Origin of the sequence: Streptacidiphilus sp. MAP12-16 (genome assembly GCF_041262165.1) — a bacterium.
Taxonomy (GTDB): Bacteria; Actinomycetota; Actinomycetes; order Streptomycetales; family Streptomycetaceae; genus Streptacidiphilus.
Map to the genome: position 1 here is coordinate 113,129 of NZ_JBGCBY010000012.1, position 57,671 is coordinate 170,799.

The window sequence follows — 57,671 nt, forward strand, 5'->3', positions numbered from 1 at the left end:
CTGCGCCGACGGCGTTGATCAGGGGTTGAAGTTCGGGTGGCGGGGCTGCGTTGGTCCATGCTCGCCAGCAGCGTTGGAGGGTGATCCAGGGGTCGAGCCAGGCCCGGACGGCGCGGATCGCCTTGGGCCAGCTGGCCAGGCGGGGCTGATGGGGTCTGGTTGGGCCCCCTCTCAGCCGATCCTGCCGGAGTTTCGGCTGGCGGGACCGCGGGGACAACGGCGAGCTCGCGGTCCGGCGGTTGAGCGAACCAGGTGTCCCAGCAGAACGAGAACGCGCAGGTGACCAGGGTCTGGTGGCGGCGGATGGCGGTATCGGAGCGCACCTGGAAGTCGGCCCACCCGAGTTCGTCCTTGACCTGCTTGTAGCTCTGCTCGATCCAGTGTCGGATGCCGTAGATCCGCACGACTTCGTTCAGGTCGGCGGCGGGTTCGGGGCTGTCGGCCTCGCGGGGGCTGCCGGGGCGGGGCAGGTCGGTGGCCAGGTACCAGGTGGCTTGCGTGGGCAGGGTGGTCGGGTCGGTGGTCGCCACGACCAGGCGAACGTTGCCGTCGGGTCCCCACCAGCCGAGGTGGGCGTCGGCGGCCCACCATGTCTCGGTGTGTCCGTCGCGGAAGGTGCGCTCGACGGCGGTCCAGTCGCCGGGATGTTCGGGGTCGGTCCAGGTCAGGGCACGGGCGGCGTCGGCGGGGGTGTAGGCGTCCTTGCCGTAGGCCCAGGTGCCGTGGCTGGGTTTGAGGGCCATGACGAACGGCAGTCCCACCGCGTGGAGTTGCCTGCGGAAGCCATCCTGGTCGCCGTAGGCGCAGTCGGCGGCCACGGCTCGGAAGGCCACCCCTGAAGCCTTCGCGGTGCGGGCCAGTTCGGCGGCGATCTGCAGTTTCGTGCGGAAGTCGGGGTCGCTCTTTCCCTTGGGGAAGTGGTGGGCGGGGCTGTAGGGCACGGCGTGCAGCGGGTAGTAAAGGTTCTCGTCGGCCCAGCAGGTGGTCACCGTGACGATGCCGTTGTCGGTCTTGCCCAGCCGGCCCAGCCACTGCCGGCCGATGTGCGCGGTCGCCTTCCCATCTTTCCGGTCCCCCGAGTCGTCGATCACCAGCACCCCACCGATGTGCGGAGTGGTCGCGGGATCGGCCAGCAGCAGCTCCACCCGGCGGGCGTTGACCCGCTCGTGGTCCCAGGTCGACTCGGACAAGAAGAACTGCAGCCGCTGCACCGCCGCGTGCTGGGCGCCGACCACCGGCTCGGTGCCGGCCAGGCAGGTCAGCGTCTTGTTGCGGTCCCGCGGCAGCAGCAGCCCCGCGAGGTACTCCCGGAACCCGCGGCGCTGTGCCAGGGTCGAGAAGAGGTCATCGAAGCGTGCGGCATAGGCTTCCAGCGGGCCCGGAGCGGGCGGACACGGCACGCGACGGGTCATCACACGCTCCCAGGCAGCGAGGCGACGTTCCTCTACTACTGGCCTACTGCGCACCTGAGCCGCCGTCAACAAACCACCGCTAGCCGGGGCCGCGGCGGCCATACTCTCCCCCATGCCACTGACGCTGCAGGGCCTTGAGCTGCGGGGCTTCAATGGGTTCGTCAGCTTCTCCGACGTCGCGGTCTCCCAGATCCCTCGGGGCGGCGGGATTTACGTTGTGATGCGGATCGCTGACCGGGCCCCGTCCTTCCAGACGGCCAGCACCGCCGGATGGCGCAAGCAGCGTGATCCGGCGGTGAGTGTGAAGAAGCTGGCGGAGAAGTGGGTGGATGGCGCCGAGGTCGTCTATATCGGGAAGGCCGCGGCTGGTGCAGCTGGCGGCCACGGCCTGCGCGGGAGGCTGGCACAGTACGCCCGTCACGGTCTCGGCGGTACCAGCCACCACGGCGGGCGGTACATCTGGCAGCTACAGGACTCCGCAGCGCTGCTGGTGGGATGGAAGCCGAGTGAGCAGCCGCGCGAAGCCGAGAAGGCTTTGATCGCTGAGTTCGAGGCGCTCTACGGCGGGCTGCCGTTCGCCAACCTCAACCACTGACGAACCCTCTAACCGAGGCGGTCCAGTGGCGCGTGCGCCAGTAGCGCGCCAGATTGGCCGGTATGTCACGGGCGCTCGGGGATGTTGGCGGGGCGATCGACGCGAATCCAGCGTGACTGGGAACGACCCAGGTCAGACGGCGTGATCACTTGCATTCTTGTAAAGCGGGGGTCGTCGGTTTGAACCCGACAGGAGGCTCAGATTTCGGCCCAGGTCAGATGCGTTCTGACCTGCGCCTTTTTTTGCTTCCTTCGTGTCCCCGGCCTGGAGGGCGGCCAGCTCCATGTCCGCCTGATCCGCGATACGACCCTGGGTGGCGGAGCTGACGGGGCGGGTCCGGGTTCTGGCGGATCGTCACCGTTCTGTCACACCTGGGTGGGGTGGGAAACCGCTGCGGGGGAGGGTGGTGTGTTCCAGGGCGAAACGCCGGTGGGGAACCGGCCGGGTTCTCTTGGGGGTATGTCATGCAGCGCAACAACCGTGTCCGTGGGGCCGTGGCGACGGTGGTGGCGGCAGCGGCCGTCGGGCTGGTGGCCGGGTGCGACCCGACCGCAACGGCGGGTGCGGCAACGCCGGCGGGTCCGAGCGTGGCGGCAAGCGCGACTCCGACTTCGTCCCTCACCGCGTTGGCCGCCGCGCCTACGACGACGCCCACGGCGTCGAGCGATGCCATACGGCGCTGTACTGCGGCCGAGGTGGCGGTGTCGCCCGCGCACCAGGCGGCGGTCCGGCCGCAGGGGACGGGGACGGGAGCGGTGGTCGTCGGCGTCACGAACACCTCGGGCCACAGCTGCACGCTGCTGGGCTTCCCGACGGTGGCAGGGGCGGGGAACGGGGCCCCGGACCACAATCTGCCGCTGATGGTGCATCACATGGGCGCTGCGTCAGCTGTGCGACTGGCACCCCACGAAAAGGCGTGGGTGAAGCTCACCTTCGTCCAGGTGCAGGGAGAGGCCGGCGGCTACTGCGTCTCCGGGGCCACACCCGCCTCCTACCCGACGATCGTGCTAGGCCTCCCGGGCGCCGGTGCCCACCAGATCGCGATGGACGACGGCGTCTTCGCCGAGTGCGACAACACGGTGAAGGTCACCGCACTGTCCTCCGTCCGGCCCTCGTGACGCCCGCGCCCGACGCAATGCAACGGTAGCGATCACTGGTAGGGGGTTTGCTGGCAACTTGGCAGGTAGACGGCGGTCGGCTCCGCCTGATGGTCGCCGTCTTGAAAACTGTCGATGTACGACCGTGCCCCGCCGTGAGTGTCTAACTGCGCTACAACGGCGCCGTACTCAGCCGTACAGCCGCGGACGTTCAGGGACGGTTCCGGCACGTCAACCAGGTTGGAGCTGCACATCGAACAGCAGCCTGAATTGCTTCGGGACGAAGAGGTCGGCCCTCCGCCATTGGAGCCCAGTCGGCAGGCCGGCGATCGGCTCGCGAATCCGGCATGCGAAGTTAGCAAGGCTCACGGATCGCCAGGACGCAGCCGCATGGTTCGAACGTGATTCGGCGGGCGCGCTCATCGATGCGGGGGTCGCTGGGCGTGGGTTCCTTGCAGCCAAGGCAGAGAGGGTGCGGGGGGTCCTCAGGTTCGGGGTCCGGTAGACCGGCCAGAAGGTGGTCAAGTTGAGCCTCGTTGTCAAGGCCGTTGCGCTTGTCGTCCAGTTCCACCCACTGCAGCACATCGGCCGAGGTGCATGTGAACTCTCGTTGTCGACCGACTCCACGGGCTTGCCCGACTTGGGATTGCTGACGCCAGTGTCGGGCGTGGACAAGCAGCAAGCGCACGTCGCAGGGTGCAGCCCGCGAACACGAGGGACAGTCGCCGTCTTCCGGATGCGATTCCGCGACGCGTAGGCATCTTGCTTCATCTTCGGCCCAGACCGAGAGCAACGCGCGTCGTTGCTGCCTGTCTTTGTAGGTGAGTCTGGTTTGCATGGATGCATCATGCTGTAGGCCAGGCGCCCACGGGACCGTGCAGCACTAGTTCGCGCCGAGGCGACACCGTTCCTTACCCGTGCCCCGGTAGCGATCACGTGAGCGGCTCAGGCTCCGCGCCAGTTGCGCGCCAGTTCGATGGGTAGACCGCGGTCACGCGGGGATGCCGACGGCGCGATCGGCCAGTGTCTGGGACGACCGAGAACGTCCCAGGTCAAGCAGCGTGATCACTGGCATTGTTGTAAAGCGGGCATATTGAGGCGGGCTGAGTGCGAGATGCTCGGATCCGACAGGGGAGGAGCATGGGCAATCGGGAGACCGAGCGCACAGCCATCGACTACGTCATGGCGCTGGAGCGGACCGCCGGCCGCGAACCGGTCGATGTGAGTACGGCAGGCTACCGCTACGACATCGCGAGCCCCCCTCGCAAGATTGAAGTGAAGGCATTTGGTGGTTCAGCGCGCGGCATGTCGCTCCCCCTGGAGGAGCGTCAGCTAGCTGCGGCGAGGGAGAACCCGGAGACCTTCTATCTCTACGTGGTGGACAACGTGACCAGGCCTGATGCTGAGATTGGCGTCAGGGTGCTGCACGGTGAGGCGCTCCACCCGGTCATCGAGCGGGCGATGCCATCCACCACCTACTGGTCGACCCTTCGCGCGGCGGAGTACGACTCGGCCGAGCGATTGCCATAGGAACGGCGACACGCACGGCAGCGAAGTACAGCGAACGTGACGCACAAGAACCCCGGGGAATCTGAACGCGCCATCCGCACCACGAAGCGCACCCTCAACCGGGGTACCGTCTACCACGGCATCGGTGATCGCATCCACGCCACCGCGCCGCTGTGCTGGCTGGCCGTGCTGCCAATCCGCATCGCCGAACGTCGCACCAGCCGCGGTCACTCGTGCCGCGGGTATGCCCCGACGGGAGCCCCGTCTGATCGTATTGCCGACAGAGTCTTACAGGGCACCGTCTCTGACGGTTGGTTGACAAGTCCATGGATTTGAAGTCATGATCGCCGGGGCTCGTCAGTGCTGGCGCTCATGGGGGGATGCCGCAGCACGACAAGCTGGTTCTGCCTTGCATCGAAGTGCCTTCTCTCTCCCCCCGGCCATCGATCTACCCGGAGGGCAACGTGAAGATACCCATGCGTCTTGCGATCAAGACCAGCCTCGCTGCAGCATGCATCGCGACTGCCCTGCCCGCACAGGCACACGCGGCTTCCGGAGCCGCTGAGAAGCTACCCACGCGCTACAGCGCAGCCCAGATCCTTCAACTGACGCCAGCACAGCAAGGCGCGTACCTCGCACCGCTGCGCGCGTTGGCGGGGGCCCTCGACGGCGCGGGGCGCGGGACGTCGAGCGGCATCTATACCAATGTCATCATCGATGCGCCCAACTATCAGGTCGACCTGCTGGTCACGGAACCTGCGAAGGCGAAGCGGCTGATCGACGCGGCACGGCACGCAACGCCGTCGATCAACACCACGTTGGTCAAGATTCAGAGCGCTCGCTACACCCGCAAGCAACTCGACGCCGCTCGGGATCAACTGGCGAACCAGTACAGCACCCACCAGCTTGCGTACAACCTCATCAGCGCCGCCCCTGACCCCCACGGAGCCTCGTTGCTCGTGTCCGTGGACGACGTGGCCAAGGCCAGGGCGACCGTCGGGAACGTCGCACGGAGCATGAGGCAGAGTGCTGTCCCCATCGTCTTCTCGTCCGGGACGGCCTTGAGTGGCTTGGTCGGAAAGGCGCCCGCCCGGACCCCCAGTGCGGTCACGGCCAACGCCATCGACCCGTACTGGGCCGGTGTGCGCTGGCACGACAGCTCGCCATTCATCGCCGGGGACCAACTCGTCACTGTCGAGGGCTACTGCACAGCGGGTATCCCCGCGATGACCACTGACGGTCATAACACGCCGGTACTGCTCACGGCGGGACACTGTGTTAAGAGCAGCGCTGTCTCCGACATTCAGACTGGTAACGGCAAGGCCGGCTTCTACTACAATCCAGTCGTCTCGGGTGGTAACGAGGTCGGTTTCGGCGGCGGAAGCAGCGTCTCCGATCAGTGGGACGCCACGGAAATCGTCGGACAGAACTACAACGCCGACGAATCCGATACAACCACGTATAAGAAGATCACTAGCGTCGCTTACTCGTACGACGGCGACTTCGTCTGCCAGGACGGTGCCTACTCGTTCTTTGCAGGACAAGGGGTTCCGTGCAATATCGGCGTGACCAACCAAGACGTCCTCTACTGGCACGCCAATGGATCAGGGGTGGACGTTCAGTCGCGTGGTGTCCAGGGTAGGCACCTCATCTCATATGGGGGCCAGTGGGAGCCCTCGGGTTGGGCGGGGCACTCGGGCGACAGCGGCGGTTTGGTCTTCTCCCTGAGCGGTGGCAACACTCAAGCGCGAGGCCAGGTCAGCGCTGGCGCCGACGACACGTGGGTTGGGCAGGGAGGAGACAACACGATCTACTGGACCGAGGCCCCCGATATCCTGGGTCACTACAATCTCAAATTGAACCCGAACACCTGATGAGGGTGATGACCCCCATGTCGTTCTCCCGCGCCATTCAACTCCACCTGCGACCAGCCGGCACCTGCGCGATTCTGTGCTCGACAGCGCTCTGGGGGCTGACAGCCTGCCAAGCCTCATCTGGACCGACAGCCCTCCCGTCCACCCGGTCCTGCTCCGTTTCCGACCTCGGATCGCAGGACTCCAGTCCCGAAGCCACCACCTACCTCGGACTCGACCAGACAGCCGCTGACAGCCGAGCGACTGCTCACCATCAGACGATCGAGACGGTGGGTCGCGACGGACGGTGTGACACGGTTCTTGACCTGAATCTGAACCCGAACCGTGTTCGGGTCTACCAGGAACGCGGCAAGATCACGTGGACCCGGATCGGCTAGTTCCGCGACCGCATGAATGAACTGGACTTACCTCGTTGTTGTGGCCTGTCTGTCTAGGCGCAATACACGGGAACCCGCTGGTGATCTTCTGGGGTCATGCGGCGGTGGTGCACAGGGCGTGGAAGCCCGTTGATCGCCAGCGGATTGTCTGCCCCAGGCGCGCCCCGGTAGTGATCATTGGCGGAGCCTTGCTGACGACTTGGCAGGTCGATGGGCCCATGCTCGGCCTAACGATCGCCGTCTTGAAAACTGTCGTCGCGGGGAACCGTGACCGAGGGTTCGAATCCCTCGCTCTCCGCCAGTGCATATATGCAGGTCAGGGCTGGTATTGGAAAGGTTCCAATACCAGCCATTTTCGATTTTTGACGCACGTGCATTCGATTCACGACCCAGATTTATGCCCTACGGGGACTATCCGGGGACCAAATCACGAGACCAGTATCACCACGTAGGGTGTCTGTGCAGGTGGCGGGGCGACCGTGCGCCGGCGTAACGACAGTGTTCATGACTGTCGGCAATTCGCCGGTTGGTTGTGGTGGCTGATGAGCAGGCGAACGGTGCTGCTGGTGACTCCGCAACTTCCGACACCGCTGTCCGAATTTCGTCGCGGACCCGTCGCGCTCGTGTTTCGCGGTTCTTGGTGGTCATGTTCCCGCGATGGCCCAGGCGGTGAGGACGGCCTGGATTTTTTCGGGTTCTGCCTGGTGGGGGCGTGGGCCGTGAAATCTGTGGGCGATGATGACGCGGCGGAGCTTGGCGGTCATGTCCTCGAAGGAGGGCTGGGCTTTGGTGGTGTACCAGCGGGCCCGGAGGCGGTGCTCCTCGGTGTCGGTGGGCTGGTGGCCGGCCAGCGCGTACCAGGCGATCGTGACGGTGTAGGCGAACAGGCCGAAGGGGACGGTACGTTCCACGGCGGACCGGGTGCGGTTGCGGGCTTCGCCGGCACCGAGAGTTTGGCGGGCGTCGTGGAAAGCTGACAGGCGATCGGCCGGCTCGTAGCGCACACGCGGGAGCTGGCGGCGAAGCACCGCGTTCTCGTGCCGCAGCACCAGCAGCTCCGCTTCCTTGGACACGCTGCGCCGCAAGAACAGCGCGGGCAGCGACAGCAGACGGCGAGAGACGGCGTACACCGGGGACAAGATCACGGAAGATGATCGCAGGCACCTCGGACCGGCTAGTCCCGTAGTTCGCATGTCCTGATTTCGGCTGGACTCGTTTTGGGGCCGTTTCTGTTGCGAGATCGTGGTCGTTGGCCGGGTGTGTCGAAATCGAATTCGAAGTCGCCGAGGGAGCGGACGGTGCGCCCGGTCATGATCTCCGTGGTCGAGGCTGAGGTGAGGAAGCGGTTGGGCGGTCTGCCGGCGGCGGTGGAGATCCTGCGGCGGTGGAGATCCTGCGGCGGTTGGACGTGGCCGGGATCGTCGACGAGCGGTGCCCGGTGCGCAGCGACGCCGATCTCACGCACGGCCAGGTGATCGAAGTGCTCATCGCGAACCGCCTGACCAGCCCGATGCCGCTGCAGCGGGTTGGGGACTGGGCGTCGGCGTGGGGGGTGGAGGAGACGTTCGGCGTCGAGGCCGAACTGCTCAACGACGACCGGCTGGCCCGGGCGCTGGACGCGGTCGCCCCGCATCTGGCGGAGATATCCGGCACGGTGGCCGCCACCGCGATCAGCGGGTTCGGGATCGACGTGGCGAAGATCCACTGGGACATGACCAGCATGTCGATGTCCGGCGCCTACCCGGAGCCCGACCAGGACCCGGCGTTCCCGCAGATCAAGCACGGCCATCCGAAAGACCGCCGGTTCGACCTCAAGCAGGTCCAGGCCGGGATCGCGGTGGCCGGCGACGGCGGGATCCCGGTGTTCTCCAAGGTGTTCGACGGCGGCGCGGCCGAGGTGTCGCAGGTCGTGGACACGATGAAGGCGCTCAAGGAGATAGCCGGGCCGCGCAGGTTCCTGATGGTCGCCGACTCCAAGCTGGTGTCCTGGGCGAATGTGACCGCACTGTGCGCCGCGGAGGTGGATTTCACCGCGCCGCTGCCGGCGGCCCGGGTCGCCGACGGCTTCTACGCCGGGCTCGACCTGGACGCGGCCCGGATCGTGGACCACGTCCCGGCCCGGGCCAAGAACAGTCCCGCCGACCGGCGGGACGTCTACCGGGTCCTGGAGGACACCGTCACCCTGGCCGGGCCGCGCAAGAAGGACACCCCGGTCACGCTGCGCCGGGTGCTGGTGCACTCCACCGGCAACGCCGCCGGCCAGCAGCAGGCCCGGGACAAGCGCCTGGCCAAAGCCGCCGCCGAGTTGGACAAGCTGGCCGCCGGGGCCGGCGGCCGCTACTACAACACCAGCGAGAAGATCTCCGCCCGGGCCGGAGTGATCGCCAAGACCCGGCGTGTGGCCAAGGTGCTGCACACAATCACCGGCACTCATCCTGACACCGGAAAACCCACGTTCACCTGGTGGTTTGATACCGAAGCGCTGACGGCTGAGACCGCCGCCGACGGCTGGTACGCACTGGTCGCCCCGTTGCCGGCCCCCGGCGGCCAGACGCGCGCCGCCGAGCAGATCCTGCTGGACTACAAGTGCCAATCCGGTGTTGAACGCCGCTACGCCGACTTCAAAGGCCCCCTCGCGGTCACCCCGGTCTTCGTTCAGAAGAACAGCCGCGTCGCAGCGCTCATCCAAGTGATCTGCCTGGCGCTGCTGGTGTTCTGTCTGATCGAGCGCGAGGTCCGCCGGGCCCTGGGCGGCGACGGCAAGATGGCCGGGCTCTACCCCGACTCCCGCCGCGTCGCCCCGACCGCCCGCATCATCCTCTACACCCTGTCCATCCTGGAGTTGCGCATCGGCAACATCATGGACCCCCCCGACCGTTGTGTTCGCCCGAGGAATCCACGTCCACCTACTCGAACTCCTCGGGATCGAAGTCATACAGCCCCGATGGACCCACACATGACAACCCGATGTGACTCCCAGCTTTAGTTGGCGAGTCCCAGCTTAAGTCGGCGGCCTCGCCCGAACGATGCTGAGTCCATAGCCGGCCCTACTCGGCGTCCTGTGCCTCGATCAGGTCGAGGTCGCGGACGCAGAAGCCGTGGTGCTCGAAGGTCTCGTTGAGCACCGTGCCGAGGCACTGCCGCACCGAGCGACCCCGGGCGTACGGCGGCCAGACATCGTCGTCGGGCACCGGCGCTCGCGCCGCGAGCGCCGCATCGGTGGCCTCGTCGAGCCACGCCTCGAGCTCGGCGGCCTGTGCGTCACGCACGCTCACGATCTCGTCGAGGGCCGGATCGAACGAGAGGTCAAGCCCGTGCGCTCCACGGTAGGGCTCGACGGTCGTCCCGATGCCCATCGGCGTGAACGGCTCCGTCGAGCCCAGGCAGCAGCGGCGGAACCACGAGTCGTGGACGAAGACCAGGTGGCGCATCGTCTGCACCGCCGACCACTCGTCGTTCACGCTGCGGTGTTCGATGCCGGGCGTACGCCGGATTCGCTCGATCGTGGCGGCCCAGCCGGCATGGAGCCGACGCGATGCCTCTCGCAGGTCGGCAGGGTCCTCGGAGCGGATCAGCACCCGCACCGGATGACGCCGGTCGAGCTCTGCCTCGACGTACTCGGTGACCTCAACACCGTTCACCACAAGGTTGGTGATGAACCCGTCGATCACGGCATCCTGCATGACGACGCCGATCAGGCGTGCCCCGGTCAGATCGCACTCGCGGAACTCCGCACCGTGCAGATCCTCGTCAACATATCGTGTCATGCTCCGCATGTTAGGTCCGAGCACCGACAAGCCAGCCTCCCCGGCTTGATTTGGCCTCTTCCAGGTCCTGACCGAGCGCGAAGAATGATCCACACCGGGTTTCTGAGAGGCCCGGTTCCGGCGGCCTGGCCAACCACCGCGCGCCCTGCTCTCCCTCACGATCGATCGTGCTTCGTATGAATGGCTCTGGAATCTCGATCACGCAAGTGCCCTACGCACGCGGGCACCGCGTCGGGCGAGCCGCCAACTAGACTTGGGAACCGCCAACTAAAACTTGTGGTCACACCCGAACGAACTACATGCGAACTACGGGGCTAGTCAGCAGCCCGGCGCCGCTGACGCCCACAGGTCGTAGCTGGTCAGCGCTGGCTGGCGATTCGTGTTCTTGAGCCCTACAGGCAGTTGGACTGCTTGCCCAACGCCCGCACCACTGGCGCGCGACGCCGACCGACATCTGCCCGTCCTTGGGGAACGAGACGTCGTCGATCACCCACACAACCGGCTCCACCACTGGCACCGTCTTGAGCGCCACCGCTTGCAGCACCGCCGTGTGGTCCCACGGCGACTGGTTCACGAACTGCTGCAGGGACTGCATGTCCCCGTCCGGCAACCGCTTCGCCATCGGCTGGATCGACTTGCGGCGCCCGTCCTGCATCAATCCGCGCAGGTAGCAGTCGCCCCACCCCCGCGCATCCCGACGCGAACACCTCAGCCACGAACTCCGCCAGCTCACCACGGAGTTGCTCGATCTCCCCTAACTCCACACCACCAGGATGCCCGAGCAACAGCACCCACATCAACCAAAACTTAACGAAGTACTACTAGGCGCTGAGCTCGGATGTGACCCATATTCTGCACCTGCTTCGCACACTGTTCGCTAAGATCCGCCTGCTTCGTCAAGTCCAGTGAACTGCACTGGCACGGGGCAGACAGGTCACAGGGGAACCCACATGCTTCTGCCTCACCCGGGACGGCCTGGGCGCATAGTCGCCCCGGTCGTCCTCCTGCTCGCCGTATTGAGCACGCTACTCGGCCAGGCGGATACCGCACAGGCAGCAGCCACCGCGACGGCGACGGCCCAGCGGTCGCCGTCCAAGCCCGCAGCGAAAGCCCTGGCCACCGACCAGTCCAAGGCCACCGCTGCCCGCGCGGCCGCCTCCGGCTCGCTCAGGACCGCCATCAAGCAGGCCGACCAGCCGCTGGACTGCCCGGTCTCGCTGCTGCCCGACACCATCTACACCTGCGCCGCATCGAACAGCCAGTCAAATATCTTCACAGTCCCGCTGTCCCGGGCGACGGACTTTGTCACCTTCCAGATCGTCTCGACCGGCACCAACATGCCCGGCCTCTATCTGACCTCGCCGGACGGCACCACCACGGCCTGCACCAGGGGACCCGTCTACGGCATCCAGTGCTCGACCGGTCAGGCGGGCGCTTACACCCTGTCTGTCCGCATCCCCGATGCCGGGGCCGACTTCTCCCTCTCCTATCTGCCTCTGCTCGCCGACACCAACTGCACTCCCGTGAGCAGCAGCGACCTCTCGCTGGGCGCGCCGGTGGCGTTCACCCCAACTCAGCCCGCAGGGTCGGCCGGTATCTGCCGCACCCTGGACGCGGCCGCTGGCGACATCCTGCGCATGCACGTCACCGACTTCCAGGTCGGCTTCAGCATCATCGACGCAACCGGCAGCAGCGTCTGCGCCACCGACGGCGCCACCACCAGCGACTTGGACTGCACGCTGACCGGCACCGCCCCGTACCGCGAACTGGAGTACCAGTGGTACGGAAGCGCCGACACCTACACCTTCACTGCCGCCAGGCTCAACAGTCCGACCGGCTGCCCCGTCCTCCAGCCGCAGGCGTACGGCACCGTCCCCGACACGACCTCGACCGCCCGCTGCCGCACCCTGCACGTGCCGGCGGCCGGACTGTACGAGTTCGGCACTGTCGGCGGCAGCGTCAACGGCAGTCTGTACGACAGCAACGGTGTGTCCATGTGCACGCCCATTCTGCTGACACCCTGCCAACTCGCCGCAGGCGACTACACCTGGGCCCTCACGGGCCGCACCGCCAGCACCGCCTACGGCATGTGGTTCAACACCACGGCCTCCGACAGTGGCTGCACCGCCGCCACTGACACCGGCTTCAGCACCGGCCCCACTACCGGCACTTTCACCGGCGCCGGCGAGCGGCTCTGCCTGACCTTGCCCACCGCCACCGGCAACGGCCTCTACCTGCTCCAGCAGCCGACCGGCGACCAGCGCGCCGTCGCCACTACCGTCTATGACGCAGGCGGCGTACCGCAGTGCCCGGACACCAGTTCGGTGATGGTCTGCAAGCTCACCGGCACCGCACCGTTCCATGTCATCGTCAACGGCCCGGACACCGGAACCTTCGGCCTGATCATGCAGCGCACCGGCGACGGCCGTGGCTGTACCGTGTGGCCGCAATCCGCCTTCGGCGGCACCTGGGGCGCAACGGTCAGCCTGACCGCAAGCACCAACCTCGGCTGCCTCAGCATCCCCGCCGACCAGCACTCCACCGCCGAGATGCTGGACTACTCGAACCTGTCGAACCGCGTCAACGCCAACGTCCGCCTGGTCGACGCGGCCGGCAATGTCGCCTGCCAGACCATCGGCAGCAGCACCACCGACTGCAAGCTCACCGCCGGCCAGCCCTACACCGCCATCCTCCAGGCCGTGAACATCAGCGCCGACACCTACCAGCTGGTGCGCCGCGACATCTCCTCCACAGCCGCCTGCGACGCGCCCGCCAACACCAAGGTGGGCGGCCCCTCCGCCTCGTTCACCCTGAACTCCGACCTCGACTCGCACTGCTTCAGGATCACGGCCAAGGCCACCGACAAGTTCTGGCTCGGTGCACGGGCCGACTCCGCCGGCAGCGCGGGTGCGCTGCTCCAGGTCGTGGACGGGGCAGGCAACACCCTCTGCTGGCAGCAGGGTGTGTCCTGCCGGGTCACCGGGGCGACCTCGTACACCGTGATCGTCGTCGCCTCCGGATACGCGGGCAGCACCATCAACACCCACGTGGACACCTGGCTGGTCGGCACCGCCGCAGGCTGGGCACCCGAGTGCACCGCCAACCCGCTGTCGGTGAACGGCTTCCCGGTCCACTCCGGCACCTTCACCGAGAGCTCCACCGGCTTCTGCGGCACCGTCCAGATCACACCACCGGTGTCGTTCAAGGTCTCCGGCACCAGCACCGCCGCCTACCCGGCCACTCCCAGACCAGCCTGCTCAGCGCGGCCCACTGGTCCAGCTCGCCGAACTACTACCAGTACCAGTGCAACGGCAACTACGGGACTTTCGACGACACCTGCCAAGCCCTCAGCGGATCCGACACCGGCCAGGCTGTCCTCATCGTGAGCCCCGCCGGTTCGGTGTCTCCCACTGACTACACCTTCCAGGGCATCTGCTCCAGCTCCTGCGCGGTCGCTCCCGCGCTCACCCTCACCTCGATCACCCCTGCCACCGGCCCCGCCGACAGCCAGAATCAGGTGGTCCTGCACGGCACCGGGTTGACCCTGGCCACCCAGGTCAAACTGTCCCAGAACGGCTCGCAGGTCGGCAGCGGGATCCAGCCGGTCTCGGTCAGCCCCGACGGCACGTCCCTCCAGGCCTCGCTCAGCACCCACGGCCTGGCCCCGGGGTCGTACGACCTGGCTCTGGCCGGCGTCGGCTACACGGTCGGCACGCCGTCCTACGGCTACATCCCGGGCGCCTACACCGTCACAGCGGTACCGGTGCCTCCGGTGCCCAAGCCCCGCAATCTGATGACCCCGCTTGCACCGTCCCGGATCCTGGACACCCGGTCGGGGCTCGGCGCGGCGAAGGCCCGCGTCGGCGCGAACCGGCTGGTGCGACTCCAGGTCGACGGCGTGGCGGGCGTCCCCGCGGAGGGCGTCACCGCCGTCGTCCTCAACGTCACCGCGGTCGGCCCGACCAGCGCCGGATTCATCACCGTCTTCCCCGACGGCAGGAACCTCCCCACCGCGTCCAACCTCAACTTCTCCGCCGGACAGACCATCCCCAACCTGGTCGTCGTCCCGGTCCTCAACGGAAAAGTCGACCTCTACAACGGCTCCAAGGGAACCGTCGATCTGATCGCCGACATCACCGCCTACTACTCCGCCAACGGCACTGGCTCCGCACTGAACACCGTGGGTCCGTCCCGGATCCTGGACACCCGGTCGGGGCTCGGCGCGGCGAAGGCCCGCGTCGGCGCGAACCGGCTGGTGCGACTCCAGGTCGACGGCGTGGCGGGCGTCCCCGCGGAGGGCGTCACCGCCGTCGTCCTCAACGTCACCGCGGTCGGCCCGACCAGCGCCGGATTCATCACCGTCTTCCCCGACGGCAGGAACCTCCCCACCGCGTCCAACCTCAACTTCTCCGCCGGACAGACCATCCCCAACCTGGTCGTCGTCCCGGTCCTCAACGGAAAAGTCGACCTCTACAACGGCTCCAAGGGAACCGTCGATCTGATCGCCGATATCACCGCCTACTACACAGCCGGGAGTTCGGGCTCCGCGCTGACCTCGGTCGGCCCGTCCCGGATCCTCGACACCCGCTCGGGGCTGGGTGCTCGAAAGGCCGCGGTCGGTGCCAGGCAGCTCGTGAGGCTGCAGGTCGCCGGTGTTGCCGGGGTCCCGGCCAAGGGCGTCACTGCGGTCATCATCAATGTCACCGTGGTCGGCCCCGCCAGCGGGGGATTCATCACCGTCTTCCCCGACGGCAGGAACCTTCCCACCGCGTCCAACCTCAACTTCTCCGCCGGACAGACCATCCCCAACCTGGTCGTCGTCCCGGTGATCGACGGCAAGGTCGCCTTCTACAACGGCTCCCCCGGCACCGTCCAGATCGTCGCCGACCTGGCCGGCTACTACACCGCGTAACAGCCGACCCCACCGCACCCGTGGCCGTTCCCCTGGAGGGAGACAACGGTCACGGGTGCTGCTGTTCGGGCTGAGACCCCGCAGGAGGGTCTTGCCCGTGGGTGCTCGGCGAGCTTGACGTGGATCGCACTCCAGGTGCGAGAGTCGTCGTCATGGCGGACCTACTCTCTCCCGCTGAGGTCATGGAACGGTCCGTGCGGGATCCTGGTGGTTAAGAGCGTGCGCGGATAGGCGCGGTTAGGGGCGCCTCTTCGGCCGACTGTCCCAGCGGTAGAGCGTCCAGGCTTGGCGGATGAGGCGACGCAGAGTGATGACAGCGTGGGCGAGCGAGAGGAAGGCGTCGATGACGTGGCGTCGGCGTTCGGTGCACCGAGCGATCTTGAAGAACTGGTTGCCCCAGGCGTTGGTTCGTTCCACCGGCCAGCGTTTGGCGTTCTGGACGGGCGCTGCTAATCCCTTCACAGCGACGTGGGCGGCCAGCCCGAACTGCGCTGCGGTGGCTGGGCCTTTGTTGGGTCCGTAGGCGGCGTCGAGGTGGATCGCCGCATCCCCGGGGAGGGGGCCCAGTCGCTCGAGTCGTTGGAGGGTGGGCTCCAGCAGCGGCGAGTCGTGGCGGTTGCCCGGCGCGCAGACAGCGCCCAGCGGGATGCCGACAGCGTCGGTGGCAGTGGAGCGCTTCATCCCGCCTTTGCGCCTGTCGACAGGGGACGGGCCGGCGACTTCGCCGCCGCCGGTCGCCTTCGTGTGGCAGCCGTCGACGGGGATGTCGGACAGGTCCAGGCCGACGAAGCGGTCGTACGCCTGCAGAATGATCAGTTCGAGTTCCTCGAAGACACCGAGGCGTATCCACTCGTCGCGTCGCGTGCGGATGGTGGTCGCCGAGCACGTGGTGTCGGCGATCCTGCGGTAGCCCGCACCGAAGACCAGCACTTGGACGATCTTGTCGAAGACGAGGCGGTCGGCGATCCGCGGGCGGTGACAGCCGAGCGGGTGACGCGGATCAACCGGCCCGCGTTGTGGCAGCAACGCACTGAACTGGTCCCACAGGGGTTCGGCAAGCCATGATTGGAGGGCGGGCACGGAGTCCTCATCGGTCACGGAGTTCGGACCGACCTCAGCGGGCGCGACAGACGACTACCTACCGTTCGGCCCCACCCGGATCCTGGACACGCGCAACGGCACAGGGCTTTGGAACCGGTCCGCTGGCGCGCTGGCCCCGCGTGAGTCTGTCGCCATGAACCCGTCGAGCCCGAGTGGCTGCACCCCGGTCTGCCCTCTGCCGGACGCCTTCGTGCTCAACATGACTGCGACCGCCCCCACCGCCACGGGATTCCTGACCGTCTACCCCGCCACCCTGCCCACCGCGTCCACCCTCAACTTCACGCCAGGCATGACCGTGCCGAACCAGGCCACCGTGCCGGCGAACGGCGGGGGCGGCGCCTGGGTCTACAACGGCAGCTCCGGACGCGTCCAGGTCGTCGTGGACGAGACCGGGTTCTACTTCACCCAGCGGCCGTTCTACTGAACAGACCGCGAAGGTCCCGGCCGCTGAGCAGCCGGGACCTTCACCTGCCAGTGCAGGACCCAGTGGGCATAAGGGGTGTGGAGCATCCCGGCGGCGGACTTGTGACCACTCCCGCCATCGACCAAAGGGCCACGCAGTGCCTAGCGGACCTGGAGGGCTACTACGCCTGAACGGGCCAGCCGTACGAACGATGGAGGGCCCGCCGTGGCGGGTCCTTCATCGTTCGTAGTCTCTTGTCCAGTCTCATTTGCTGCAACACTCTCAAACTCCGGCTACGCCGGGACCTGACCGAAGATGAGCACGGCGGCCTGTGTCCCATGCCTGTCCCAGTCAGGCTGTTCATCTTGGTCGTCTTCAGCCTGCGTGCAGGTGGGAGCAGGTCCGACCACGTACCCCGACGCCGTCTTGAAAACTGTCGTGGCGGGGAACCGTGACCGAGGGTTCGAATCCCTCGCTCTCCGCTTGACCAGCTGAAGCGGGCCCTCGACCAGCATGAACGGTCGGGGGCTGGTCGCTAGGTGTTCGACTGTTGTTGACCGGTGACGATCCCCCCGTGAATCAAGCGCAATGGCCCTGCAGTAGTGTCACGCCCCACACAGGCGCCAGAGTGAGGCGTTGAATCGTCGGCCGATCCATCCGTCTCAGGAGGGTCCGGCCAGGGGGGCGTTCCTTATGCCACGTAAGCAGTCCGTCGTTGCGGCAGCCGCGCTCGCCATGGTCTTCGGCGGTCTCAGCCCCGTGCTCGCCCACGGCGACACACTGGCGGCAGCCGATCTGTACGTCGACCAGGGCTCCGCCCAGTGCAGCGACACCGGGCCCGGTACCCAGGCAGCGCCCTTCTGCCAGATCCAGGCGGCAGCGGACGTGGTGGCTCCAGGCCAGGCCGTGCTCATCAATCCGGAGCCGGGCGAGGCCCCCTATGCGCCGTTCAAGGTCACCAGGTCGGGTTCGGCCGACGCCGGGATCACCTTCGCGTCGACCTCACCCGCGGTCAGAGTGCGGGTCGCGGGTACCGGCGGGATCACGAGTGATGACATCTCGGTCTCCCATGCCCAGTACGTGTCCCTGCTCGACTTCAGTGCCGGAGACCAGGGCCAGACTGCCGTACTGGTGTCGGGTGCGTCCCACATAACGCTCCACGGCGGGTTCCTCTACGGCTACTCCTCCACAACGTCTACGGCGCCGGATGCGGTGACGATAGACGGAACCTCGTCCGATGTGACGCTCTCGGGCAACGAGTTCTCCACGACCAACGGGTGGATGATCGACGCCCAATCGGGTGCCCGGAACATCATCGTTACCAATGACAACTTCAACGACTACTGGGGAGGGTTGGGAGGCGTTCGCGCCGATGGGGTCAGCGGGATCGTGGTGACCGCTGACACCTTCCAGTTGCCGTGTGGTTCGGCGGTCGACATCAGCGGGGCATCGAGCGGTTCGATCGAGAACGTGGTCGCGGTGGAAGCAGGGGCCTATCCCAACACGCCCGGCACAGAATTTTGCGCACCGTTCGGGTCGAGCGCGGAGATCAACGTCGACTCCTCCTCGGCTCCGCAGGTTCACAGCGACTACAACGCGCTGGACGCGTATTCCCAAGGCGTGAACTATCTGTGGGCCGGAACGTCCTATGCCGCGAGCGGGTCCTTCAACGCAGCAACCCAGCAGGGTGCGCATGACGTGGTGCTGGTCCCTGGAAAGTACTACTCCGTCAATAACTACACCGAGGGTTCGCCACTGATCGACTCAGGTGACGCAAACGCCCCTGCCGAGCCGTCAACAGACTTGTACGGAAGACCGCGTGTCGACGACCCGAAGGTGGCCAACCAAGGCACCGGTGACGGCTATGTCGACCGGGGGGCGTTCGAGTTCCAGAATCCGCTGACGATCATTGACGCCATCCCGAGCCCGGCCGATGGCGCCGCGCCGCTGCCCGTGACCGAGACCGTGACCGTCAACAACCCTTGGAACACCCAGGGAGTCCTCTACAGCACCGACTTCGCCGACGGAACCGCTGCCACCGCACCCTCGGCTTCGCTCACCGCCAACCACACGTACACCGTCCCGGGCACGTACAAAGCGACTGTCACCGCAACTCTCCCGGACGGGACCACTCGCAGCTACACGGCGTCGCGCACGACCCAGGTGAATGCTCCCGGCCCCATCGTCCCGCAACTCAGCGACTCCACGTCGTCCGGATACCCGTCGATGCTGTTCCTCAGCACGGACTCGACAGGTCCGTGGCCGATCACTAAAACCGTGGTGGACTTCGGCGACGCAAAGCCCGTTGAGCAGCGCACCGGCAACATCCAGGACCTGGCGCACGGCTATGCGAATCCGGGCAGTCACACGATCCGGTACACCGTCACCGACGCCGGCGGTCAGAGCGCGGTCGGAACACAGCAGGTCGTCACTGGCCTGGCGTTTGTCGCGACCACCCCGCAGCGGGTGCTGGACACGCGGTTCGGAATCGGCGCAGCGAAGGCCCAGGTGGGGCCCGGCGGGATCGTGCGGGTGCAAGTCGCCGGCATCGGTGGCATACCCACCACCGGCGTGGCGGCGGTCACCATGAACGTCACCGACACGCATGCGAGTGCGAGCAGCTATGTCACGGCGTACGCCGACGGTTCGCCGGTCCCGAACGCATCGAACCTCAACTTCCGCGCCGGGCAGACCAACCCGAACCTGGTCACGGTGCCGGTCAGTTCGGACGGCTATGTCGATCTGCGCAACGCAAATGGCCACGTCGACCTGATTGCCGACGTCCAGGGCTACTATAGCGGCTGGTCGGACAGGGCCGCAATCGCAACCCAGAGTTACTTCAGCCCCACGGTGCCCAATCGGGTCCTGGACACCCGCTCCGGCCTCGGAGCACCGCAGAGGCCGGTCGGACCTGGCAGCGTGACCACGCTGACGCTGCCAGGCACACGGCCCCAGGGCTCGACGGCTGTGGTGCTGGACGTCACCGAAACGGGGGCCAGCGCCACCAGTTGGGTCAGCGTCTTCCCGAGCATGGGCCCCATGCCCAACGCTTCCAGCCTGAACTTCCAACCTGGTCAGACGACGTCCAACCTGGTGGTTGTTCCGATACCGCGGTACGGGCCGGCAACCGTGCGGATCTACAACAACGCCGGTTCGGTCCACCTGCTCGCAGACGTCCAGGGCTACTTCGCCGCCGGTGTGACCAACAGCCCCTCCATGCTGCCGTTCGTCCCGGTAGCGGCGACCCGAGTCGCGGACACCCGTGGCGGGCAGCCACTGGGGGCGGGCGGACGGCTACGGGTGAAGGTCACCGGGGCAGCGGGCGTTCCTGTGGGGGCCAAGGCAGTCCTCATCAACCTGACGGGGACGGGGCCGAGCACCAGCACCTATCTGACGGCCTTCGCCGGCGGTTCGACACCGAACACCTCGAACATCGATCTGGCGCCGGGTGAGACCCGCCCGATCCTGGCAGTGGTTCCGGTCGACGACCAGGGCTACATCACCGTCCAGAACGCCCACGGCACCGTGAACGTGTTCGCGGACCTGGAGGGCTACTACGCCTGAACGGGCCAGCCGTACGAACGATGGAGGGCCCGCCGTGGCGGGTCCTTCATCGTTCGTAGTCTCTTGTCCAGTCTCATTTGCTGCAACACTCTCAAACTCCGGCTACGCCGGGACCTGACCGAAGATAAGCACGGCGGCCTGTGTCCCATGCCTGTCCCAGTCAGGCTGTTCATCTTGGTCGTCTTCAGCCTGCGTGCAGGTGGGAGCAGGTCCGACCACGTACCCCGACGCCGTCTTGAAAACTGTCGTGGCGGGGAACCGTGACCGAGGGTTCGAATCCCTCGCTCTCCGCATGACCAGCCGCCGAACTGCTGGGCAAGCAGTTGGCGGAGATCGAGGCCGAGCTGGCGGAGATCACCACGGCCCGGCGGTAGCAAAGGTCACGGCTGACCTGGCGCACCGCCCACCTCCCGCACAGCAGCTCCACGAGCTCCGGGAGCACAGTGTTGTTGTTGGCTCGATGAGGCAGGTCCTCCATGCCGATCAGGCTCGGGACCGTGCTGCTGCCGCCGGCGGCGCGCACCGTGGCCACGGAATCTTGTCCGGGGCGGGGCGCGGCGCAGCCCGTCAGCCGACTGCCTGCTCGCCCTTGGCAACGGTGAAGGCGATGCCGCCCAGCTGCGAGGTGAGGTAGCGGCGCAGCGCGGCTGAGGTGCTGCCTGCCTGGCTGGTCTCGAAGTGTATGCCGGAGTGGTCCGTGGCGGGGCCGATCTGGTAGACGGGGAACCCGGCGATTGTCGGGCCGTTGTGCGCCATGAGCCCGCGGACGGCCGCCTGCAGCGTTCGCTCGGAGTAGCGGCAGGGGAAGATGTCGAGCCGGTTGAGGTCGACGGCCGGGTCGGCGTGTTTGGCCGCTTGCGCGAGCAGCTTCCCGCGCGCCACGTCAGTGACGCAAAGCGCCACCCGCCCTGGTTGATAGCCGTCGATCACCGTGCCGAAGACGTCGGCGTAGGCGGCGTTGAACTCCTCGTTGCCGACGGCCTGTGTGAGTGCCTGCGCCTGCGCGGCGTCGTCCGGGGTGCCGCTGCCCGCGGTGGGTGAGGCCGCGCCTTGGGCCTGCACGTCGCCCGGGCAGGAGGGGGTCGTGCCGCCGCTCGGGCTCCCGCTCGTGGCCGGGGACAGGGGCGTTGCGCTGGCGAGCGGCGTATGCGGTGCTGCCGCCGAGCTCTCCAGCTTGGGCCCTGCGCACGCCGCGGTGGCGGTCAAGATCCCCGAACAGATCGTCAGAGCAATGGCACGCCGCATGGTTTCCCCCTCGTCGGACAGCAACCCCTCCCACCATGCACAACCGCTCCCACCCGGTACCGAGCGTCCGCGACGTGATGGCGCCGCAGTGTAGCGGATCAACGGTGATCTGCCGCGCTGCGGCTGCGGGCGACGGCAGGCCGGGATTTTACGCACCATGCCGCAGTCAGGACCCGCGTCGGGCAAGGCCAGGAGGCCACTCGGGCATTCCTGATCGAGCCGCAGGCCAAGGCCCCGCTGATTCGGCTGAGCATCGTCCGCCGACCGCCGCTGCGCGCTACCGGATGAGGCCCGAACTCATGCCCGAACTTTGAGAGAGACGGTTCACTGCGACCATATCCACCGTCAGTTGACCAGGCGCCGCACCTCGTCGGCGAAGCTGGGCACACCACTGCGAGCTAGGACCGCCAGCAGCCCGGCCAGCGTTTTCGGTTCGCGCTTGTGCCCGGCGGCCTGGTCCTTCGGGGAGATGAGTACGAGCCTGGGTGCGAGGTCCAGCAGGTCGATGAGGAAGTCGTCCGGGGTGGTCAGTGCGACCGGGTACGGAGCCGTCCAGTGCGGAGGGAAGTCCTCGGTGTTGAACGTGACCAGGGCGTCGGCGTGCGCGTGGACACCGCGGCCAGCACGTGCCGGTCCTTGGCGTCGCACTCCATCGCATTGACGAGGGCCTGGTAGCCGGTGCACTCGGCATCTGCGAAGTGTCGATTCATCAGCCCGATTGTGCGATCGACGGCGCTCTCGGCCAGGCCTGGCCCCACCAGATTGCGGCGTAGTTCCTCGAGGATGTCGGGGGACCACAGAGGCCTGAACAGACCTGCTTCCGCTAAACGCAGTAGGGAGTTAGGTGCGGCGGGTACAGAACGCAGGTGGCGAGGAGGGCACTGGTCGTCATCTGGCGCTACCGGGTCCGCCGAGGTGTGGCGGCGGCCTCGTACATGCCGGCCTCCTCGCTGACGGCGATCAGTTCGTCCAGCCCGGCGCGCCGCTCGTGCCGCCGCTGTTGTTCGTATTCGAGTACATCGCGGAGCAGTATCCGCCGATGCCGGCCCGGCTGGCTGTACGGGATCCGCTCGGCGTTCAGTAGGCGCACCAGCGTCGGCCGGCTCACCCCTAGGATCTCTGCGGCCTCCTGGGTGGTGAGTGTCTGGTTGTGGGGTGCGATCGTCACTGCTTGCCCGCTGGCCATCGCGTTCACGACCGCCGCGAGTGCCCGGAACACCTCTTCGGGCAGTGCGATCCGCTGCCCGTCCGGACCCACCAGCTCTGCGAGCGGCGTCACGGGCAGGCGCCGGACCAGATCGGCCAGATCGTCCATCGGCTCGTCCGACGGCAGTACCGTCACGTCCATCGCTGCACTTGCCACGGCATGCCTCCGGCGGGTCGGTGGGCAACCTCCAGCATACCCTGAAACGAACAAAACGAACGCGAATGGACGGGGTTCGGGAATGTACACGGCATCCCGAACCTGCGGGTGGCGGTGGCTCCGCGAGGGGAAGGGCGCTCGGGTTGAGCCCGACGGGGGAGGCCTGAGTGCCTGTTTTTCGAAGCCCTGGGAGGTCTAGGCTCGGCGGATGACCTTGGAATGGGAACAGGTAGTTGTTCACTCGGTAGATCCGGCGGCCTTGGGACAGTGGTGGGCCGAGGCTCTTGGTTGGGTTGTGGTCCACTCCTCTGATGAGGAGTTCGAAATCCGCCCGGAGCCGGATCGCCTGCCGGGGTTGGACTTTGTCCGGCTTGATGAGAGCAAGAAGGTCAAGAGCCGACTGCATCTCGACTTCAGGCCTGATGACCAGGACGCCGAGGTGGCTCGTCTGGTGGCTCATGGCGCACAGCGTGTTGATATCGGCCAGGGTGATCAATCGTGGGTTGTATTGGCAGACCCCGAAGGCAACGAGTTCTGTGTCCTTGGCCAGCGGCGTCAGTAAGGCTCACGCCTGGGTGGGGTCGATGGTGAAGCATTCGGGGTGGGCCGCGGGGACGTAGTGGATCGGGGTGTGCGAGGTCAGGCCGAACAAACGCATCAGCCGGATCGGGTCCGCGGTTTCTCGTGCCTCGTCCAGGAACCGGTCCGGCCGGATCCCCCGGTGGCCGCCGCGCTCGTACACCGCCGAAGCGGTCCTGGGCGCCAGCGGCGCGGCCGGACTCGTGGACTGCTACCAGCCGCGGTTGGCGTAGCGCTCGGAGTCCGGCAGGGTGTCGCAGTCGATGCCGACCATGGCCTCGCCCAGGCCGCGGGAGACGTCCGCGATGATCTTCGGGTCGTCGAAGAAGGTGGTGGCCTTGACGATGGCCTCGGCGCGCTTGGCCGGGTCGCCGGACTTGAAGATGCCGGAGCCGACGAAGACGCCCTCGGCGCCGACCTGCATCATCAGCGCGGCGTCGGCGGGGGTGGCCACGCCACCGGCGGAGAACAGCACGACCGGCAGCTTGCCCAGCTCGGCGACCTCCTTGACCAGCTCGTACGGGGCGCGGAGCTCCTTGGCGGCGGCGTAGAGCTCGTTGTTGTCCAGGGCGCGCAGGCGGCCGATGTCGGCGCGGATCTGGCGCACGTGGCGGACCGCCTCGACCACGTTGCCGGTGCCGGCCTCGCCCTTGGAGCGGATCATGGCCGCGCCCTCGGCGGTACGGCGCAGCGCCTCGCCTGGATCACAGGTCGTGGTGAATGGCAGCTCCGACCGACGGGATTGACCTCACATCGATGTCAATCTCTACGATCCGGATCACCGTCCTATTCATGCGGCGCAGCCCGGAAGGTTCCTCTCGATGGTCACCCGTGTCTCCTGGTTGTCGTTCCTGGTCATGCTGACCATCGGAACTGACACCTTTCTGGTGGCACCGCTGCTGCCCACCCTCACGCACGCCTATCACAACGCTCCGGCCTGGTCCGGTTGGATGGTCTCGGCGTACGCGATCGGATATGCGGTGCTCGCGCTGGTCGCCGGTCCGATCTCCGACCGCCTCGACCGCAAGACCGTGCTCGTCTACGGCCTGGTGGCCTTCGCGGTGCTGACCGGTGCCTGCGCCTTCGCGCCGAACTTCTGGTCCATGGTGGGCCTGCGCTTTGCCACCGGGGTTTCCGCGGCCTTCGTCACTCCACAGATCTGGGCCTCGATCCCGGTCCTGATACCGCCTCAGCAGATCCTGCGCACCATGGGATTCGCGACCGGAGGCCTGTCGATCGCCCAGATGATCGGTGTGCCCATCGGCAGTTTCCTGGCCGGGTGGACCTGGCACGCGCCGTTCCTGGTCCTCGCCGCCGTCGCCCTGCTCATGGCCGGAACGGTTCAGCTCTGCTTCCCGCACGTGCCCGGGCCCGGTCAGGGCACGCCGGCCGGACCGATCAGCAGTTACGCGACCCTGCTCAGGACGCCGACCGCGCCGTCGCTGTTCCTGGCCTACCTGCTGTTCCAGACCGGGAACTTCACCTCGTTCTCGTTCATCGGCACCTGGCTGACCACGGGATTCGGCCTGTCAGTGACCAAGGTGGGGCTCGCGATCGTGCCTCTCGGCGCCGCGAACGCCATTGGTTCGCTGTTCGGTGCGCGTCTGGCCACCCGGCTCGGGCCGGCCAAGTCGCGGCGTGCGGCCATCGGCGGGCTGATCGTGCTGTTCGCGGTGCTGCCGTTCGCACCGGACCTCTGGGTCACCCTGGCCCTGCTCTGCGCGATCTTCCTGATTGGCGGGTTCGTCTTCCCGGTGTTCATGGCCACGATGCAGGGGTTGACCACCACGGCTCGGGGTACCGTCTCGGCGCTGACCAACTCGACGATGTACCTGGGCACCACCGTCGGCGGCATGATCGGCGGTCTCCTGATCACCCGGTTCTCCGGATTCCACGGTATCTCGGTGGCGGTGATCGCGCTGATGGCGCTGTCGCTGGCCTGCTACGTCCATGCCGACCGCAAGATCCTCCGACCCAACCACACGAAAGAGACGACACAGAATGCCGTTGCTGAGGAACGCAGTCCGACCCGGCTGGGATGAACCGCTCGTCACCACGCTCACGTCCCTGGTGGAAACCACCGGCGGGCTCGCCGTGTTCGCCTGCGCCGCCGACGACCGGATTCCGGTCAGCCTCATCAACTCAGGGCTGATCGAGCACCCGGCCACCGGCAGGCCCGTCGTGGCCCATGTGGCCTACGGCGACTCCCGGCGGGTGGCACGCCTCGCGGTGGCCGACCACTGCTCGCTCGCCTGGCACGACGGACCCAAATGGCTGGCCACGGAGGGCCGGTCCCGGCTCGTCTTCGGTCCCTGGGACGAGCGCGCGGCGGAGAACGACCCGGATCTCCAGTCCGACGAGGACCAGTACAGCCAGTTGCTGCGCACGATCTACCGCAGCGCGGGCGGCAGCGAGCACCCGGACTGGCCGGAGTTCGACGCGGCCATGCGCCGGGAACGGCGCGTCGCGGTCCTCGTCGACATCGACCGCCTGTACGGAATCCACTGGGACTAACGGCCGCTCCCCAGGCCGTAGGAATCCTCCCCACCTGGCAAGAGGAAAGAAAGCAGGCAGGTATGACCCTGACGGTGGCCCGGCGGAAGGCCCCTAAGGCAGGCATCGACCTCCCGGTGCTCGGGCTCGGCACGTACCGCGCGTTCGACCACCCGGATCGGGCCCGGCTCGGGCGGGTGCTGGACACCGCCCGTGAGGTCGGCGCCGAACTCGTCGACACCGCGCCGGTCTACAACCACGCTGAGGCGACGCTCGCAGCGCTGCTGCGCGGCGACCGGAACCCCTTCATAGCGACCAAGATCTGGGACACCGACCCCGCGGCCGTGGAGGCCGTCTTCAGAAGCCAACTCCGTGCCTACGACCGTCCCTCGATCGACCTGCGTCCATGAGCTGCACCGATTCAACAAACCTGCGACACAGCCCGGAAGGCCAGGAGGCTTCGATGCGCATAGGAGAACTGTCGGAACAGACTGGGGCGAGCGCGCGTTCCATCCGGCACTACGAATCAGTAGGCCTGCTCAAGTCCCAACGCGCGAGCAACGGCTATCGCGAGTTCGACCTGGGCGCGCTCGATCAGATCATGAAGATCAAGCTGCTGCTGCAGGTCGGCCTGGACATGACCGACATAGTCAGGGTTCTGCCCTGCATGGACACGCCGGCAGTAGCGCGCTGCTCCCATGCGCAGCGGCGGTACGACGAGCAGATCGAGCGCATCGAGCGTCAGCAGCGGCTGTTGACGGAGGCAAAGGCGCTCCTGATCGAGTTGCGGACGGAAGGCGCCCCCGCCGAGTCGGTCATCTCCGGGGACAGCATCCGCACGGTCAGCGGCAACGTGACTGTCGGCATCCGCTGACCACGATGTGCCTGGTAGGCGGATAGGATCCCGCTGCGACCTGCGGAACCGTTCGAGCACAGCCTGCGCTCCGAGGCCACCGTGCGCCGCCTCGTCACGATCACACTGGCCGGGCTCCGCTCCGCGACCGGGACGGTGGGACCGCCCCCAACGAATGCCGAACCGGCCTCCCAACCCGCTCGTAGGCACCACCACCCGCGCCACGGCCGCACCTGACCGGCTCATCAGTGGTCAACGACCCGACCACCGCCGTCCGGCTGGTCCGCCCCGTTCAGTCCTGGCAGGATCTGTTGCAGTCGGCGACCTAGCCAGTGATCCGCCACGGAGTGAACGCCCCCCTGGTGAACCGCCGACTGCGGCGGATCCTGACTGGGCTGCTCGACACTGGGCTTGACCTTGCGCGCCTGCCTTCTACGACGTCGACCGAGCCACGAGAGAGTAGAGATGTCATGGAGGACCAGCCGGGTGAACGGGGTGACCGACCCGATTCCCCCGGATGGTGGAAGGAGGGCGAAGAACCTGACTACCGGGCCACGCTGGCGAACGAACGCACCTTCCTGGCGTGGGCGCGGACCGCGCTCGCGCTGATGGCGGGCTCCCTGGCTGTCCTCCAGCTCGTCACGGCTGTTCCGGCCGCTCTGCGGCTGGCCATCGCCTTCTACCTGATCGCCCTTGCCATGGCGGCCACGCTGACGGGGTACCGACTTTGGCGCCTCCGCCAGCACCGGATGCGCAGGCGCCAGCCGCTCGGCCATACGCCGGTGCAGGCGTTGATGGCCACGGCGCTGCTGCTGCTCGGCGCACTGATCGCGGTCGTGGCCGCGCTGGCTCCTCCGGGCTGACGGCCGGCGGTTCCGGAGCGCTCTGTCTGACGTCACATCTGCGTCGGTCCCGCGCCCGCGCCCTTCCTCGCCACATAGACGGTGTTGGTCGCCGTGTCCCCCTGCAGCGGATTGTCGAAGGCGACGACATGGGACTCCGACTCCGCGAAGACCTCCGCGAGTACGGAGCTGAACTGTTCGTCCGGCGGGTCGTTCGACCACAGCGCGAAGACGCCGTCGGGGTGGAGACGCTCGGCAAGAGCGCGCAGCCCAACAGGCTGGTAGAGCGCCGCGTGGCGTGGGTGCAGCACGTGGCGCGGCGAATGGTCGACGTCCAGCAGGATGGCGTGGAATCGACGGTCAGGTGTCCGGGGATCCAGACCGGAGGAATCGCCGACCATCGCGAAGAAGTCTCCTTGGACGAATCGGCAGCGCGGGTCCGACGCCAGCCGATCGCCCAGCGGCACCAACCCGCGTTCGTGCCACTCGATCACCTCGCCGAGTGCCTCGACCACGATCAGCGAGCGCACACGCGGGTCGTCCAACGCCGCCTGAGCGGTGTACCCGAGACCCAGCCCGCCCACGGCGACGTCCAGTTCGGCTTCGGCACTCGGCAGCTTTGCCAGGCCGAGCCGGGTGAGCGCGATCTCGCCCTCCGTGAACAGGCTGGACATCAGGAACTCGTCACCGAGTTTCACCTCGTACACGTCGTCGCCCGACGCCGGGTCCCGCCGACGACGCAGACTGATGTCGCCCATCGGGGTCGGGCGCCAGTCGATCTCCTCGAAACGCGCGCTCATCTGTTCGCCCCTCTGATGCCACCGGTGCCTGTGCGTGCCGACAACCAGTGACACTAGGGTGTCGCGGTGGGCGGGACCGCATCCGCCGAGCGCTGCCCGCCTGACCAAAGCCCCGTCGCCGACCGGCCTACGGCCAGCCCGCGCCCGGGACGGAGACCTCGACCGCGAGGACCTGGCCGGTGCCCGGTCCTGTCATCTCGGTCGGCCCACGCCACTGCGCCGCCGTGATGAACAGCGTCGTCGCGTCCGGGCCACCGAGCGCGCAGGCGAAGCAGCCGCGGTCGAGCTCGACCCTCTGCAGCGCGCGACCGCCTTCCTCCATGCGTACGCAGCACTTGTTGGGGACATCGGCGTACCACACGGCGTTCTCGGCGTCGACGCAGATGCCGTCCGGGACCCCGCCGTCGAGGGCGGCCCACAGCCGACGGTTCGACAGACTGCCGTCATCCGCGATGTCGAACGCGGTGAGCCGGCTTGCGTAGGACTCGGCCACGATGAGCGTTGAGTTGTCGGCGGTCACCGCCATGCCGTTGGGGAAGGAGAGCCCGTCCGCGACCTGGCGGGCCTTCCCGTCCTGGGCGACAAGGGCGACGGTGCCGGCCGTGGGGTCGCCCCCGAGGAAGGCGTCGGCGACGTTGTCGACGTAGGCGTTGCCCCGGCCGTCCACGACGATGTCGTTCCAGCCGCCGTCCGCGACCACCCTCAGGTCGGCGTGGGTGACCAGCGACCCGTCGTGCTCCCGTCGCAGCAGGAGTCCGTCGGCGGCCGAAACGAGCAGCAGGCGGCCGTCCGGCAGCCAGTCCGTGCACAGGGGCAGCGACTGTACGTGGGCGAAGACCTCGCTGTTGCCCTCCAGATCGACGGCGATGACGTCGCCGGCGTTCCAGTCGGAGAAGTACAGGCGGTCGCGGTGCCACCGCGGCGCCTCGACCAGCCCGAGGCCGGTGATCAGAGTGCGCACAGCAGGCACGGAGGAATCACTCACGACGCCACAGCCTTTCCCTTGTTTCCTGTTTACTCGTCTTTCGTCCCAGCATCTCCTCACGTTGAGACCGTTGCCCGCTGCGAAACTCATCGCTTTGTCGGGGGGCCGCCCGGCCCTGTCCCCGGGGCGGGTCGGTCAGTGGCCGAGGGCGACCTGGACGATCTTGACGACGACCAGGATCATCGCGACGAGGAGGTAGCCGCGCAGCGCGCTCATGCCGATCTTGCGGCCGGTGGCCATGGCCGGTCGGGTCAGGGTCTCCAGCGGGGGCATCCGCCAGTGGTCGCGGCCGGTGCGGTCGATGGGGTCTTCCTTGGTTCCGGTGCGGCGGCGGGTGAAGGCGTAGCCGGCGGCGGCGATGCCGGCCACGCCGCAACCGGCCATGATGTCGAGGATCGCGCCGGCGGTGATGTTCGGGAACAGGACCGAGGATGTGAGGATGATCGACAGGCTGACCAGGACCCCGACGACGGCGGCGGTGAAGGCGTTGGTCTTAGGGCCGTTGACCCACGGGCCCAGTACCTGCTTGTCGTTGCACAGCAGCAACAGGAACACCGAGGCGGACGGCAGCAGGACCCCGGCGAGGGTCTGCACGCCCTCGGTGAGCAGACCCAGCGGGGAGCCGGGGATCAGGACGATCGCGGCGGCCAGACCGACCAGGGCGGCATAGACGGCATAGAAGCCCTTCGCGCCGCCGACCCCCCGGTGCAGCGAGTGCTTGAGGCCGAAGACGTCGCCGATCGCGTAGGCGGTCGAGAGTGAGACGGCGAACGCGCCGATGATGGAGGCGTCGAGCAGCGCGATGGCGAACAACACCCCGACCAGCCTGCCGGCGTGGGCCTCCAGTCCATGGGCGATGCCGGCCGTGTCGGTGAAGTTCCCAGCTCCGGAGGTGCCCGCGAAGGCGGCTGCGGTCAGGCCCATCAGCGCGGCGCCGCCGATGACGACGATGGCGATGCCGATGGCCAGGTCGGCCTTCTCGTACTTCATGAAGCGCGGGGTGATCCGCTTGTCGATGACGTAGGACTGCTGGAAGAACAGCTGCCAGGGGGCGACGGTGGTGCCGACGATGCCGATGATCAGCAGCATCACCGTGGACAGCTGCCCCGGGCCGCCGGGCAGGCCGGGGAGGGCGAAGTCGTGGGCCATCTGCGACGCTGCCGGGTGGACCATGAAGTAGATCGGGACCAGGAGCAGCGAGCCCAGGCACAGTGCGACCGCGATGCGCTCGAAACGGCGGAAGGAGCCGGTGAAAGCGGAGGCGATGATGATCGCGGCGGCGACGACCACCGACCCGGCCTTGGGCAGACCGAGGTAGCCGGTGGCGAGGGTGATGCCGATGAACTCGGTGACCAGGGTCAGGGCGTTGAGCAGGAACAGGTCGATCACGGAGAACGCGCCCCAGAATGCGCCGAAGCGCTCCAGGATCAGCCGGGCATGGCCCACGCCGGTGACCGCGCCGAGGCGCAGCACCATCTCCTGGTTCACGTAGAGCACAGGGACCAGCAGCAGCAGGGTCCACAGCAGGTGGGTGCCGTAGTTCTGTCCGGCCTGGCCGTAGGTGGCGAACGCGCCTGCGTCGTTGTCGCCGACCATGACGATCAACCCGGGGCCGACGATCGCCAGCAGGGTCTTGAGCTTCGCGGACAGGCCCCGGCGCGGGGCGTGGTCGTCGAGCCGGATGGTGCCGAACGCGCCGTGGATGTCACCGACGTGCGCGTCGTCGAGCACGGCGGCGCGGTTCGCGGGGTTGACGGTGGTGGTCATGGCGGATCCCTCCCTGGCCCCTGTGGGGGGCGGGTTGGAGGGCATGCAGCATCCGTCCGCCCTGCGACCGAAGGGCGCAGGAAAGGACACGCTCAAGGGCGTGTTCGGGCAGGTGGTTACCGCATGCCGAAAGAAGGCGAGGACAGGCAGGTGCGGGGCCGTTCGTGGCCCGGACTATCACAGTCCATGTCTCGCCTCCCTACGGTCGGGGCGCGATGGTGCGCCCAAGCGGCAGAGGGAACGCCGGGTCGTGATCCCGGCACACCCCAACTCGTCAGAGCTTTGGCACTCCACGGCGTAGCGCGAGCCCCCCGAAGGGTCCGCATGCGCAGCCACTTGGCCTCAACCCTTAGGTCGGGAAGAGGTGTCCTGATCCGGAGCGTCTCTCGACGGGTGGGATCAGTGGCCTGTGTCCATGGAGACGCCTCACCGAACGAGGTGTCTGTTGAATAACCGTTCACATGATGGTCCAGTACGGACGAGCCTGTCAAACAGCTTTCGGGCGGCTCGGCAACAGACGGACTGTGCAGCTGAGTTCAGCCTCACCTGCGGTGGCGGCGGGCCTCTCGGTACTCGCGCAGCAGCAGTGAGCCGACCGCGGGTGGGGAGGGGCGCGCGGATCCGCGCAGCAGGGCGGCGCCCTTCGTGGTGGCCGCTCGAGCGGTGAGTTCGTCGAGCGCGATCAAGGTCCGGAGGATCGGGCGGTTCGCGGGCGGGGTGAGCTCCGGCAGACTCCGGCCGGTCCGGAGGCTGTGACGGGCCTGTTCGAGCAGTTCCTGGAGCAGGGCGCGGGTCGCGGGCGTGTCGTGGCCGTGCTCCAGGTCGGCACGGGTGACGCCGTGGCGTTCCAACGTCTCCTTGGGGACGGTCAGCCGACCTTCCTGCAGGTCTTCCGCGAGGTCGTTGACGAAGTCCAGACGCTGGCTGCCGTCCACGAAGGTGCGGCATGCCTCGCGGTAGCCGGCCTGGTCGCCGGCGGGGGCCAGCAGGCAGGCGACGACCATCAGCCCGGGCAGGGAGTAGCCGTCGATGTAACTCTGGTAGTCCTTCTCGGTGGTGAAGCCGGCGAAGTCCAGATCGGTGGCGGCGGCGGCCAGGAACTCGTCGATGTGGGCGCGCAACTGCGGGTACGCGCGGGCGGTGTGCGAAAGCGCCCGGATCGTCGGGTGACCGACGGCGCTGCCGGCGAGGCCCTCGCGCACTTCGGTCGCCCACTCCTGGTAGGCGTCGAGGCGTTCGGCGCGCGGCCCGCTGTCCAGCAAGGTGTCCGTATGGTGCATGAACGCGGTGGCGGCCATGACATGCGGCACCAGAGGCCTGGGCAGAAGCAGCAGCGCCGCGACGCAGGCTTCGCGTTTGTACCGGGCGACCAGCGACCGCTGCAGGCCGTAGTCCGCACGCAACCCCGGATCGTCAATTCCCGCTGCGTCGAGCGCGCGGCTCCATGTGCTCATCGACATCCCCCTCCGGCAGCCGTGTTGGCTGCGCCCACCCGCATCGGTTGATCCGTTACCTTGCGCGATTCCGACATAAGCATCCTTGTGCGGCAGCCCTGAGCAATTCCTCCTGGCGCATGTCTGTTCCCCTACGGAACAATCACGCTGTTCAGGGCGTCGAGACCCAGTACATCAGCTGGTCTCCGCCTTACCACTCTTCCCCCGGGGGGAAAGAATGCGCGCAAAGCGCATGTCGGGGCTCGGCGCCTTCGCCATCACGGCGGGGCTCGTTCTGCCCACCGCAGCCGCTCCGACGCCGGTGTCCGCTTCCGGCTCCACGATCTATGTCAACGTCCGCGCGTCAAACTGCTCCGACACCGCAACTGCCGCGGGAACGCAGGACGTTCCGTACTGCACCATCCAGCCAGCCGTGAATGTGGCACAGCCTGGCCAGACCGTTCTCGTCGCGCCCGGCTTCTACCGCGGTGAGGTGGACGTCACCCACTCCGGAACGTCGACCGAGCCGATCACCATTGCCGGTGACAACGGCGAGGCCCACGGCCCCGCCAACAGCGCGACGCTGGTGAACCGGCTCGGTGCGCACGCCTTCGTCGTCAAGGGCGTTCACGATGTCGCCATTCAGGGCTTCAACCTGCAGACCAGAGACAGCGCGGTGACGATTCAGGACTCCTCTCGCATCGCCGTGCGTGAGAGCATCCTCACCAGCCTCGAACTCGCGGGTTCCGTCGCCCCGGGCATCGATGTGAGCGGCTCCAGCGACAGCATCAGCCTTACCCACATCTGGGTCCAGTATTTCAACGGGTCCGGCGTTTCCATCTCTGGCGGCGTCACCGGCACCACGGTGAACGGAAGCGTCATCATGGAGCAGTCCGCCGGCGTCACGGCGACGGACGCCCCCGGCACTGTGATCACCGGCAACACCGTCCTCGACGCCTGCCTCTCGGGCATCTCCCTGGCCGGGGCCTCGACCGGATCCACCGTCGAGAACAACGTCCTGTCCCTGGGCACGTCCTGCAGGACGAAGCCGCTGCCGACCGGAGCAGAACTCTCCGTCTCCGCCGGTTCGGCACAGGGCACGAAGGCCGACTACAACCTCATCGGCACGCCGCCCTCTCCCGTCACGGCGTATTCCTGGGCCGGTGTCCCCTACCCGACAGCGGCCGGGCTCGACACCGCTGTGGGGCAGGGGCTCCACGACATCGTGGGCGACCCCGGGCTCGCATCGGACCGGAACCCCGTACTCGCCGCCGGCTCGCCCGCCATCGACTCCGCCGACGCCGGCGCCCCCGGCGAAACGACGACGGACATCACCGAGTACCCCCGGATCGATGACCCCGGCGTCGCGAACACCGGGACCGGGAGCGGTACTTACGACCGCGGCGCCTACGAGTTCCACGATCCCTTCACGCTGGACCCCATCCAGCCGATGGCCGTGACCGCAGACCCGGTGCCGGTCACCGTCACCGTGCCCACGACCAATCCCTGGGGCACGTCCGCGAGCTACTCCTTCGACTTCGGCGACGGGACGACGGGAGTCAGCTCCTCCCCCTCGATCGTTCACTCTTTCGAGAACGCCACCCCCGGACGTCAGACGCTGACGGTCACTGCGACCCTTCCGTCCGGCTACTCCACGAGTCGCTCGACGAGCCTCACAGTCATGGCGGCCCCGCCGCTGACCGCCACCCTGACCTCCGGCCTGGCCGGCGCCACCGCGCCGCAGGCGGAGAAGTTCACGGGTACGACCGAGTGGCCGGTGACCTCCGCGACGGTCGACCCCGGTGACGGCAGCGGGCCGCAGCCGGCGACGATCAGTGCCGCCGGAACGATCACACTGACCTACCGCTACCAGAGCCCCGGCTCCTACACGGCCACTCTGAAGGTCACCGACGTCCGCGGCGAGCAGGCCACCAGTGCTTGCGACCTCGCTGTCGGCGAGGCATTCGTACCGGTCACGCCAACTCGCGTCCTGGACACCCGTTCCGGCGTCGGCGCCGCGCGCGCCCAGGTCGGTCCCGGTCACACGGTGCGGGTGCGGATCGAGGGCACCAACGGTCTGCCGAAGTCCGCCGTCACGGCGGTCACCATGAACGTCACCGCCACCGGCGCCAGCGCCGACAGCTGGGTCGCGGCCTACCCGGAAGGCATTGCCCGCCCCAACGCGTCGAATCTCAACTTCCAGGCCGGGCAGACCACGCCCAACCTGGTGACCGTACCCGTGGGCAACGACGGCTACGTCGACCTCTACAACGCCGCCGGATCCACGGACCTGGTCGCCGACGTCCAGGGGTACTACACAAGCACCTATTCTTCCGCCGCACAGGGCTACTACCAGCCCGTCACCCCGGCCCGCGTCCTGGACACCCGCTCCGGCACCGGGACGCCGCGCGCCAAGGTCGGCCCCGCCGGCACCCTGACCCTGCACCTGCCGACGAGCACGTACCCGGGAGTCAGGGCCGTCGTCCTGAACATCACAGCGACAGGCGGTGACGCCGACAGCTGGGTCGCCGTCTACCCGGGCCACAGCAGCGTGCCCAACGCGTCGAATCTCAACTTCCGGGCCGGGCAGACGACGCCCAACCTGGTGACCGTGCCTGTCGCCCCGGACGGGACCGTGACGTTGTACAACGCTCACGGCCATGTCGACCTGCTCGCCGACATCGAGGGCTACTACACCGACAGCGACTCCGGCCAGGCCGCCCCCTACATCCCCGTCAACCCGACCCGTGTCTTCGACACCCGCTACGGCGTCGGCGTCCCCAAGCAGCGCCTCGGCTTCGACTCCTACCTCGACATCCAGTTCAACGGGACCCACGGGGTCCCCGGCAACGCGTCGGCCGTCGTGGTCAACCTGACCGCGAGCAAGCCGTCGACCGGCACCTGGGTCACCGCCTGGCCGGCTCCGTGGATCTATGCCTCCTCTGCCTCGAACCTCAACCCGGTGCCCGGCACCACCCGTCCCAACCTCGTGATGGTCCCGGTGGGGCGTCCGTTCTCCGGTCGTAGCGCAGGCTATGTCGACTTCTACAACGCCGACGGCGAACTCGATCTCTTCGCCGACCTCGAAGGGTATTTCGCCCGATAGGAACCTGCGCCGAACAGCGCCAACGGCTGGCCGGGCGTGGAACCGGTCGCGGCGGCCGAGGGTGGGCGCGATGCTGGAGCTGGCGCCGCGCGGCGGCCGCGCCGCAGCCGGGCGGCCGACGGAGTTCCGCGGCCGGGCGGCCGGCGATGAGTTTCCGGCACCAGATCAGTCTCTTCAGGTGGAGACGCAGCAGATCCCGGGAGGTACCGATGAGCAGCGACGGCTTCACCACTTGCCTGTGGTTCGACGGGAAGGCCGAGGAGGCGGCGAACTACTACACCTCGATCTTCAAGAACTCGCGGATGGGACGGGTCAGCCGCTACACCGAGGCCGGCCCGGGGCCCGCCGGATCGGTTGTGACCGTCGACTTCGAGGTCAACGGGCAGAGGTTCGTCGCGGTGAACGGCGGGCCGCAGTTCACGTTCAACGAGTCCATCTCGTTCCAGATCCACTGCGAGGACCAGGACGAGGTGGACTACTACTGGAGCAAGCTCTCCGAGGGCGGCCAGGAAGTCGCCTGCGGCTGGCTGAAGGACAGGTACGGCCTGTCCTGGCAGGTCGTTCCCGCCGTGCTCGTCGACATGCTCAGTGACCCGGATCGGGAGAAGGCAGCGCGGGCCACCGCGGCGATGCTCTCGATGACCAAGCTCGACATCGCCGCACTTCAGAAGGCCTACGCCGGCTGATGAGAGGTGCCGGGGCAGCCGGAAACTCCGCCAGGCCTCGCCCCTGCGCCCGCTAGTCGCCGCTCCATCGGGTGCCCTCCTCCGGTGGCCAGCGGTGCGTCGTCTCGCCCGGCGCGAGGCGGGCCACCACCTCGGACAGCCCGATGCAGGCCTGTTCGATCTTCCGGTAGGTGCTTTCCCGTTCCGCTACGACGGCTGCCAGCAGCAGCGTGGTCAGGGCCGCGGCACCGTTGAGAGCCTGCAGGGTGACCATGATCGCGAAGATGCTGTGGTGCGCGAAAGGGCCGGTGTGATTGGTCGCCGCCACCACCGAGAGCACTGATACGAGCAGAACGCACGGCGCGGCGCCGGCCAGCTGAAAGCGCAACGCCGCCCAGATGAGCAACGGGAAGACCAGGAACAGCAGGCTGAGTGAACTCCTGGTGACGGCGAGCGTGACCACAACGGTGCTGATCAGCAGCGCCGCCGGCTCGATCCACTGGTACGGGCTGGTGTTCCGGGGCAATGCGGCCGCGCGGATGCCCAGCAGCAGCGGCGCGACCACGAGCACGCCCATCGCGTCGCCCGTCCACCACGACGACCAGGTGGACCAGAACCCGCTCAGCGGCAGTGCGCCGTCCAGCACCAGCGCGACGCTACCCACGGTCGAGCTGATCAGCATCCCGGCGAACGCGCCCAGGAACACCAGGGCCAGCCCGTCCTTCAGGCGGTCCAGTTCGACGTGGAAGCCCACACGCAGGAGTATCAGAGCGGCGCATACGGGAGCGAGGGTGTTCCCGGCGATGATCCCGGCGGACGCGGGGTTCAGCGGCCCGATCGTCGCGATGACGAGGAACGTGCCGAGTGCGATCCCCGGCCAGATCCCGATGCCCATGAGCAGCAGGCAGGTCAGGGCGATACCCGTGGGCGGCCAGAGGGGCGTGACCTTCGCGCCGCCGATGACCACCTGTTCCAGCAGTCCGATGCGTCCGGCCGCGAAGTAGGCGGCGGCGACGGCGAGGATCCGAAGGCCTGCTGCGGTGGAACGCCGGAGTTCCTCGTTGTGCACCACAACAGCCATCAGACAACGTTCCCCGGCCGCCCGCCTGCCGTGACACGCGTAGCCGAGCCGCTGATGTCACCCGGTCCCGCCGCCCGGCCCGTCGTGGCGGAGGACGAGCACCGCGGCGTCGTCCGTGTGACCGGTCAGGTCGGCGAGCTTGATGACCTCGGCGGCCAGCTCGCCGGGATCGGCTCCGACCCCCGCCCGGACCACCCGCGTCACCTGCTCCAGTCCGGCCTCGATCGGGAAGGACGGCCCTTCGATCACTCCGTCCGTGAGCAGGACGAACGCTCCCGCCGTCGGCAGCAGGCGGCGGGTCACCGGGTAGACCTCGCCGGAGAGGACGCCGAGGGGCAGGCCGCCTTCGCTCGCGGTGACACCGTAGGCGCCGTCCGCGGTGGCCCAGACCGAGGGAACGTGGCCGGCCCGAGCGCCGGCCAGCTCCCAGCTGGCCGGGTCGAAGCGGAGAAAGCTGCAGGTCGCGAACAGGGCGCAGTCCATCGACATCAGCAGGTCATTGGCCCGGCTCAGCACCTCGCCCGGGTCCGCGGTGCCGGCGGCCACCGCCCGCAGACCGATCCGCACCTGGCCCATGAAGGCAGCCGCCTCGACGTCGTGCCCCTGCACGTCGCCGATGGAGAACGCGAGGGACCCGTCGGGCAGCCAGAACCCGTCGTACCAGTCGCCACCGATGTCCAGGCCGTGCCGGGCGGGTGAGTACCGGGCCGCTATGTGCAGCCCCGGAAGCTCCGGCAGTGCCGCCGGGAGCAGCTCACGCTGCAGCGCCTCTGCCAGTTCGACCCTGGCCTGCTGCAGCTCCGCTCGCTCCAGCGCCTGCGCGGTGAGCCGCCCGAGCTCGGTCAGCAGGTCGTCGGCACTCACGGGCCGGGTGGGACGGCGCCGGGTCATCGACCCTCCGAGGTGCGTCGGGTCACGGGCCGCTGCGCGACGTTACGCAGACGGCTTACGCCTCAAGGTCCGCCTCAAGGTCACTGGACCCCACCTGCATCATATTTCCGCACTGCGCCCTGCGCTTGACGGAAGCGGGGGCCCTGCCCGTACCCGTAGTACTTCGGAGCTACCCGGAAGGTGCACTCCCCGGCGGGACGCCGACCACCGGACGCGATCCATAGCTTCGTCACCGGAAGCACGACACACCTCCGGTACGGAAGGACCGTCCCCATGGCGTCCCGCCTGCGGCTGCGCAGCAGCAGCCTGCGCCGCACCCTGCTCGCCGCGCTCGTCGCCGCATCGGTGGCGGTGCCGGTGTCGGGCGCTGCGCGCCCCGCGGCTGTTCCCGCGCCTGCCCCGGCCGCTCTCACCGCGATGCGCACTGCGACGCCTGCCGCCCTCGACGCGCGGTACGCCGCCGGCCGCGACGGCATCCTGGCGGCCGAGCGGATGGCGGCCGAGTACGGCGACCACGCCCGGGCTGCCGAACTGCGCACCCTGGCGGACCCGGCGCACCATTTCCTCTCCTTCGACGGGCGGGACGGCGGCCGAACGGTCGAGGTCCTGGGCGACCTTTCCCGCGCCGACCGGGTAGCCGTCCTCGTTCCGGGCTCGGACACCAGCCTCGACACCTACGAGCGCTTCCGGGCCGACGCCGTGGCGCTGGAGCAGCAGTTGGGCCCGCGGTCCGCCGTCGTCGCCTGGCTCGGGTACGAGACGCCGGCCACGGTCAGCCCGGAGGTACTGACCTCCGGCCGGGCGGACCAGGCGGCGCCTCTGCTCCAGCGGTTCGTACAGGAGCTCGTGGCGCTCAAGCCCGCGGTCCGGATCTCGCTGCTGTGCCACTCGTACGGGTCCGTGGTCTGCGCCCGGGCGGCGAGCGGCCTCGATGTCGCGGACATCATCCTCTACGGCAGCCCCGGCATCGGCACCGGCGCCGAGGACGTGGCCGGCCTGCACACCCGGGCCACCGTCTGGGCGGGCCGGGGCGCCGACGACTGGATCGCCGACGTGCCGCATGTGGTCCTTCAACTCCCCTTTGTCACCGTCGGGTTCGGGGTCGACCCGGTCTCGCCGACGTTCGGTGCCCGGGTCTTCGCGGCGGGCGGCGGCGGCCACAGCGACTATCTGAAGCCCGGCTCCGTGTCCCTGAAGAACATCGCCCGGATCGTCTCCGGAGAGACCGTCCCGACCGTGCAGGAGGCCCGCCATGCGTAAGTCGTCCGTACGAGAGGTGGTGACGCGGATCGACTCCGTGACCCCGCCCGACCGGGACCGCGCCGTCGACGCGCTGCGTGCCCTCGCCATCCTCGGCGTGGTGCTCGGCCACTGGCTGGTGACCGCCCTGGTCGCCGACAGCGGCACCCTGCACGGTGCCAGCCCGCTCCAGCACATGCCCCAACTGGCCCCGATCTCCTGGTTGTTCCAGACTCTGGCGGTGTTCTTCCTGGTGGGCGGGCAGGTGGGCGCCACCAGCTATGCTTCGGCCCGTGCCCGGGGTACGACGTACCGGCAGTGGCTCGGCGTCCGGATGGCTCGATTGTTCCGGCCGGTCGCCGCCGTGCTGGTGGTGTGGGCGGTGGCGGCGGGCGCGATGCTGGCGTCGGGGGTGGGGTTCGAGACGGTGCACACCCTCGTCAAACTCGTCCTGTCGCCGCTCTGGTTCCTGCTGGTCTTCGCGGCGCTGACGGCGGCGACCCCGCTGATCACCAGGGTGCATCCGCTGTGGCCGTTCGCCGTGGTGCTGTACGTGGACCTGTTCCGGTTTGGCCTCGGCGGACCCGCCTGGATCGGCTGGATCAATCTGGCGGCGGGCTGGATGGTGCCCTACTGCCTGGGCGCGACCTGGGCCCGGGGCGGCCTGAAGGGACGTACCACCGGGTGGGTACTGCTGCTCGGCGGGGCCGCCGCGACGACCCTGCTGGTCCTGTTCGCCGGCTACCCGGCCTCCATGGTCGGGGTGCCCGGAGCCGGGATCTCCAACCTCAACCCGCCCACCCTCGCAGCGGTAACCTTCGGTCTGGCCCAGTGCGGAGCGGCGTTGCTGCTGCTCGGCCCGCTGCGTCGGGTACTGAAGCGGCCCGCCGTCTGGGCCGCAGTGGCGCTGGTCAACCTCTCCGCGATGACGATCTTCCTCTGGCACCAGACCGCGATGATCGCGGTCATGGCCGTCGGACTGCTCGCCGGCCGCCCGCTGCCCGGCCTGCACACCGTGCCCGACGGTGCGGGTTGGGTGCTCGCCCGACTGGCCTGGCTGCCGGTTTTCGCGGTGGCGCTGCTGGTGTGCTGGGCGGCGTTCCGAACGTACGAACAGGGGAGGCGGAGCCACGGCATCGTGGTCCGCGAGGGTCGCCCCGCCCGTTCGACGGTGGTGCGGGGTGCCTAAGATCGATCTTGTGAAGCGCGAGGACGCCGCGAAGCGGTTGGAGGCGTTCCTCAGAGCGGTTCCGCGCATCCTGCGCGAGGACCTGGTGACCACGGCGACGGACCCGGTGCCGCGCTCGGGGCAGTCGCGGCAGCCGGCCGACTACCGGCCGGCGCTCACCGTGCCGCTGACGATCTTCGCGGTGGTCATGCTCGTCATCAACGCGAACGAGTACGCCTTCCGCTACCAAATGGGCCTGCAGGTCGGCATCCTGCTCGCCGGGATCCAGTCGGCGGCGGTGGTCGTGGTGCTCTACCGCCCGGTCCCGGCCTGGTGGGCGTCGACGGCCGTCCCGGTCCTGGTCGCGCTGTTCGCGGACGGCCAGGGCGCGGTAGTCACGCTGTTTCCCGTGGTCACGGCCGGGATGGCGGTGCAGACCGTGGTGCTGTTCCTGCTGGCGCTGCGGGTCCGGCTCCGGATCGTGGCCGAGACGCTGGCGATCAGCATCCTGGTGGGGCTGCTCTGCGACACGTTCCTGCCGCTCGGGCCCAACCCCGACGCCAGTCGCTCCTACGCGATCTTCGCGATCGCCGTGGTGGTCGGCGCCTCGCTGCGTGGCCGCCGGGTGGCCCGCTCCCAACTGGTCGTGCAGGAGGAGATCACCGCCGAGGAGCGGGCCCGGCGCACCCTCCTGGAGGAGCGCAACCGGATCGCCCGTGAGCTGCACGACGTGGTCGCCCACCACATGTCGGTGATCTCCATCCAGGCGCAGGTCGCTCCGCACCTGGTCGAGGACCCGTCGGAGGAGCTGATGGAAAACCTCGCCGGGATCCGTCAGAACGCGGTCGAAGCGCTCACCGAGCTGCGCCGGGTGCTGGGCGTACTGCGCTCGGAGGACCCCGTGGCCGAGGGGGCCAGGAACGCCCCCCAGCCCACCCTCGACCGCCTGGACGAGCTGGTCGGCAATGTCCGCGGCGCCGGTCTCACGGTCACCGTCGAGACCACCGGCGTGCCGCGCCCGCTGTCGCCCGGAGTCGAGCTGTCGGCGTTCCGCATCGTGCAGGAGGCGCTCAGCAACGCCATCAGACACGCTCCCGGCGCGGCGGTCCGCGTGCTGGTCGCCCACCAGCCGGCCAGCCTGACGGTCCGGGTCACCAACACCGCGCCGGACAGCCCCGCCGCGCCCTCGCCGGGCGCCGGCCACGGTCTGCTGGGCATGCGGGAGCGCACCGCGATGCTGGGCGGCGAACTGGCCACCGGTTCCACCCCCGACGGCGGCTACGAAGTCGTGGCCGTGCTTCCCCTGGAGGACAGCGCATGACGATCCGAGTGGTGATCGCCGACGACCAGATGATGGTCCGTCAGGGGTTCACGGTGCTGCTGAACGCCGAACCGGACATCGAGGTCGTCGGCCAGGCCGTGGACGGTCTGGACGCAGTGGCGAAGGTCGCCGAACTCGCACCCGACGTGGTTCTGATGGACATCCGGATGCCCGAACTCGGCGGCATCGAGGCCACCCGGCGCGTCACCCAGCCGCCCGAGGCCACGGTCAAGGTGCTCGTGCTGACCACCTTCGACCTCGACGAGTACGTCTACGAGGCGCTTCGCGCGGGCGCGTCCGGGTTCCTGCTGAAGGACGCCTCAGCCGCGGAGCTCGCGCAGGCGGTGCGGGTGGTGGCGGCCGGGGACGCGCTGCTCGCCCCGAACATCACCAAGCGCCTCATCTCCGAGTTCTCCCGCATGACCGGCGCCCTCCGCGCACCGCTCAAGGACCGGGTGGGCGACCTGACGGAACGCGAGACCGAGGTGCTGTCCCTGATCGCGCAGGGCCTGTCGAACACCGAGATAGCCAGGCAGCTGATCGTCGCGGAACAGACCGTGAAGACCCATGTGAGCCGGATCCTGGTCAAGCTGGGCCTGCGCGACCGGACCCAGGCGGCGGTCTTCGCCTACGAGACGGGACTGGTGCGCCCGGCCGGTTACTGAGCCGCGTAAGGCGGGGTGTGCGGTTCGACGCGGAGTTCACTCGAATATACATTCGAACACGGCGTACGCTGGGGTGATGACACCAGCTCTCCAGGGATCCCTCTTCTCCGGGGCCGACACGGTCGGCGTGGGCAGTCTCACCGGGCTGCGGCGCACCGCGCTCGCCCGGGGTGCGTGGATCGACGTTCTGCCGGGCTGGCTGTCAGGCGCGGACACCCTGTTCGAGTTCCTGGCCGAGTCGGTGCCATGGCACGCCGAACAACGGCAGATGTACGAGCGCGTCGTCAGCGTTCCGCGACTGCTGGCCTACTTCGGGGTGGACGATCCCCTGCCTCACCCGGTGCTTGCCGAGGCGCGCGCGGCTCTGAACGCGCACTACGGCGCCGAACTGGGCGAGCCCTTCCGCACGGCGGGGCTCTGCTACTACCGCGACGGCCGCGACAGCGTCGCCTGGCACGGTGACCGGATCGGCCGCGGCGCGGACGAGGACACCATGGTCGCCATCCTCTCCGTCGGCGAACCCCGCTCCCTGCTGCTGCGTCCCCGCGGCGGTGGCGCGCCGTCGCTGCGCCGGGCCCTGGGCCACGGCGACCTGCTCGTTATGGGCGGCTCCTGTCAGCGCACCTTCGACCACGCCGTCCCCAAGACCTCCAGGCCGGCCGGCCCCCGCATCAGCATCCAGTTCCGCCCCCGAGGCGTCGCCTGAACCGGCCCGTCGCGTTCCGCCACCCGCCACAGTTGTGCGACATGTCGGCGGATTGGAGTGAGGGTGACCGCCGCGCGCCCGGGGCGCGCGGTACTTGCGGTTCGTGAGCCCCCAACGGGCCCAGGGGGTGCGCAATGGCGTCCACAGCGTTGCTGCTGCATAGAAGAATCGATTCTCCCCGCTGCCATGCCGATGAGGTCGGCCTTGCTCCGATGTCACGCTTATGGGCGAATGCTCCCGGCAAGGGCGGATATTTGTCGATTCATTGAGCAAGTCTTGCGGTGCGACGTCGCAGGCCGGGCAGGCCGCATCCGGCCAGGTGCTTCTGCCCAACCATTGTTCGACTTCCATTTTCTGGAGGACCACATGTCCCGTATCCGCATCGCTCTCGCCGCCGCCCCGATCGCCGCCCTCCTGCTGCTCGCCGGAGCTGGCGCGGCCTCCGCAGACAACGGTTCCTTCGCGGGTGACCACTCCGCCAGCAGCATCGTGTCCGACACCGGCAGCGGCAATCTCTCCGGGTGGCTCGACGGCAACTCCAACTGGACCCAGCAGACCGCGACCGGCTCCGGCGCTTCCAACGCCAACAACACCCTCGGGGTGAAGGGCAACTCCGGCACCGTCTACAGCAGCCAGTCCAACAGCGACGTGCGGATCTTCTTCTAGGTCCCAAGGAGAACAGCGAAGCGCGCCACGCGATCGCGACGTCAGCCCCAGGGTCGGTGCCACGCCCCCGGGGCTGACGCCTGCCGGCACTCTTGACGCCGTGGCGATATCTGACGCACAGTCAGATTCGTGACCGAGGCAACCCAGCTCGACCCCGCCGAACTCCAGGCGTACGCAGGCCGGCCCGCCGCAGTCGGGGGCCGGGCACTGGACCCCGTCAACGCGCCGATGATCCGCCACTGGTGCGAGGCGATGGGCGACGGGAACCCCGCCTACACCGGGTCGGACGCCGTCGCGCCCCCAGCGATGCTCCAGGCCTGGATCATGGCCGGTCTCGGTCTCGAACTCGATCTCGCTCCCGGGCCGGGAGCTGGACGCGGTGCCGGTCGAGGCGATGGCGGCGCGGCCCGGACCGCGCGCAGCAGCGCCTATGACGCGCTGCTCGCGCGCCTCGACGCCGCCGGGTACGGCTCGGTCGTCGCCACCGACTGCGAGCAGGAGTACCTCCGCCCGCTGCGCCCCGGCCAACGGGTGCTCTTCGACGCCGAGATCGAATCCGTCTCGGCGCGGAAGACGACCGCGCTGGGCGTCGGGCACTTCGTCACCACGCGCACAGACCTGCGCGCGTACGACGAAGCCGCGGGCGAGAAGCCCGAGGAGGCGGTGCCCGTCGCCACCCACCGGTTTCGCATCCTCAAGTTCCGCCCGGCGCAGGCGGGGGTGCCGCAGGCGGACTCGGCGGCGGAACCGAAGGCCCAGCCCGGGCGGCGGCCCGGACTGCGTCCGCGCCCGGTGGTCAACCGGGACAACGAGGGCTTCTGGGCCGGGGTCGCCGCAGGCGAGCTGCGCTACCAGCGCTGCACGGAATGCGGCACCCGGCGCTTCCCCTGGCTGCCCGGCTGCAACGCCTGCGGCTCCGCGGAGTGGACGGCGGAGGCGGCGGGCGGCCAGGGCACGGTCTACTCGCACGTCACCGTGCACCACCCGCTGCCCGCCGCCTTCCAGGCCCCCTACTCAGTCGCGCTGGTGGAACTCGCCGAGGGCGTACGGATCGTCAGCAACATCGTCGACGTGCCCCCGGCAGAGGTCAGGATCGGCCTGCCGGTCCGCCTGGTGTTCGAACGCTGCGACAACGAGCTGACCCTGCCACTGTTCCGGCCGGCGACCCCCGACGACCTCCCCGAGCTGCGCATCCCGGTCACCCGCACGCTGATCGTCGCGGGCGCCATCGCCTCGCGCGACTACCAGGACGTCCACCACGACGCCGAACTCGCCCGCATCAAGGGCGCACCCGACATCTTCATGAACATCCTCACCAGCAACGGACTTGTCGGCCGCTACGTCACCGACTGGGCCGGACCGCAGGCCACCCTCACCGGCATCGCCGTCCGCCTCGGCGTCCCCGCCCACCCCGGCGACGAGCTGCGCTTCACCGGCCGGATGACCGAGCGCGTGACCGGCCGCGACGGAGACCGGCTCACCCTCGCCGTCACCGGACGCACCCATCGGGGCAGCCACGTCACCGCCACCGTCCGCCTCACCACGCCTCGAACCCCGCCGGACACCATGCCCGACACCCCTCCCACCACCCCGCCCGACACCATGCCCGCCACCGCCCGAACCCGGTCAGGACGCGACGCATGAGCCTCAACCGCGCCGACACCCTCGGCGGCCGCGCCGCCATCGTCGGCATCGGCGCGACCGAGTTCTCCAAGGACTCCGGCCGCAGCGAGCTCACACTCGCCGTCGAGGCGGTCCACGCCGCGCTGGACGACGCCGGGCTCCGTCCACAGGATGTGGACGGGCTCGTCACCTTCACCATGGACACCAGCCCGGAGATCACCGTCGCCCAGGCCGCCGGGATCGGCGAGCTCAGCTTCTTCTCCCGGGTCCACTACGGCGGCGGCGCCGCCTGCGCGACCGTCCAGCAGGCCGCGCTCGCCGTGGCGGCCGGAATCGCCGACGTCGTCGTCTGCTACCGCGCCTTCAACGAGCGCTCCCAGCACCGCTTCGGCTCCGGCCTGACGGACCGCCGCCCGTCGGCCGAGGGCGTCGCCATGGGCTGGACCATGCCCTACGGGCTGCTCACCCCCGCCTCCTGGGTCGCCCTGCATGCCCAGCGCTACCTCCACACCTACGGACTCACCCCGGACGCCTTCGGCCCCGTGGCGGTGGCCGACCGCCGCCACGCCGCGACCAACCCCGCCGCGTACTTCCACGAGCGCCCGATCACCCTCGCCGACCACGCCGCCTCCCGCTGGATCGTCGAGCCGCTGCGCCTGCTCGACTGCTGCCAGGAGACGGACGGCGGGCAGGCCCTCGTCGTCACCAGCGCGGAACGCGCCCGCGACCTCCCGCAGCCACCGGCTGTCATCAGCGCCGCAGCGCAGGGGGCGGGCCGCGCCCAGGAGGCGATGACCAGCTTCTATCGGGACGATCTCACCGGCCTGCCGGAGATGGGCGTGGTCGCCCGCCAGCTGTGGCGCACCAGCGGGCTCACTCCGGCGGACATCGACACCGCCGTGCTGTACGACCACTTCACCCCCTTCGTGCTGATGCAGCTGGAGGAGTTCGGCTTCTGCGGCCCCGGTGAGGCCGCCGACTTCGCCGCCGACGGCGGGTTGGAACTGGGCGGGCGGCTGCCCGTCAACACTCACGGCGGCCAGCTCGGCGAGGCGTATCTGCACGGCATGAACGGCATCGCGGAGGCCGTGCGCCAGCTGCGCGGAAGCTCGGTCAACCAGATAGCGGACGCATCGAACGTCCTGGTCACCGCCGGTACAGGGGTGCCGACATCGGGTCTGGTCCTGGGCCGGAGGTGAGACCGCCGGGGATCTACGAGCGGATCGGGTTCCGGATGGAGAACACCTGGGCCGCCCACCTGAAACCGATCATTCCGCCGGGTCCGGTCGCTCCGCCTGGTCCGGATGCGGTGCCGGATGCGGTGCCGGACGGGGTGCCGGACGCCCGGTGAGGGTGGCTCCGGCGCTCGCCGCGATGACGCAGGCGATACCGAGCAACTGCACGCCGCCGAGCAGCTGACCCAGCACCAGCAGCCCGATCAGCGCGCTCACCGCCGGTTCCAGGCTGGCGAAGACGCTGAACACACGCTCCGGCAGCCGGCGTAGCGCCGTCATCTCCAGCAGGTACGGGGTGACCGGGAACAGCAGGGCCACCCCGGCGACGGTAGCGAGCGGCAGCCATGGGTGGGGGCTGAGGCTCAGCCCGTGCCAGGCCTGGCCGAGGCCGAACGGGGCGATGGCGAGCGCGGCGACGGTCAGCGAGAGCGCCAGCCCGTCGAACCCGTCGAAGGCACGACCGACCCGCTGGGTGAGCAGGATGTACCCGCCCAGGCAGGCTGCCGCGCCGAAGGCGCAGGCCAGGCCGAGCGGGTCGAGCGACGATCCGTGCTGCTCGCCGACCAGGGTCAGCAGAACGACTCCGGCTCCGGCAAGCACGGCCCACAGCACATGGCCGAGCTGACGGGAGAACAACAGCGCCACCGTGAGCGGCCCGAGGAACTCGATGGTCGCGGCCGTGCCCATGGGCAGCCGGTCCACGGCACCGGCGAACAGCAGCGTCATTCCGGCCGAGGCCAGGCCGAGGAGGACTGCCGCGAGCAGGTCGTGGCGACTGCGTCCGCGCAGCCGGGGCCTGGTGCAGGCGAGCAGCAGCACCGACGCGGTGACGAGTCGGAGCGAGGTCGTGCCGGCGACGCCCAGGGTGCGGAAGAGCGGCGTGGACAGGGCGATGCCGGTCTGCACGCTGAACATGGCGGCGAGACAGAAGAGCGGCGCCGGGATCGAGTCCAGGCGCCGCAGCGGGTTCGGGTCGTTCGCACCCGGAGGTGGCGGCCCGTCAGCTGCCCGACGCCCACCGCGGGTTCGGGTCCAGCCGCCGTGCTCCTCGACGGGGGCGGTGGCTGCGGGGAGCGGGGCGGACGCGGTGGCGGACATGACGTGAGTCTGCCGTAAGGACTGTTTGGGGGGCAAACGCGTTACCGTGGCGTGGCTTATAGGTCCAAATCAGGCATTTCGGTCACGATCGCTTGTGACTACTCTCCGATCGGCAGTCGCTGCCGCCTCCGCTTCCGCCTCCTCCGTAGTCCTCTCCACCGTCCTCACCCTCGGCTGCCTGGTCACCACCCTCGCCGGCGGCACGCACGCCTCCGCCTCGGCGCCGCGGTCGGCCCTCCGTTGGGCGCCTCGGGCGGCGCACGCCACTGGGCCCGCGGCCGAGGCCCCCGCCGGGAGCGACGCAGCAGCGGAACCGTCCAGGGCATGGGCCTGGGGCGCGCCCGATCTCTCCGAACTCCCGCTCACCGTTCCCGCCCTCGAGTCGGGTTTCGCCGAGTGGTCGGATGACGTGTCCCAGGAGATGTCCCATGATTCCTTCGCCGGGGCGTTCGCCGATCTGGCCGAAGCGACTGACGTCAGCGCGGTGACGAGCCAGACGAACCTGACGAGCCAGACGAACCTGACGAGCCAGACGGACTTGACTGGCCTGACGGATCTGACGGATCTGACGGATCTGACCGATCTGACGGATCTGACCGGTCACGCCGACGTCCGCCCCCCGCAGATCTTCACCGGCCAGGCGTTCGACACCTGCTCCGCCCCCAGCCTGGACGCCCTCCGTACCTGGCGGTCCAGTTCCCCCTACGGCGCCATGGGCATCTACATCGGCGGCAACAACCGCGGCTGCGCCCAGCCCCGGCTCAGCTCCGACTGGACCCACTCCGCCGCCGCGCAGGGGTGGCAGCTGCTCCCCCTCTACGTCGGCTCCCAGGCCCCCTGCCTGCGAGGCAGCCACACGGCCGCCAGAATCGACCCCCGGCACGCCCTTTCCCAGGGAGTAGCCGAGGGCAGTGACGCGGTCCGCTCCGCCCTCGCACTGGGCCTGGAGCTCGGCAGCCCCGTCTACCTGGACATGGAGTCCTACCCGCGCGACGGCGCCGGCTGCACCCTCGCCGTGCTGCAGTACACCTCGGCCTGGACCCAGACCCTCCGCTCCGCCGGATATCTGGCCGGCTTCTACAGCAGCGCCGACTCCGGCATCGCCGACCTCGCCGCCGTCGCCCTGCGCCGGCGCCTCCCCAGCGCTCTGCCGGACGTGGTCTGGTACGCCCGCTGGGACGACCGCGCCAGCACCGACGGCTATCGGGCGCTGGGACACGGCCAGTGGCCCTGGCACCGCAGGGTGCACCAGTTCACCGGCAACACCTCGGAGAGCCACGGCGGGGTCAGACTCACCATCGATCGCAACGCGGTGGACGCCCCCGTCGCGATCGTCCACTGACCTTCCGGCGATCGTCCGCCGACCGTTCGCTGACTCCGGCCCCCGGCGGCTGGTGACACGAAGGCCCACGAGCGCGACAATCTCCACTCAATGACGCCGCTACCCGCAGGTAGCGGGCCCCGGTCAAGGAGGACCCAGGTGCTCAGCACGATGCAGGACGTCCCGCTCACCGTTGGCCGGATACTCGCTCATGGAGCTTCCATCCACGGCACGTCCACCGTGGCGACCTGGGACGGCGAGAAGGCGGTCGCCCGCAGCTTCGCCGAGGTCGGCGCCCGTGCCGCGCAACTCGCCCACGCCCTGCGCGACGAACTCGGTGTCACCGGCGACCAGCGCGTCGCCACCCTGATGTGGAACAACACCGAGCACCAGGAGGCATACCTCGCCATCCCCTCGATGGGTGCGGTCCTGCACACTCTCAACCTGCGGCTGCCTCCGCAGCAGCTCACCTTCATCATCAACCACGCCGCCGACCACACCATCCTCGTCAACGGCAGCATCCTGCCCCTGCTCGCGCCCCTGCTGCCGCAGCTCCGCCCGACGCTGCGTCACATCGTCGTCGTCGGACCCGGCGACCAGTCGGCTCTGGACGGCTTCAACGGCACCGTCCACTCCTACGAGGAGCTGATCGCCGGCCGGCCCACCAGCTTCCCCTTCCCGACCGACGTGGACGAGCGCACCGCCGCCGCCCTCTGCTACACCTCCGGCACCACCGGCGATCCCAAGGGCGTCGCCTACAGCCACCGCTCCATGTACCTGCACTGCATGCAGGTGGTCTCCGCCGAGAGCTTCGCCCTGAACGACGCGGACAAGGTCCTGCCGGTCGTGCCGATGTTCCATGTGAACGCTTGGGGCATCCCCTACGCCGCCTTCATGGTCGGCACCTCGCTGCTGATGCCCGACCGCTTCCTGCAGCCGGAGCCTCTTGCCGCGATGATCAGCGCCGAGCACCCCACCTTCAGCGCCGCCGTCCCCACCATCTGGACCGGTCTGCTCAACGAGCTCGACAACAACCCCGGGAAGTACGACACCAGCTCGCTGCGCCGCGTCGTCATCGGCGGCTCCGCCTGCCCGCCGGCGCTGATGAAGGCGTTCGAGGAGCGCCACGGCATCAACGTCATCCACGCCTGGGGCATGACCGAGACCTCCCCGCTCGGCAGCGTCGCACTCCCGCCGGGCGGCCTCACCGCCGAGCAGGCCTGGCCCTACCGGCTCAGCCAGGGCCGCTTCCCCGCCTCCGTCCAGGCCCGGATCATCGGCCCCGACGGCACCGCGCTGGCCCACGACGGCGAGTCGGCCGGCGAGATCGAGGTTCGCGGCCCGTGGATCGCCGCGGCGTACTACGGCGGGGCGGGCAACCCGCCCGAGACCGGCGGCGACAAGTTCAGCGACGACGGCTGGCTGCGCACCGGCGACGTCGGCACGATCAGCCCCGACGGCTACCTGACACTGACCGACCGTGCCAAGGACGTCATCAAGTCCGGCGGTGAGTGGATCTCCTCGGTGGAGCTGGAGAACGAGCTGATGGCCCACCCGGACGTGCTGGAGGCCGCGGTCGTCGCCGTCCCGGACGACAGGTGGGGCGAGCGTCCCCTGGCCACGGTGGTGCTGCGCCCCGACGCCAAGGCCGACTTCGCCGAGCTCCGCGCGTTTCTCGCGACCCGGGTCGCCCACTGGCAGCTGCCGGAGCGCTGGTCCATCGTCCAGTCCGTGCCCAAGACCTCCGTCGGCAAGTTCGACAAGAAGGTCATCCGCGCCAAGTACGCCGAGGGCGCCCTGAACGTGACGGTGCTCGGCAAGGAGGGGTCTCGATAAGGAGTGCGTAACGATTGCCAGGCCGGCCGACCCAGTTGCTGTTGATCTGCCGGATTCTCCCTCCGTGCGCACCACTCGCATCACGGGCGCGCCTTCATCCCGAAGGCGCGTTCTGGTGAGGAGGAGCTGTGCGACGCGCACACCTCGCATCCGTCCCAGTCGGCTCGCAGAACGTGGTGCTGGACCGCCTGCGCTCCTCAATGCCTTTCTTGATCGTCGTCGGATCTGTACTCTGAGCGCGCCATCCGTTCACCATTGAAGAAAAGTGGGGGTCGGTGTTCAATCGCCGTCTCATCGCGACTGCTGGCCTACTCGCCGTCAGCATTGCTCTCATACCTGGCTTGGCGTATCCGGCTGACTCGTCGCACAGGGTCGTCAGAGGCCGCTCTGCGAGTACCGCCACCTTGGCCAAGGCCGCGTCCCCGGAGCTCAGGACCTTCACCAGCCCTGTCGGCAAGTCGGTTCGTGTGCGGGGGCCGCGCCGAGTACCTGCTCTGACGGTTCGCCCGGCGAGCACGGGAACGGTGATCTATGCCAGTACCGACTCATTCACATGCTCCGCGGCTTCTGCGACGGGCTCCCAGGCGGATCCTTTCTGCTCGGTGCAGGCCGCAGTGGACGCGGCAGTGTCCGGCGACACCATCGACGTAGTGTCCTCGGGATACTCCACGCTGGAGTCGGTGACGGTCAGGACTTCCGACCTCTCGATCGTGGGTGTCGGCGGCGAAGCCTGGATCGATGCAGCCAACTCCGCGAACGGCAAACCCGCTCTGATCCTGGATGGCGCCTCCCATGTGACGGTCAGCAACCTGATGCTCCAGGCAAGCGGCGCGCCCGCCGTTCAGGTCGTCAATTCCACAGGGGTCACGTTTGACTCTGACTACGTCTTCACCTATGCCAGCCCGGCCGGTGCCCTCACCGTCGATGGCTTGTCCAGCAAGGTCACGGTGAGCCGGACCGGCCTGGATGTCGGCACGCTGCCCATGGGCTCCGGTGGCATCTCCATTGCGTCTGGGGCGAGCGGCATCACCATCGCCGATGACATTCTTGCTGCCACCGGTGTCTCCGCTACTGGAGTGAACGGCCTGACCGTCACCGGCAACACCATCCAGCGCGGATGCGCCTCGGGTGTCGACGTCGAGGGCACCTCGACCGGCGTCTACGTGGAGAACAATCTTCTGGAGGATGCAAACCCGTCCACGGACTACATGTTGCGCGGATACCAGTCCTACTGCGTAGCCAACGGTAAGCCGTGGGCACCGGACGTGACCGTGTCCCTTGGTTCGAGCGCGGGCACGACGGCTGACTACAACGACTTCTATGTCTACGGTAGCGACGCAACCTCCCCGTACAGTTGGGCCGGTACTGCCTACCCCACGCTGGCCGCGTTCCAGAGCGGCACCTCTGAGGGGGCGCATGACACCGCTGATCCCACGCAGGCCACGCAGGACTGCCCGAGGAACTACACCAATGTCTGCGCCGACATGTGGCTCACGGCCGGATCGCCTGCTGACGCTTCGGCGAACCTCAGCGCACCGGGCGCACTGAGCTCCGACTTCAACGGCTACAGTCCCTACACCAGCCGTGGTGCGTTGCAGTACGCGTCAGAGGACCCTGACCTGGCTCTGTCCCTCAGCGCTCTGGACACGAGCGCTTACGGGATCCAACTCAGCTCGTCCGTCACGAGCGGCAGCATCACTGCCCAGGTCCCGCTCACCGTGAGCATTACCTGGGGCGACGGGACGACCGCAAGCGAACCCGCCAGCAGTCTCGGCGGCGCCAGGGACGTCAGCCACACCTACGCCCGTCTGGGGACCTATGTGGTCACCGTCAGCGTCACCGACAACCACGGCAACAGTGCGACCAACAGCCTCTCCCTGGAGACGGCGGGGTCCGACTACACCGCGTACGGGCCGGTTCGCCTGTTGGACACCCGGTACGGCACCGGCGCGCCGAAGGCTGAGGTGCAACCGCACACGTCGAGCCGGCTTCGGGTCGCAGGCAACGGCAGCATCCCTCCTTCGGTGACCGCCGCGGTCCTCAATGTCACCGTCACCGACGCGACGAGTGCGGGCTACATCACGGCGTACGGTGACGGCTTCGCTCGGCCAACCGCATCGAACCTCAACTTCGTCACAGGCCAGACCGTACCCAATCTGGTCGTCGTCCCGGTCGGCGCCGACGGCTATGTCGACCTGTACAACGGCGGTTCCGGCTCTGTCGACCTGATCGCCGACATCGCCGGGTACTTCACGCAGTCCTCGTCCAGCGGATACACCTCGCTCGACCCCGCCCGCCTCGTTGACACGCGCAACGGCACGGGCGTGGCCAAGGGCCAGGTCACTGGAGACACCTCCATCGCGGTTCAGGTCTCCGGCGGCGACCTCGGGAGCTTGCCTGTCTCCGGAATCACTGCTGTGGCGCTCAACGTCACGGTCACCGGCCCCCAGGGTTCGGGCTTCCTCACTGTCTACCCGGACGGGGAGAAGACGCCGGTCGTCTCCAACATCAACTACCGGACGGGCCAGACCATCGCCAACGCAGTCGTGGCACCGGTCGGCTCCGACGGCAAGATCCGCATCTACAACGGCAGCGGCAAGTCCACCGACATCGTCGCGGACGTGGTCGGCTACTACAGCGCCGGCGGCCAGAGCGCCTACCTGCCGATCAGTCCCACGAGATTCCTGGACACGCGCTCCTCGTCCTGGGGCGGAGGCCCGCTTCCCAGCGGGGACTACATCTACATGCCTCTTGGAGTGAACCCGCCCGGCATCACGGGATACGTTCTGAACGTCACCGTGACGGACACCAAGGGCACCGGCTACCTCACCGTCTCCCCCGACCCGAACTCGGAGACGCAGTACCAGGACCACACGGCCGTCTGGCCTACCCGGCCGCTCGTTTCCACATTGAATTGGCTCCACGGTGAGACCGTTCCGAACCTGGTCCAGACCGGCTCCGGGGCCAACGGCATCACGGACCTGTGGAATTCCGGCACCGGCAGCATCGATCTCGTTGTGGACGGGCTGGGGTTCTACCAGAACGACTGAGACGCCATCGGCAGCTGACCATTCGCAACCATGGGCCTCGGGCGCGGCGACTCTGCCGCCTCGAGGCCCATGTCGTCGAGGGGACCCTTCCGACGTCCGGTTGAGTGGCCACTTCCCAAGTCGCCGAGGGGGCCCTGGACGTGATGGTGCTCGGCAAGGAGGGGGCTCGATAAGGAGTGCGTAACGATTGCCAGGCCGGCCGACCCACTTGCTGTTGATCTGCCGGATTCTCCCTCTGTGCGCACCACTAGCATCACGGGCGCGCCTTCATCTCGAAGACGCGTTCTAGTGAGGGGGAGCTGTGCGACGCGCACACCTCGCATCCGTCCCCGCCGTGCTGGCCCTGGCCATGACCGGGTTGACAACGTCCGTCGTCCACGCCGACGGAACCGCCGGTGCCACGCTGTACGTGAACAAGGCCGGTACCTGCAGCGACACCGCAGTCGGCGCGGGCAGCCAAACGCTGCCCTACTGCACCCTCCAAGCCGCCGCGAACGCGGTCCAGCCGGGGCAGACCATCCAGCTCGTGCAGTCGACCACCGCCGTGTACAACGAGTCGGTGTTGCTGCGGAACTCCGGCACCGCCGCCGCGCCGATCACCATCGACGGCGCCGGCGACAGCCTCCAAGCCGGGGCCGCGGCTGCGCTGAGCCTGACCGGTGTGCACGATGTGGTGGTCCGGAACATCCACGTCCTGGCGACCGCGGGCTACGACGCCGTCGACGTGTCCGGTTCGCAGAACGTGAAGCTCGACCAGGTCAACGCCGCCTTCTCGAACGCGGGCACGGAGCCGGTGGACGCCTTCGACATCGACGGCACGTCCTCGTCCGTTGTCCTTTCGCGCTCGCTGGTCTCCGGACCCTGGTCCGGGAACCAGGTGCATGTCCGGTCCGGGGCGCAGAACGTCGTCATCACGACCAATCAGCTCAACGGCTACGGCTACCCGTCGGTCCAGCCCCCCGTCCTTATCGACGGGGCTACGAACGTGGACGTGACCAGCAACACGGTCTACGCCCCCGGAGTTGTCGGCATATCCCTGACCGGTGCGGACTCGGCCGTGATCGAGAACAACGCGGTCCGTTCCACCACGGCATCCTCGTTGTCGGTGTCCGCGGCGGCGGCCCCCCACGTCCAGGCCGACTACAACACCATGCAGGACAGCGTGGCGAACCAGCCCCTGTACTCCTGGGCCGGCACCGTCTACACCACGGCTGCGGCCTTCAACGGCGCCACCGGCCAGGGGGCGCACGACGGTGTCATAGGTGACCCGCTGGTCGACTCCGCCAACTCCGACGCTCCGGGCGAGTTGAGCACAGACCGCCTGGGCAATCCGCGTGCGGACGACCCCTTCTACAGCAACACCGGGGCGGGAACCTACAAGTATTACGACCGTGGGGCCCTCGAAGTGCAGGACCGCATCTACTTCCCCGCGGCCTCCACCCGGAACGTCGCGGCGGGCACCAGCCTGGACATGCAGCCCGTGACGGCACCGACCTCGTACTGGGGCGAGGCGCTCACCGTGACTGTTGATTTCGGCGACGGGACCGCACCGCAGTCGGCCGCCGCCGGCACCACGATCCCGCACGTCTACCAGCAGGTCGGGCAGTTCGTCACGACGACCACCGTCGCCAATGCCGACGGCTACACCGTCAGTACCCACTCCGCAGTCAACGTGCTCCCGGCCACCGTTGAGCAACCGGTGCTGAACGCCGGGCCGTACCGCGACTCCACGGGCCAGCACTTCTCGGGCGACGAGAACTACTGGATCACCTCGACCACGGGCAACTGGCAGTACAGCAATCTGACCGTGGACTACGGCGACGGGTCCCTGGGATCCAACGTCACCTCCTCGCACCGCTATACCCAGAGTGGCGTGTACCAGGTCACCCTCACGGGCACCGATCTGCTCGGCCGCCCGGTGACCGCCCACACCGCCGCCGTCGTGGGCCTCGACTACATCCCGTCCCAGGTCGGCGCGGTGCGGGTGTACGACAGCCGCACGAAGGGGCTGGACAGCGTGCCCGCGCACGGAACGGTCCGGATCCCGGTGACCTGGGCGAACAGCAACCAGGAGGCGGCGGTGTACAACCTCACCGTCACCGACGCCAAGTCAGCCGGGTTCGTCACCGCGTACCCGGACGGAAGCTCCCAGCCCACGGCGTCGAACGTGAACTTCGGCGCGGGGCAGACCATCGCCAACCAGGCGACGGTCCGCAACGGGACGGACGGATACGTCGACGTCTACAACGGTTCCAGTGGTCCGATCGACCTGGTCGTGGACGTGTTCGGCTCCCTGGAGACGGTCGCCACCGGCACCGAGTACCAGCCGACCGCCCCGACCCGTATCGCGGACACCCGCCAGTCCGGCCAGCAGGTCCCCGGCCACGGCTCGGTCACCATCCAGCTCCCCGCGGCCCTCCAGGCGGCGCCCGGGCCGGACACGCTCGAACTCAACGTCACGGCAACGAACGAGCGCGGCGAGGGCTGGGCCACCGTCTACACCGCCGGTGCGTCGCGTCCCGGCTCGTCCAACCTGAACTGGTCGACCGGCGTCCCCGCGGCCAACCTGACGACGGTGACCGCTGACTCACAGGGCAGGGTCACCCTCTACAACGGCAGCCCGTACGCGGCCGACTTCGTGGTCGACATCGCCGGCCTGTACCAGCCGCAGACCACCTCCGGCCCGCTGACCGGCTTCGTCACCACCGCCCCGACCCGGCTGCTGGACACCCGTAACGGGACCGGCGCCCCGGCCGGGCAACTGCAGCCGGGCAACCAGGTGAAGGTCTGCGTCCCCGGCCCGGCAGGGATCTCCGCGGCGGCGCTCAACCTGACGGTGACCGGCGGCACCGCATCCGGCTGGCTGACCGCCTACCCGGACGGCGCCGTTCGCCCCGGCACGTCCAGCATCAACTGGATCGCCGGACAGACCGTCGCGAACATGACGCAGACCCAGACCGGTGCGGACGGCTGCGTCGAGATCTACAACGGCAGCGGCAAGCCGGTCTCGGTGATAGCCGACCTGTCCG

45 protein-coding genes, 2 pseudogenes and 1 riboswitch (2 of these 48 running past the window's edge) are annotated in these 57,671 nt (G+C 68.5%); of the genes and pseudogenes, 29 read left to right on the forward strand and 18 right to left on the reverse strand.

All coding sequences use genetic code 11. The annotated features are described in order from the left end of the window. A protein-coding gene (locus tag ABIA33_RS18050; protein ID WP_370082704.1) for an IS701 family transposase crosses the window boundary here: on the reverse strand, positions 1–1,412 show its 5' portion. 13 nt of this gene lie to the left of the window's left edge; 1,412 of the gene's 1,425 nt are visible here — the first part of the coding sequence; its start codon is at positions 1,410–1,412; its stop codon lies off the left edge, out of view. A gap of 112 nt (positions 1,413–1,524) precedes the next feature. On the opposite strand from ABIA33_RS18050, the gene ABIA33_RS18055 reads away from it, so the two are divergent. The 4 genes from ABIA33_RS18055 (at position 1,525) to ABIA33_RS18070 (ending at position 6,487) form a co-directional block, all read left to right on the forward strand. After that, positions 1,525–2,007, forward strand: a complete 483-nt coding sequence (locus tag ABIA33_RS18055) for a hypothetical protein (RefSeq protein WP_370082706.1) — start codon at positions 1,525–1,527, stop codon at positions 2,005–2,007. A gap of 464 nt (positions 2,008–2,471) precedes the next feature. Then, positions 2,472–3,125, forward strand: a complete 654-nt coding sequence (locus tag ABIA33_RS18060; protein ID WP_370082708.1) for a DUF4232 domain-containing protein — start codon at positions 2,472–2,474, stop codon at positions 3,123–3,125. A 1,119-nt stretch (positions 3,126–4,244) separates the two neighbouring features. After that, positions 4,245–4,634: a protein NO VEIN domain-containing protein gene (locus tag ABIA33_RS18065; RefSeq protein ID WP_370082710.1), complete on the forward strand. Its 390-nt coding sequence runs from the start codon at positions 4,245–4,247 to the stop codon at positions 4,632–4,634. A 359-nt stretch (positions 4,635–4,993) separates the two neighbouring features. After that, a complete protein-coding gene (locus ABIA33_RS18070; RefSeq protein ID WP_370082712.1) occupies positions 4,994–6,487 on the forward strand; it encodes a peptidase in 1,494 nt (497 codons plus the stop codon). Between the two features lie 1,354 nt (positions 6,488–7,841). Here ABIA33_RS18070 and ABIA33_RS18075 read toward each other — a convergent pair. Continuing rightward, a pseudogene (locus ABIA33_RS18075) lies at positions 7,842–8,009 on the reverse strand (integrase); the annotation flags it as partial. A gap of 239 nt (positions 8,010–8,248) precedes the next feature. Between ABIA33_RS18075 and ABIA33_RS18080 the strand changes: the two are divergent. Beyond that, positions 8,249–9,850, forward strand: coding sequence for an IS1634 family transposase (locus ABIA33_RS18080; protein WP_370082714.1), 1,602 nt, complete (start codon positions 8,249–8,251; stop codon positions 9,848–9,850). 61 nt (positions 9,851–9,911) lie between these two features. On the opposite strand, the gene ABIA33_RS18085 is transcribed toward ABIA33_RS18080, so the two are convergent. Together ABIA33_RS18085 and ABIA33_RS18090 are read right to left on the reverse strand one after the other, a co-directional pair. Continuing rightward, on the reverse strand, positions 9,912–10,631 hold the full coding sequence (locus ABIA33_RS18085; RefSeq protein ID WP_370082716.1) for a DinB family protein: 720 nt from the start codon (positions 10,629–10,631) through the stop codon (positions 9,912–9,914). A 398-nt stretch (positions 10,632–11,029) separates the two neighbouring features. Continuing rightward, positions 11,030–11,395: pseudogene (locus ABIA33_RS18090) on the reverse strand (transposase); the annotation flags it as partial. 186 nt (positions 11,396–11,581) lie between these two features. On the opposite strand from ABIA33_RS18090, the gene ABIA33_RS18095 reads away from it, so the two are divergent. Both ABIA33_RS18095 and ABIA33_RS18100 read left to right on the forward strand, forming a co-directional pair. After that, on the forward strand, positions 11,582–14,017 hold the full coding sequence (locus ABIA33_RS18095; protein WP_370082718.1) for a hypothetical protein: 2,436 nt from the start codon (positions 11,582–11,584) through the stop codon (positions 14,015–14,017). Positions 14,018–14,031: 14 nt separating this feature from the next. Continuing rightward, the gene (locus ABIA33_RS18100) at positions 14,032–15,543 is read left to right on the forward strand and encodes a hypothetical protein (RefSeq protein ID WP_370082720.1); all 1,512 of its coding nucleotides are present in this window, start codon (positions 14,032–14,034) and stop codon (positions 15,541–15,543) included. Positions 15,544–15,780: 237 nt separating this feature from the next. Here ABIA33_RS18100 and ABIA33_RS18105 read toward each other — a convergent pair whose 3' ends face one another. Continuing rightward, positions 15,781–16,623, reverse strand: a complete 843-nt coding sequence (locus ABIA33_RS18105; protein ID WP_370082937.1) for an IS5 family transposase — start codon at positions 16,621–16,623, stop codon at positions 15,781–15,783. A 154-nt stretch (positions 16,624–16,777) separates the two neighbouring features. Here ABIA33_RS18105 and ABIA33_RS18110 point away from each other — a divergent pair, with 154 nt between their 5' ends. Next, entirely contained in the window at positions 16,778–17,068 is a 291-nt protein-coding gene (locus ABIA33_RS18110; RefSeq protein ID WP_370082722.1) for a hypothetical protein, read from the forward strand. 672 nt (positions 17,069–17,740) lie between these two features. Further along, positions 17,741–20,611 (forward strand): PKD domain-containing protein, encoded by a 2,871-nt coding sequence (locus tag ABIA33_RS18115; RefSeq protein WP_370082724.1) that lies wholly within the window; start codon positions 17,741–17,743, stop codon positions 20,609–20,611. Positions 20,612–20,795: 184 nt separating this feature from the next. On the opposite strand, the gene ABIA33_RS18120 is transcribed toward ABIA33_RS18115, so the two are convergent. The 4 genes from ABIA33_RS18120 to ABIA33_RS18135 form a co-directional block, all read right to left on the reverse strand. Next, complete coding sequence (locus ABIA33_RS18120) at positions 20,796–21,143, reverse strand: hypothetical protein (protein WP_370082726.1); 348 nt, start codon at positions 21,141–21,143, stop codon at positions 20,796–20,798. Between the two features lie 35 nt (positions 21,144–21,178). Continuing rightward, positions 21,179–21,817, reverse strand: coding sequence for a hypothetical protein (locus ABIA33_RS18125; RefSeq protein ID WP_370082728.1), 639 nt, complete (start codon positions 21,815–21,817; stop codon positions 21,179–21,181). 384 nt (positions 21,818–22,201) lie between these two features. After that, positions 22,202–22,504, reverse strand: a complete 303-nt coding sequence (locus ABIA33_RS18130; protein WP_370082730.1) for a hypothetical protein — start codon at positions 22,502–22,504, stop codon at positions 22,202–22,204. Positions 22,505–22,754: 250 nt separating this feature from the next. Further along, positions 22,755–23,219 (reverse strand): helix-turn-helix domain-containing protein, encoded by a 465-nt coding sequence (locus ABIA33_RS18135; RefSeq protein ID WP_370082732.1) that lies wholly within the window; start codon positions 23,217–23,219, stop codon positions 22,755–22,757. A 208-nt stretch (positions 23,220–23,427) separates the two neighbouring features. Between ABIA33_RS18135 and ABIA33_RS18140 the strand changes: the two genes are divergently transcribed. After that, on the forward strand, positions 23,428–23,781 hold the full coding sequence (locus tag ABIA33_RS18140; RefSeq protein ID WP_370082734.1) for a VOC family protein: 354 nt from the start codon (positions 23,428–23,430) through the stop codon (positions 23,779–23,781). 3 nt (positions 23,782–23,784) lie between these two features. On the opposite strand, the gene ABIA33_RS18145 is transcribed toward ABIA33_RS18140, so the two are convergent. Together ABIA33_RS18145 and ABIA33_RS18150 are read right to left on the reverse strand one after the other, a co-directional pair. Then, positions 23,785–23,961 (reverse strand): hypothetical protein, encoded by a 177-nt coding sequence (locus tag ABIA33_RS18145; RefSeq protein WP_370082736.1) that lies wholly within the window; start codon positions 23,959–23,961, stop codon positions 23,785–23,787. Between the two features lie 48 nt (positions 23,962–24,009). Next, a complete protein-coding gene (locus ABIA33_RS18150) occupies positions 24,010–24,525 on the reverse strand; it encodes a hypothetical protein (RefSeq protein WP_370082939.1) in 516 nt (171 codons plus the stop codon). 94 nt (positions 24,526–24,619) lie between these two features. Between ABIA33_RS18150 and ABIA33_RS18155 the strand changes: the two genes are divergently transcribed. The 5 genes from ABIA33_RS18155 to ABIA33_RS18175 all read left to right on the forward strand — a co-directional run bounded on the left by ABIA33_RS18155 (position 24,620) and on the right by ABIA33_RS18175 (position 28,007). Next, the gene (locus ABIA33_RS18155) at positions 24,620–25,840 is read left to right on the forward strand and encodes an MFS transporter (protein WP_370082738.1); all 1,221 of its coding nucleotides are present in this window, start codon (positions 24,620–24,622) and stop codon (positions 25,838–25,840) included. A gap of 28 nt (positions 25,841–25,868) precedes the next feature. Beyond that, on the forward strand, positions 25,869–26,312 hold the full coding sequence (locus tag ABIA33_RS18160; RefSeq protein WP_370082740.1) for a hypothetical protein: 444 nt from the start codon (positions 25,869–25,871) through the stop codon (positions 26,310–26,312). Between the two features lie 62 nt (positions 26,313–26,374). Then, positions 26,375–26,701 carry an aldo/keto reductase gene (locus tag ABIA33_RS18165; protein ID WP_370082742.1) on the forward strand — a complete coding sequence of 109 codons (327 nt, stop codon included), beginning with the start codon at positions 26,375–26,377 and terminating at the stop codon, positions 26,699–26,701. Between the two features lie 53 nt (positions 26,702–26,754). Continuing rightward, positions 26,755–27,165, forward strand: coding sequence for a MerR family transcriptional regulator (locus ABIA33_RS18170; RefSeq protein ID WP_370082744.1), 411 nt, complete (start codon positions 26,755–26,757; stop codon positions 27,163–27,165). Positions 27,166–27,614: 449 nt separating this feature from the next. Further along, the gene (locus tag ABIA33_RS18175) at positions 27,615–28,007 is read left to right on the forward strand and encodes a YidH family protein (RefSeq protein ID WP_370082746.1); all 393 of its coding nucleotides are present in this window, start codon (positions 27,615–27,617) and stop codon (positions 28,005–28,007) included. Positions 28,008–28,039: 32 nt separating this feature from the next. Here the strand turns inward: ABIA33_RS18175 and ABIA33_RS18180 are convergent, their stop codons facing one another. The 4 genes from ABIA33_RS18180 to ABIA33_RS18195 form a co-directional block, all read right to left on the reverse strand. Continuing rightward, a complete protein-coding gene (locus ABIA33_RS18180) occupies positions 28,040–28,786 on the reverse strand; it encodes a spermidine synthase (protein WP_370082748.1) in 747 nt (248 codons plus the stop codon). Between the two features lie 127 nt (positions 28,787–28,913). Next, complete coding sequence (locus ABIA33_RS18185) at positions 28,914–29,771, reverse strand: SMP-30/gluconolactonase/LRE family protein (protein ID WP_370082750.1); 858 nt, start codon at positions 29,769–29,771, stop codon at positions 28,914–28,916. Between the two features lie 135 nt (positions 29,772–29,906). Continuing rightward, positions 29,907–31,538 carry an NRAMP family divalent metal transporter gene (locus ABIA33_RS18190; protein ID WP_370082752.1) on the reverse strand — a complete coding sequence of 544 codons (1,632 nt, stop codon included), beginning with the start codon at positions 31,536–31,538 and terminating at the stop codon, positions 29,907–29,909. Between the two features lie 258 nt (positions 31,539–31,796). After that, positions 31,797–31,983: riboswitch (M-box (ykoK) riboswitch) on the reverse strand. Positions 31,984–32,080: 97 nt separating this feature from the next. After that, the gene (locus ABIA33_RS18195; RefSeq protein ID WP_370082754.1) at positions 32,081–32,992 is read right to left on the reverse strand and encodes a phytoene/squalene synthase family protein; all 912 of its coding nucleotides are present in this window, start codon (positions 32,990–32,992) and stop codon (positions 32,081–32,083) included. A gap of 217 nt (positions 32,993–33,209) precedes the next feature. Between ABIA33_RS18195 and ABIA33_RS18200 the strand changes: the two genes are divergently transcribed. Next, positions 33,210–36,077, forward strand: coding sequence for a PKD domain-containing protein (locus tag ABIA33_RS18200; protein ID WP_370082756.1), 2,868 nt, complete (start codon positions 33,210–33,212; stop codon positions 36,075–36,077). Between the two features lie 209 nt (positions 36,078–36,286). Further along, positions 36,287–36,763, forward strand: a complete 477-nt coding sequence (locus ABIA33_RS18205; protein ID WP_370082758.1) for a VOC family protein — start codon at positions 36,287–36,289, stop codon at positions 36,761–36,763. Between the two features lie 52 nt (positions 36,764–36,815). Here the strand turns inward: ABIA33_RS18205 and ABIA33_RS18210 are convergent, their stop codons facing one another. Together ABIA33_RS18210 and ABIA33_RS18215 are read right to left on the reverse strand one after the other, a co-directional pair. Continuing rightward, positions 36,816–37,823: an MASE1 domain-containing protein gene (locus tag ABIA33_RS18210; RefSeq protein ID WP_370082760.1), complete on the reverse strand. Its 1,008-nt coding sequence runs from the start codon at positions 37,821–37,823 to the stop codon at positions 36,816–36,818. A gap of 57 nt (positions 37,824–37,880) precedes the next feature. Continuing rightward, positions 37,881–38,714, reverse strand: a complete 834-nt coding sequence (locus ABIA33_RS18215; protein WP_370082762.1) for a PP2C family protein-serine/threonine phosphatase — start codon at positions 38,712–38,714, stop codon at positions 37,881–37,883. Between the two features lie 273 nt (positions 38,715–38,987). Here ABIA33_RS18215 and ABIA33_RS18220 point away from each other — a divergent pair, with 273 nt between their 5' ends. The 8 genes from ABIA33_RS18220 (at position 38,988) to ABIA33_RS18255 (ending at position 47,301) form a co-directional block, all read left to right on the forward strand. Then, positions 38,988–39,974 carry an alpha/beta hydrolase gene (locus tag ABIA33_RS18220; RefSeq protein WP_370082764.1) on the forward strand — a complete coding sequence of 329 codons (987 nt, stop codon included), beginning with the start codon at positions 38,988–38,990 and terminating at the stop codon, positions 39,972–39,974. Continuing rightward, on the forward strand, positions 39,967–41,142 hold the full coding sequence (locus tag ABIA33_RS18225; protein ID WP_370082766.1) for an acyltransferase: 1,176 nt from the start codon (positions 39,967–39,969) through the stop codon (positions 41,140–41,142). Before ABIA33_RS18220 ends, ABIA33_RS18225 begins: the two co-directional genes overlap by 8 nt. Positions 41,143–41,152: 10 nt before the next feature. Further along, a complete protein-coding gene (locus ABIA33_RS18230) occupies positions 41,153–42,442 on the forward strand; it encodes a sensor histidine kinase (RefSeq protein WP_370082768.1) in 1,290 nt (429 codons plus the stop codon). Continuing rightward, entirely contained in the window at positions 42,439–43,107 is a 669-nt protein-coding gene (locus ABIA33_RS18235) for a response regulator (protein ID WP_370082770.1), read from the forward strand. The genes ABIA33_RS18230 and ABIA33_RS18235 overlap by 4 nt, the downstream gene beginning before the upstream one ends. 76 nt (positions 43,108–43,183) lie before the next feature. Further along, positions 43,184–43,813 (forward strand): alpha-ketoglutarate-dependent dioxygenase AlkB, encoded by a 630-nt coding sequence (locus tag ABIA33_RS18240; protein ID WP_370082772.1) that lies wholly within the window; start codon positions 43,184–43,186, stop codon positions 43,811–43,813. A 366-nt stretch (positions 43,814–44,179) separates the two neighbouring features. Further along, the gene (locus ABIA33_RS18245) at positions 44,180–44,479 is read left to right on the forward strand and encodes a hypothetical protein (protein ID WP_370082774.1); all 300 of its coding nucleotides are present in this window, start codon (positions 44,180–44,182) and stop codon (positions 44,477–44,479) included. Between the two features lie 129 nt (positions 44,480–44,608). Beyond that, complete coding sequence (locus ABIA33_RS18250) at positions 44,609–46,123, forward strand: OB-fold domain-containing protein (protein ID WP_370082776.1); 1,515 nt, start codon at positions 44,609–44,611, stop codon at positions 46,121–46,123. Beyond that, on the forward strand, positions 46,120–47,301 hold the full coding sequence (locus ABIA33_RS18255) for a lipid-transfer protein (RefSeq protein WP_370082778.1): 1,182 nt from the start codon (positions 46,120–46,122) through the stop codon (positions 47,299–47,301). The genes ABIA33_RS18250 and ABIA33_RS18255 overlap by 4 nt, the downstream gene beginning before the upstream one ends. 69 nt (positions 47,302–47,370) lie before the next feature. On the opposite strand, the gene ABIA33_RS18260 is transcribed toward ABIA33_RS18255, so the two are convergent. Then, positions 47,371–48,435, reverse strand: coding sequence for a DMT family transporter (locus ABIA33_RS18260; RefSeq protein WP_370082780.1), 1,065 nt, complete (start codon positions 48,433–48,435; stop codon positions 47,371–47,373). A 94-nt stretch (positions 48,436–48,529) separates the two neighbouring features. Here ABIA33_RS18260 and ABIA33_RS18265 point away from each other — a divergent pair, with 94 nt between their 5' ends. The 4 genes from ABIA33_RS18265 to ABIA33_RS18280 form a co-directional block, all read left to right on the forward strand. Next, a complete protein-coding gene (locus ABIA33_RS18265; RefSeq protein WP_370082781.1) occupies positions 48,530–49,777 on the forward strand; it encodes a DUF1906 domain-containing protein in 1,248 nt (415 codons plus the stop codon). Positions 49,778–49,915: 138 nt separating this feature from the next. After that, positions 49,916–51,592, forward strand: a complete 1,677-nt coding sequence (locus ABIA33_RS18270) for a long-chain fatty acid--CoA ligase (protein WP_370082783.1) — start codon at positions 49,916–49,918, stop codon at positions 51,590–51,592. Positions 51,593–52,194: 602 nt separating this feature from the next. After that, positions 52,195–54,642, forward strand: coding sequence for a right-handed parallel beta-helix repeat-containing protein (locus ABIA33_RS18275; RefSeq protein ID WP_370082785.1), 2,448 nt, complete (start codon positions 52,195–52,197; stop codon positions 54,640–54,642). Between the two features lie 301 nt (positions 54,643–54,943). Next, a protein-coding gene (locus ABIA33_RS18280) for a PKD domain-containing protein (RefSeq protein ID WP_370082787.1) crosses the window boundary here: on the forward strand, positions 54,944–57,671 show its 5' portion. It continues 29 nt past the right edge of the window; the window shows 2,728 of its 2,757 coding nt (coding positions 1–2,728); the start codon lies at positions 54,944–54,946; its stop codon lies beyond the right edge, outside the window.

Coding starts and splice junctions, on each gene's coding strand:
- ABIA33_RS18055 (WP_370082706.1), top strand. CDS start 1,525: ATGCCACTGACGCTGCAGGGCCTTGAGCTGCGGGGCTTCAATGGGTTC.
- ABIA33_RS18060 (WP_370082708.1), top strand. CDS start 2,472: ATGCAGCGCAACAACCGTGTCCGTGGGGCCGTGGCGACGGTGGTGGCG.
- ABIA33_RS18065 (WP_370082710.1), top strand. CDS start 4,245: ATGGGCAATCGGGAGACCGAGCGCACAGCCATCGACTACGTCATGGCG.
- ABIA33_RS18070 (WP_370082712.1), top strand. CDS start 4,994: ATGCCGCAGCACGACAAGCTGGTTCTGCCTTGCATCGAAGTGCCTTCT.
- ABIA33_RS18085 (WP_370082716.1), bottom strand. CDS start 10,631: ATGACACGATATGTTGACGAGGATCTGCACGGTGCGGAGTTCCGCGAG.
- ABIA33_RS18095 (WP_370082718.1), top strand. CDS start 11,582: ATGCTTCTGCCTCACCCGGGACGGCCTGGGCGCATAGTCGCCCCGGTC.
- ABIA33_RS18110 (WP_370082722.1), top strand. CDS start 16,778: ATGAACCCGTCGAGCCCGAGTGGCTGCACCCCGGTCTGCCCTCTGCCG.
- ABIA33_RS18115 (WP_370082724.1), top strand. CDS start 17,741: ATGCCACGTAAGCAGTCCGTCGTTGCGGCAGCCGCGCTCGCCATGGTC.
- ABIA33_RS18140 (WP_370082734.1), top strand. CDS start 23,428: ATGACCTTGGAATGGGAACAGGTAGTTGTTCACTCGGTAGATCCGGCG.
- ABIA33_RS18155 (WP_370082738.1), top strand. CDS start 24,620: ATGGTCACCCGTGTCTCCTGGTTGTCGTTCCTGGTCATGCTGACCATC.
- ABIA33_RS18165 (WP_370082742.1), top strand. CDS start 26,375: ATGACCCTGACGGTGGCCCGGCGGAAGGCCCCTAAGGCAGGCATCGAC.
- ABIA33_RS18170 (WP_370082744.1), top strand. CDS start 26,755: ATGCGCATAGGAGAACTGTCGGAACAGACTGGGGCGAGCGCGCGTTCC.
- ABIA33_RS18175 (WP_370082746.1), top strand. CDS start 27,615: ATGGAGGACCAGCCGGGTGAACGGGGTGACCGACCCGATTCCCCCGGA.
- ABIA33_RS18180 (WP_370082748.1), bottom strand. CDS start 28,786: ATGAGCGCGCGTTTCGAGGAGATCGACTGGCGCCCGACCCCGATGGGC.
- ABIA33_RS18190 (WP_370082752.1), bottom strand. CDS start 31,538: ATGACCACCACCGTCAACCCCGCGAACCGCGCCGCCGTGCTCGACGAC.
- ABIA33_RS18195 (WP_370082754.1), bottom strand. CDS start 32,992: ATGAGCACATGGAGCCGCGCGCTCGACGCAGCGGGAATTGACGATCCG.
- ABIA33_RS18200 (WP_370082756.1), top strand. CDS start 33,210: ATGCGCGCAAAGCGCATGTCGGGGCTCGGCGCCTTCGCCATCACGGCG.
- ABIA33_RS18205 (WP_370082758.1), top strand. CDS start 36,287: ATGAGCAGCGACGGCTTCACCACTTGCCTGTGGTTCGACGGGAAGGCC.
- ABIA33_RS18210 (WP_370082760.1), bottom strand. CDS start 37,823: ATGGCTGTTGTGGTGCACAACGAGGAACTCCGGCGTTCCACCGCAGCA.
- ABIA33_RS18215 (WP_370082762.1), bottom strand. CDS start 38,714: ATGACCCGGCGCCGTCCCACCCGGCCCGTGAGTGCCGACGACCTGCTG.
- ABIA33_RS18220 (WP_370082764.1), top strand. CDS start 38,988: ATGGCGTCCCGCCTGCGGCTGCGCAGCAGCAGCCTGCGCCGCACCCTG.
- ABIA33_RS18225 (WP_370082766.1), top strand. CDS start 39,967: ATGCGTAAGTCGTCCGTACGAGAGGTGGTGACGCGGATCGACTCCGTG.
- ABIA33_RS18235 (WP_370082770.1), top strand. CDS start 42,439: ATGACGATCCGAGTGGTGATCGCCGACGACCAGATGATGGTCCGTCAG.
- ABIA33_RS18240 (WP_370082772.1), top strand. CDS start 43,184: ATGACACCAGCTCTCCAGGGATCCCTCTTCTCCGGGGCCGACACGGTC.
- ABIA33_RS18245 (WP_370082774.1), top strand. CDS start 44,180: ATGTCCCGTATCCGCATCGCTCTCGCCGCCGCCCCGATCGCCGCCCTC.
- ABIA33_RS18255 (WP_370082778.1), top strand. CDS start 46,120: ATGAGCCTCAACCGCGCCGACACCCTCGGCGGCCGCGCCGCCATCGTC.
- ABIA33_RS18260 (WP_370082780.1), bottom strand. CDS start 48,435: ATGTCCGCCACCGCGTCCGCCCCGCTCCCCGCAGCCACCGCCCCCGTC.